The following is a 57,671-nucleotide window of genomic DNA, read 5'->3' on the forward strand; positions in this document are numbered from 1 at the left end:
CTAGCATATTGCTTGCTTGTTAAAAATGTTTGTTGTCTTGAATTGAATCAAGACGCCCTACACATTTGGTTTGTCTTACTTTGTTCAGTTTTCAAAGGTCTACTTCATCGGGAGTGTTTCCCGATTCGTTTTTGGCTGCCGTAGCAACTTTTATATCATATCAGAGAGACAAGTAATTGTCAACTCTTTTTTAAAAGTTTTTTTCGATTTCGTTTTTCGAAATCTTTCAGCAACTCATTTATCATAACTTATCGTTTGTTATTTGTCAAGAACTTTTTTGAAGTTTTTTTCGATAGAATCAAGCTTCGCAAGCGGTTCTTTTTTAACGACTCAGTTATCTTATCATGTCATTTCCAACATGTCAACAACTTATTTTTTATTATTTAATAAGTTATTGGTGTTCTTTTGAACAAATAATAATATATCAACATCACATGTGAAAGTCAATAAGAAAATGCTTATTTATCAACATTTCTAGCTTATATGATCATTGGTTAGTTCTGGTCCTTTTTCGTTCGTCTTTATAACTCCGAGAGACGTAAAATCCTTTTGTTTTCAGTTTAATGTTCATGTTCTTGTCTTATTCACACCAACTAGATGTCTCACCTTCTAAAATTTTCCTTAACAAAGTGCTGCTTTTATCTATTTCTGCTTTTTTTTGCTAGAATAATAGTAACAATATGACTCTGGAGGATTTATTTATGAAAATTTTGATTGCTGACGATGATAAAGAAATCGTTGAATTATTAAGTATCTATGTTCACAATGAGGGGTATGAAGCAGTAAAGGCTTATGACGGGAAGGAAGCATTATCTAAGATTAGAACAATTCCCGATATTGAATTACTTATCTTGGATATCATGATGCCTGTGATGGATGGGATGCAAGTAGTGAAAGAGCTACGAAAAGAATCCCAAATACCAATCATTATGCTGACAGCAAAAACTACTGATATGGATAAGATCAAAGGACTGGTCGCTGGTGCAGATGATTATGTAACCAAACCATTTAATCCGTTAGAAGTAATGGCTAGAGTAAAGTCTTTATTACGGCGTACAAAAATGCAGATTGCCCCAGATCAGCCTGATGTATTAGAAGTAAATGCATTAATCATCAATAAAGACTCTCATGAAGTTAAAACAATCGATGGGAAAGAAATCCAGTTAACAGCTTTGGAATTCGGTATCCTCTACTTGCTTGCTAGTCATCCTAATCGAGTATTTAGCGCGGATGAAATTTTTGAGCGTGTTTGGAAACAAGAAAGTATTGTCTCTGCTAAAACTGTCATGGTTCACGTTAGTCATTTAAGAGATAAGATTGAAGAAGCAACTGGTGGTGAAAAAGTCATTCAAACCGTTTGGGGAGTGGGCTATAAAATTGACGCAAGATAGTAAACGAGCAACTGAAAAACGCCGTCGGATCAATTTGACTTCAAAAGAAATCAGCGAATTGTTAGCGGAAGGAATCATCACGATTATCCTTTTGCTTCTATTAAATGTTTCTATTCTGGTTGTTATCAGTTCGGTGATCAACAGTTCACCTTCTTTGACGAATGCGATTTGGGATTCAAAGAATATTTTTGCAGAACGATTGAACACTGATTTGTTCTGGAACGGCCGGAATTTTATTATTCCCTTTTTCTTTCTATTAGATATTGGTGTTTTGTATTGGCGCTTGATTCGAAGATATCGCCAAATGCAATTGCGGCATATCATCAGCGAACTTCACTACATCGCAAACGGAAATTATGATCATCGTATCCCTTTTGAACTGAGTGGTGACTTAAGCCGAGTGGTAACAAGTATCAATGGATTGGTGGATAGTACCGTAGCAGCGATTGAAGATGAACGTAAAATCGAAAAATCAAAAGATGAATTGATCACGAATGTCAGTCATGATATCCGTACCCCACTCACGTCCATCATTGGATACCTAGGACTGATAGAAGATGGCCAGTATCACTCAGAAGAAGATCTTTTAAAGTATACGCATACTGCTTATATCAAAGCAAAGCAGATGAAATCTTTAGTGGACGACTTATTTGAATACACTAAGGTACGCCAGCCTGCTGTCCCGGTGAATTTTTCTGCCTTTGACATGATCCAGTTGATCGAACAGTTAGCAGCTGATTTTGAGTTGGAAGCTTCTAAAAAAAATATCCAAATACTTGTTCAATCAAAAGTAGACTCCCTTATCATGGATGGCGATACCGAAAAACTTGTACGTGTCTTCAATAATCTTTTGACGAATGCGTTGAAATACGGAAAAGGAGCAACGAAGATCGTAATCGAAGTAGAACGTATCGGTTCAGAAGTTGTTGCAACAGTCAAAAATAACGGAGCAATGATCCCACAACAGGCAATCGATAATCTATTCGACCGTTTTTATCGTGTAGAAGAATCTCGTTCACAAGCAACTGGAGGAACTGGACTTGGTTTAGCAATCGCTCAAAGCATTGTGGCTTTGCACGGCGGATACATTTATGCAAAATCAGATAAGCAATGGACTTCTTTCATCATGCACCTTCCAATCAAGAAAAATGAAAAATTACCTATTGATACACAGGAAGTTATTGACGAAAGCTGAAATATTCGCTATTCTTATTACAATTATTAGAATAAATGAAAAACACAGAACCCAGTACACTTTATTCTTTTTCAGAGAGCTGATGGCAGGTGTAAATCAGCAAAGGATAATTTGGAAGTTCCAGTTCGTTTACGTGCCCTTTCGAAATAAGAAAGGTCGGTTCAACAGCCGTTATGTGTTCAACAAGTGCAGCTGACGCTGAACTTGGGTGGTACCGCGAATTTCAGACTGATTCGTCCCAAGAATAATGGGATGGATCAGTCTTTTTTTATTTTCAAAAAGGAGGAAATCATATGTTAGATGTAAAAATGATGCGACAAAATATTGAAGAAGTACAAGAAAAATTGATGACTCGGGGCGTAAAAAAAGAAACATTAGCTGAATTCATGGAACTAGATGAAAATCGTCGTAAGCTACTAGTCAAAAGTGAAGAATTAAAAAAATATCGAAATGATGTTTCTGCTGAGATCGCCCAATTGAAGCGTGCAAAAGAAGATGCTTCTGCTAAAATCGCTGAAATGAAAGAAGTCGGTGGCAACATCAAAGCATTGGATACTGAAATTGCTGAAGTGGATGAAAAGTTGAAACAAATTGCAACTACTTTGCCAAACCTTCCCCATGATTCTGTGCCAGTTGGAACAGATGAAGAGGACAATGTAGAAATCCGTCGTTGGAGCGAACCACGTACATTTGCTTTTGAACCAAAACCACACTGGGAAATTGCAGAAAATCTTGATATTTTAGATTTTGAACGTGGCGCAAAAGTAGCCGGTAGCCGTTTTGTCTATTACAAAGGATTAGGTGCTCGATTAGAACGTGCAGTCTACAACTTCATGCTTGATCAGCATATTTACGAACACGGCTATACTGAAATGATCACTCCTTATATCGTCAACAGTAAAGCGATGTTTGGTACGGGACAATTTCCAAAATTCAAAGAAGATGTTTTCCAATTGGAGAATACTGATCTAACGTTAATCCCAACAGCTGAAGTACCATTAACTAACTATTATAATGATGAAATTTTAGATGGTGCAGATTTACCTATTTATTTCACTGCACTAAGCCCTGCTTTTCGTTCTGAAGCCGGAAGTGCTGGTCGGGATACACGAGGACTGATTCGTCTTCACCAATTCAATAAAGTAGAAATGGTCAAATTTTCGGATGCAGAGCATTCTTACGAAGAATTGGAAAAAATGACAGCTGATGCAGAAGATATCTTGAAAAAATTGCATTTGCCTTATCGTGTGATGGCCTTATCAACTGGAGACATGGGCTTTTCTGCAGCTAAAACTTATGACTTAGAAGTATGGATACCTGCACAAGATACTTATCGTGAAATCAGTTCTTGTTCTAACTGTGAAGATTTCCAAGCACGCCGCGCAATGATCCGTTATCGCGATAATGATGGAAAAATCCACTATGCTCATACTCTGAATGGTTCAGGACTTGCAGTTGGCCGTACAGTAGCTGCCATTTTGGAAAATTACCAAAATGAAGATGGTTCTGTCACAGTTCCAGAAGCGCTCGTTCCTTATATGGGGAATCTGAAAGTTATTAAATAAAGAGGCTGTGAAAAAGCCGCTTAGTTTCGAGTATTAAGAAAAATTTTGTGAAAATGGCTTTCCACATTTTTGCATAAATTGGGCTTAATACCAAGAAACTGGCTTTTGAACACCATTTATCGAGAGGTTGTGAAATCAGCGTCCTGGCCTGAGTATTAGAGAAAAAAATGGAAAAATAGTCCCTCATATTTTACCGTTTGTTGAACTAATACCGAGGGTCAGCTGTTTGAACACCGTTTAGTGGAGAGGTCGTAAGCCTACCCCCCAGCTCCGAGTTACAAGGAACAAATTCAAAAAACAGCTCTTCATATTTTATGAATGTTGTACTTGTGATTCGGAGGTGGCAAGGGAACACTGTTTATTCAAAAAGAGGCTGGGACAGAAGCGTTTAACTCCAAGAAATAAGAAGAAATTCACGAAAATTGCTTTTCAAATTTTTGTGAATTTCAGCTTATTTCCGAAGGAGTTGCTTCTGCTTCCGCCGTTTATACGTGTTTAGAGCGTGGGACAAAAGTGTTCTTTACTTTTGTCCCACGCTCTTTAATGTTTTTAAGATTCAACTGAATAGTTTGGTGCTTCTTTTGTGATTTGTACATCATGAGGGTGTGATTCTTTTAATCCACTGCCGCTCATTTGGATAAATTGCGCTTCATCACGTAATTGCTGTAGATTCGCTGCCCCAGCATAACCCATTCCTGAACGCAAACCGCCGATCATTTGGAAAATAATATCTGCAACACTTCCTTTATAAGCAACCCGACCTTCGATTCCTTCTGGTACTAATTTATTTGCTTCATTAACACTACCTTGGAAGTAACGGTCTTTTGAACCTTTTTCCATCGCGCCTAATGAGCCCATACCTCGGTATGTTTTGAATCGACGTCCTTGGAAGATTTCGAATTCACCTGGTGATTCATCTGTCCCTGCCAACATACTTCCTAGCATCACTGCATGTCCGCCGGCAGCTAATGCTTTGACGATGTCACCAGAATACTTGATCCCTCCGTCTGCAATAATCGCTTTGCCATATTGACGAGCAACTGATGCTGCATCATAAATAGCTGTGAGCTGAGGTACACCTACACCGGCTACCACACGTGTCGTACAAATCGATCCTGGTCCGATACCAACTTTTACGACATCTACACCTGCATCATATAAAGCTTTTGTCGCTTCAGCCGTCGCAACGTTTCCTGCAATCAATGTTGCATCTGCAAAAGTTGAACGGATTTCTTGAATTTTTCGGATCACACCTGCACTATGTCCATGAGCTGTATCGATGATGATTGCATCTGCCCCTGCTTCTAATAAAGCATTCGCACGCTCAAATGTATCGCTTGTTACACCAACGGCTGCTGCTACAAGCAATCGACCATGTTCATCTTTTGCTGCATTTGGAAATTCGATCACTTTCTCGATGTCTTTGATCGTGATCAATCCGCTTAAACGACCTTCGTTATCTACGATTGGTAATTTTTCGATTTTATGTTTTTGCAAAATCTTTTCTGCATCTTTTAGAGAGGTACCTACTGGGGCAGTCACTAAGTTGTCTTTTGTCATCACATCAGCAATCGGCATGTGATAATCTGTTACAAAACGCATGTCGCGGTTTGTAATTATCCCTACCAATTTTCTGTTTTCAAGTGTTTCAACGATTGGCACACCACTGATACGATATTTGCTCATCAATTCTTCTGCGTCTGCTACAAGATGCTGTGGCGTTAAGAAGAACGGATCAATGATTACGCCACTTTCAGAACGTTTGACTTTTCTTACTTCATCCGCTTGCTGGCTGATCGTCATGTTTTTATGGATCACACCTAGTCCGCCTTGTCTTGCCATAGCAATGGCCATCTTGCTGTCGGTAACAGTATCCATACTTGCACTGATGATTGGAATATTCAACTTAATATTTTTAGCTAATTGTACGCTCATATCCACTTCGTTTGGTAACACGTGACTTTCTGCTGGTATCAATAAGACATCATCAAAAGTAAATCCTTTTTTCGTGAACTTTGTTTCCCAGTTGGACATTTTTAGTACCACTCCTCTAATTTAGTTTATCTATTAAAATAATTGATTTTTTCATTTAAGTCAATGATCTACTTGGAATCAAGTTAGCTTTCTCATAGAATACCAATATAAAGCGTTTACATCTGTGTGTATTAAAAGAGATTGTAAAAAAGCTGTCCTGCATCAAGTAATAAGAACAGCCAATCAAAAATAGTTTTTCATATTTTTGAATTGGTTGGGCTTATTACCGCAGATGCAAGCTTTTGAACACCGTTTAGTGGAGAGGTTGTGAAAAAGCTGCCCTGCATCAAGTAATAAGAACAGCCAATCAAAAATAGTTTTTCATATTTTTGAATTGGTTGGGCTTATTACCGCAGATGCAAGCTTTTGAACACCGTTTAAGGAAGAGGTTGTGAAATCAGCGTCCTGACCTGAGTATTAGAGAAAAAAACGGAAAAATAGTTCCTCATGTTTTGCCGTTTGTTGAGCTAATGCCGAGGGTCAGCTGATTGAACACCGTTTATCGAGAGGTTGTGAAATCAGCGTCCTGACCTGAGTATTAGAGAAAAAAACGGAAAAATAGTTCCTCATGTTTTGCCGTTTGTTGAGCTAATACCGAGGGTCAGCTGATTGAACACCGTTTATCGTAAAAAAGGACTGTGACAAGACTTTTGTCACAGCCCCTTACTATTATTTAACTATGGATAAACAAAATGAGGTTCTTTACTACCCCTAGATATCTAGCAAAATAGCTGATCTTTTTGCTAGTTTATCTTCTTGGGACGGATAAACTTCCAATAATCCCGTATTTTTTCTTCAAGTAGTAACGGATTGCTAAAGCAGCTGCCCCGATAATGATAACTACTACTGGATCTAATACTGGATTGATAACTGGCGGCAATAGTGTTGTCGCAGAAAACAGTACGACCCAAAGAAGTGTCGTTCCACCTAGGATAAGCAATGTCTTACCCATTCCTGGTTTCTTGCTTCGATCTGCTCCGGGATATTCATATTGATAGATGTATTTGTACATCATATAAAAGACCCAGCCACCGATTGCAGAACCTAGAACGAGTGTAGAAAAGCCATAAGCTGGCGTTGTTCCACGTGAAAACAATCCGGTAATCGCAATCATGATACTTAATAGACCAAGCAACAGCAACGTATTATCTAACCACATCAATAAAGGGGTGGATGAATTTTTTACTTCTGCTGGCTTATTGATGATTGCTTCCGTTCTTTCAGAGACTGTCCCAAACAATTGACGGGCTGTTCTTCCGCCTTTTTGTTCTGCAACTAAAGTAGGCAGAATGTCATGAAGGGCTTTTACTTTTTCTTCTTCAGACAAATTCGCTGCTTCTAAAGATTTTTTCAAATCAAAAATGTACTGTTGATTTCTTTTGGTTAATTTTGTTTCTAAACTATTGTTTTCTTTTACGATTGCTCGTAATTGTTCTGGTTCCATTATCTAATAGTCCTCCTTAGCCGTTCCTTTTCTCAACGGTCGTCACAAAAGACATTCTACCATATTCTACAGCTAGTTTGATAGCCCTTTTACACATTAAAGCGGAATAACATTACGTCGCCGTCTTGTACGACATAATCTTTTCCTTCTAATCGAACACGTCCAGCTTCTTTTGCTGCATGCATGTTTCCGTAATGATCCAAGTCTTCAAAAGAGACAGTTTCTGCACGGATAAATCCGCGTTCGAAATCTGAATGGATGATTCCTGCTGCTTGTGGTGCTTTGATTCCTTTTTTGAATGTCCAAGCACGTACTTCTTGTTCCCCAGCAGTAAAGTAAGTAGCTAAGCCTAACAAATCATAAGCAGCACGGATCAACTGATCCAAACCTGATTCTTCGATTCCTAAAGCTTCTAAAAATTCCGCTTTGTCTTCTTCATCTAATTCTGCGATTTCTTCTTCTGCACGAGCACTGACCACGATCACTTCTGCATTTTCTTCTGCAGCAAAGTTGCGCACTTCTTGTACATAATGATTCGCGTCTGCATCTGCTACGTCATCTTCTGAGACATTGGCTACATAAAGAATTGGTTTTGTCGTCAATAAAAATAGTGATTTAACGATTTTTTGTTCTTCTTCAGTAAATTCGATCGTTCGGGCAGATTTTCCTTCTTCCAGTACAGGTTTGATTTTATCCAGTACAGCTAGTTCTGCCACTGCATCTTTATCTTTGGTTTTAGCAACTTTTGCTACACGAGTATAGCGTTTGTTGATAGATTCTAAGTCTGCTAACACTAGTTCCAAGTTGATCGTATCAATATCTTCTAGTGGATCAACACGTCCTTCTACGTGAGTAATATTATCATCATCAAAACAGCGAACAACGTGACAAATAGCGTCTACTTGGCGGATATGGCTTAAGAATTGATTTCCCAAACCTTCTCCTTTACTTGCGCCTTTTACGATTCCAGCAATATCTGTAAATTCAAAAGTCGTCGGAACAGTTTTTTTCGGATGTACAAGTTCTGTTAAGCGTTGCAAACGCCAGTCAGGTACTTCTACCATCCCTACGTTAGGGTCGATCGTTGCAAAGGGATAGTTTGCTGCTTCCGCTCCTGCTTTTGTGATCGCATTAAACAAAGTTGATTTTCCTACGTTGGGCAACCCAACAATTCCAGCAGTCAATGCCATAAATTTATTCACTCTTTCTCTGCATTTTTTTCAATTACTTTTTTTAATTTCTTTTCAAAGTCTCGGCGAGTCATCATGACGATATGTCCGCAATTCATACATCTGATTTTGATATCTGCGCCCATTCGAATGACTTCCCAGCGATTCGTCTGGCAAGCGTGAGGTTTTTTCATTTCAACGATATCGTGCAAGTCGTACATAAAAATAGCCTCCTTTTTGTTTATTCTTCATCAAATTGAATATCCAATATATCAAGAATCCTTGTCAAATCTTTTTGAGAAAGGTATTCGATCTCGATTTTTCCCTTCCCATCTTTTTCTTGAATAGCTACACTTGTACCAAATTTATCCATCAAACGATCTTCGCTTTCTCGGATATAATATGGTTTTTCCTTTGCTAGCCTTGGGATTTTTTTCTTTTCTTTTCCATCATTTTGATTTAACTCAGAAACAAGCTGTTCCAGTTGGCGGACAGTTAAATTTTCAGTTACTGCACGATTGGCTAATTTCAAAATCAATGTTTTATTTTTTAAACCTAACAGCGTACGGGCTTGTCCCATAGATAAACGCTGATCTTGTACCATTTCCTTGACAAGATCCGGTAAAGAAAGCAAGCGCAAATAATTGGCGATATAAGGTCTGCTCTTTCCTAAACGACTAGCTACTTCTGCTTGTGTTAGTTTCAGGTTTTTCATCAGCATCTCATATGCTTCTGCTTCTTCTAACGGATTCAGATCTTCTCGCTGCAAGTTTTCCAGCACTGCTACTTGCATCATCGCTTCTTCGTCAAAGTCTCTAACGATAGCAGGGATCGTTTCTTTTTCAGCTAGTTTGGACGCTCGAAAACGTCGCTCCCCTGCAATAATCTCATATCCTTTTACTGCGGAACGGCGTACGATGATGGGTTGAAAGACACCTGATTGTTCAATAGAATTAGCTAGTTCCTGCAAAGATACTTCTTCAAATGTTTTACGGGGCTGATACGGATTTGGTCGCAGCTCATTCAATGGTAGCTGGACAACGGTATCATCTTTTACATCCACCGTCTCTAAGTTTTCTAAATCTTGAAACAGTGCATCGATTCCTCGGCCTAATCCTTTACTTTTCTTCACGACTTACCACTTCCTTTGCCAATGCTTGGTAGACTTCAGCTCCTCGAGAACGTGGATCGTAGTCGATGATCGGTTTTCCATGACTAGGTGCTTCTGATAAACGAATATTTCTTGGAATGATCGTTTCGTAAACTTTTTCGCGGAAGTATTTACGTACTTCTTCTACGACTTCATTTCCCAGATTTGTTCGTGCATCATACATTGTCAGTAAGACTCCCTCGATCTCTAATTCTGGATTAAAGTGTTTTTGAACTAAACGAACCGTATTCAGTAATTGGCTTAATCCTTCCAATGCGTAATACTCACACTGAACAGGTATCAAAATCGAATCACTTGCTGTAAATGAATTGATTGTCAGATGGCCAAGAGAAGGCGGGCAATCGATCAAAATATAATCATACTGACTGCTTACTTCTGCTAAAGATCCTTTTAATCTTGATTCTCTTGCCATCATTGACGTCAATTCGATCTCTGCTCCTGCTAATTGGAGAGTCGCAGGCACAATACTCAAATTTTCGTGTTCAGTGATCAAAGTTGCCTCATCAATTGGCAATTCATTGACTAGAACATCATAGATGTCTCTTGTCACATCAGGTTTTCTGATCCCGACACCACTGGTAGCATTTCCTTGTGCATCCATATCCACTAGCAATACTTTTTTGCCAAGGCTAGCAAGACAAGCACCTAGATTCACCGTCGTCGTTGTTTTGCCGACGCCACCTTTTTGGTTCGCAACAGATATTATTTGTGCCATCTCTTCTCCTCCTATTTGATTGGCTGCTTATTAGGCAGTCCGGGCTTTCTTGGGTATTTCTTTGGGGTTGGTTTCTTTTTTTGAATAACGATGATATGCCGTTGGTCAGAGACATTCGGCAAGGCAACCGCCTCTTCTTTGAGGAATTTACCACCTAATAAACCAATCGCTTGTTTTGCTTCTGTCAATTCCTCTTCACTTTTTGCTGCTTTCAATGCATAAAAATAGCCTTCTTGTTTAGCCAAGGGCAAACACAATTCCGCTAACACATTCAAACGAGCAACCGCACGAGCAGTGACAAGGTCAAATGATGCACGAAAGTGAGGATTTTGCCCAAATGTTTCTGCCCGGTCATGATATAAGGAAGCATCGATTCCTAATAATCGGGTTAACTCAGATAAGAAGGTTATTCGTTTATTCAGAGAATCAACGATCGTTATCTGCAGTTCTGGAAAGGCAATTTTTAAAGGTATGCTAGGAAACCCTGCCCCCGAACCGACATCGCATAAAGATAAAGGCTGCGTAAAGTCTACTTCAAATGCTAATGTAAGTGAATCGTAAAAATGCTTCAGATATACGTCTTTTTCATCCGTAATAGCTGTAAGGTTCATCTTTTCGTTCCATTCGACTAATGTCCGATAATAAATAGCGAATTGATTCATTTGATGATCGGTAAGCTCTATCCCTTTTTCTGCCAAGGATTGGCGAAATTCTTCTGGTATCATAAATATTCCTTTCATTGTGAAACAGCAATTGTTTCACAGATTCTCTCCCTACTTTAACGCAAAATCTCTAGACATGCAATCCTTCCATATGGATTCTTAAAAATTTGAAAAGTAAGAAAAGCCGATAGACTTTTTCTTTCTAGTATGACTCATAAAATATACACAGAAGAGAGAACTAGCTTTGAGCAATTTCTGCAAAAACTAGTTCTCTCTTCTATTTATTATTACGTATTACGCTGGTTCACTGACTTTCGCAATCTTCCCTTGTTCGATATAGACCATTAAGATACTTAGGTCTGCAGGGTTTACGCCACTGATTCGGCTAGCTTGGGCAATTGTTTCTGGTTGGATTTTCTGCAATTTTTGTTTTGCTTCTGTTGCTAATCCGTTGATTGCTGCGTAGTCGATGTTTTCTGGAATCTTTTTCGCTTCCATGCGTTTTAATTTTTCTACTTTTTCCATGGCTTTTTTGATGTAGCCTTCATATTTGATTTGGATTTCTACTTGTTCGATTTCTTTTCGTGTCAATTCTTCATTTTCTGGAATAAACCGTAGAAGATCTGCATAAGTAATCTCAGGACGTCTTAAAAAGTCGCTTGCTAGTACACCATCTTTTAATGGTGCCGCATTAATCGTTGCTAAAAAGTCTTGGACTTCTTCTGTTGGTTTGATTCGTACATTCATCAAACGTTTGATTTCTTGTTCAACTGCTTCTTTTTTCTTCAAATAATTCTTGTATTGATCTTCTTTTACTAAGCCTACACGGTGACCCATTTCTGTTAATCGCAAATCTGCATTATCATGACGTAAAAGCAGACGGTATTCAGCACGTGAAGTCAGCAAACGGTAAGGTTCGTTCGTTCCTTTTGTTACCAAATCATCGATCATGACACCGATGTAACCGTCACTTCGTTTGATCACTAAAGGTTCTTTTCCCTGAACTTTCAAAGCTGCATTGATACCGGCAATCAGCCCTTGTCCAGCCGCTTCTTCATAACCGCTTGTACCATTTGTTTGTCCAGCTGTATAAAGATTTTCAACGACTTTAGTTTCTAATGTCGGACGGAGCTGGTGTGGCTCTACTACGTCATATTCGATAGCATATCCTGTACGCATCATTTCTACTTTTTCTAATCCAGCAATAGAATGAAGCATGTTGACTTGAACATCCTCTGGTAAAGAAGTGGATAAACCTTGAACATAGACCTCTTCCGTATTTAAGCCTTCTGGTTCCAAAAATAATTGATGACGTGGTTTGTCTGCAAAACGCACGATCTTATCTTCGATGGATGGACAATAGCGAGCGCCTACCCCTTCAACGATCCCTGTAAACATTGGGGCACGATGTAAGTTGTCTCGAATAATTTGGTGAGTCGTCTCACCTGTATAGGTCAGCCAGCAAGATTCCTGATCTAGTTTATAGGCACTATCTGGTGTGCTGAAGCTAAAATGATTTGGCTCTTTGTCACCAGGCTGCTCTTCTGTAACAGAATAGTCGATCGTACTTGATTTTACTCGAGGCGGTGTTCCTGTTTTGAACCGTTCGATAGCAAAGCCAAGTTCTTTTAGATGATTCGCTAGTCCAATAGAAGGTTGAGAGTTATTCGGACCTGATGAATATTTCAATTCACCGATAATGATTTCTCCGCGAAGTGCTGTTCCGGCTGTAATAACAACTGCTTTGGCCCGGTAGCTCGCTCCTGTGGACGTCACTACTCCATGACAAACACCATCTTCGACGATCAGTTCTTCGACGATTCCTTGTCTTAGCGTCAAATTTGGTTCTTTTTCGATCGTATGTTTCATTTCTGTTGAATAAGCATGTTTGTCTGCTTGTGCTCGCAATGCTCGGACAGCTGGGCCTTTTCCTGTGTTCAACATACGCATTTGGATATAGGTTTTATCGATATTCTTACCCATTTCTCCGCCTAACGCATCGATTTCTCGAACGACAACGCCTTTAGCTGGTCCGCCTACAGAAGGATTACATGGCATGAATGCTACCATGTCCAAATTTATTGTCAGTAATAATGTTTTTGATCCCATACGTGCAGCAGCAAGTGCAGCTTCTGAACCGGCGTGTCCTGCGCCAACAACGATCACGTCATACGCATCTGCTTCATAATGTTCCAATCGTTTGTTCCTCCTTTTATTTTCCTAAACAAAATTGACTGAATAATTGAGTGATTAGCTCATCTTGTATACTGTCGCCGACAACTTCTCCTAGATAGTCCCAGCAACGCGTCATATCTATTTGAACGAGATCCACAGGCATTCCTGCATCAATACCTGCAATGACTTCTTCAAGTGAGAGGGAAGCTTTTTCTAACAACGCGATATGGCGGGTATTAGAAACATAAGTAGCGTCTCTTTCTCCTGTTTCTCCGCTGAAGAATAAATCAGAAATAGCTGATTCCAAACGATCTAGTCCGTCGTTTTTAGCTACGGAAATTGAAAAAACTGGTTCATTTTCGATCAATTTCTTCAATTTTTCTTGTTCCAGCTGTGCTGGCAAATCTGTTTTATTTAGAAGAATGATCCGTTTCAATCCACTTGTCGCTTCCAATAATTGTTCATCTTCTGCTGTCAGTGGTTCGCTTTGGTTTAGAACAAGTAAGATCAAGTCTGCTTCTGCTAATGCTTTTCGGCTTCTTTCGACCCCGATCCGTTCCACCACATCTTCTGTTTCCCGAATTCCAGCTGTATCGATTAGCTTGAGCGGTACCCCCCGAACATTGACATACTCTTCGATTACATCTCGAGTCGTTCCTGCAATATCCGTAACGATTGCTTTTTCTTCTCTTAACAAATGGTTTAACAAACTTGATTTGCCGACATTTGGCCGGCCGATGATTGCCGTACTTAACCCTTCCCGCAGAACCTTCCCTTGCTTGGATGTAGCAAGTAGCGCTTGGATTCTTTGTTGGATCATCTGCGCTTTTTCAAGCAATAACTTCGTAGTCAATTCTTCGACATCATCATATTCTGGATAATCAATATTTACTTCTACTTGTGCTAATGTCTCTAAAATCTCTTGTCTCAATGAGCGGATCAAAGCAGACAGATTGCCGTCTAACTGATTAAGAGCTAGTCCCATTGCTTTGTCTGTTTTTGCCCGAATCAAATCCATCACAGCTTCTGCCTGTGAAAGGTCAACACGACCATTCAAGAATGCTCGTTTTGTGAATTCGCCTGGCTCAGCTAATCTTGCACCTTCTCTTAACAATAGCTGCAAAATTTGATTGACTACAACGATCCCACCGTGACAATTGATTTCTACTACATCTTCCCGCGTAAATGTCTTTGGTGCTCTCATCACGGAGACCATGACTTCATCGACAAGCTGATTGCTCTTGGGATCAACGATATGTCCATAATGGATCGTATGACTTGGTACTTCTGATAATCGTTTGTTTCCAGATTGATAAACTTTATCTGCTAGTTGCACAGCTTGATCGCCACTTAAACGAACGATACTGATTGCACCTTCTCCAGGTGGGGTAGAAATTGCCGCAATCGTATCAAATTCTAAAGTAATTTCAGCCATTTTTTCACTTCCTTTTTCATTTTGCGCACAAAAAAAGTGCCCACTCCACCCTTTATGTACAATAAACGGTGAACTTCGCACTTTGACTGCTTGTTCTTGATTAAATTCTGGTCATAGATTATCACACTTGCTATAAGGAATCAAGTGTTTAAAACAATTAGATGAAGTTGAGCCTGTTCTGCTTCCATTACCTTATATTTAATTGTCGTTGGATGTCTCTTTGCGTTCTTTGGTTTATTCGAAGAGAAGATACTGTATAAACAAGGCTTTATCTTTCTTAAAAAAAACGGTACACTAAATGGTAGCGCTATCTAAACTATACACTTTTGAAAGGAGAAAATATGTGAGCCCGTTCAGATCTGCTGCATTGGAAGAAGAAAGTGACCCTCGGATCAACGATGTCGTTTTATCTACAGGGAATATCAACCAGAAATATATCGTCCGCGATATCGTTTTTGTTGTGGAATGCTTAGAAGCTGATTTGTTTGACCCATCTTTTCCCAAAGATGACCTTTTCTTAACAACGAAGAGGAAATTAAAGACGAAGGTACTTGAATATGGTGCGAATGCAGTAATCAACTGTCATTTTGAGTATCAGCAAAAAAAACGCGACGGAAAGTATTTTCTGGAACTTTTTGCTTATGGAACAGTGATCCAATTTATCCAAACAACGATTGGTTAAATGAAACAGACAAAAAAAGCGGATCAAAACTGAAGACAGTTTCGATCCGCTTTTTTCTATCAAAGTTAGTGACTACTTCATCGTATACTCTGATAAGAATGATTTCTAGTAAAATATACTTGGTTTGAAAAACTTTGTCAACGTGATTTATTCAAAAAGTAATGGAATCAATAATATTTTTTAGCAGGTTCTACTACTAAATAACGATAAGGTTCCTCACCTTCCGAATGTGTTTTTACATGTTCATCTTTGCTTAATGCAGCATGGATTTGTTTACGTTCAAATGCAGGCATTGGTTCTAAGAAAACAGGCTGCCCTGTCCGTTTTACTTTTTCAGCCGTGCGATCAGCTAAACGCTGAATGATCTCTTGGCGCTTTTCACGGTAATTGCCTACATTGACTACTACAGACGGCTTATTTCTTGCTAAACGATGGATGAAGACTTGTGCCAGATATTGCAATGCATTCAGTGTTTTTCCATGTTTCCCAATCAGTATGCCTTGCTTTTGTGTTTCTAAATGGAAAACAACCATATTATTTGATTCTCTTTCCATTTTGACAAGAGCTGGAGCATCAAGCTGTTTTGAAATTTCAGTAAGATAAACTGCCAATTCCGTTAAAGCTGCTTCATCACCTAGCTCACTTACTTCTTCTGTTTTTTCTTCAAGAATCGTTTCGTTGACTACCTCGATCTCAGCTGTTGGTTCTTCTTCCAAAATTTCTTCTACAGTCTGTTCTACTGTTTCAGAAACTTTTTCGCTGATACTTGGCTGGATCGAAAGCCGTGCATTCTTTCGACCCATTCCTAGGAAACCTTTTTTTCCTTCTTCCAGTATTTCGATTTCGACTTGGTCTTTGGCCAAACCCAAATCAGCCAGACCTAGTTGGACAGCTTCGTCTATTGTTGCAGCTTCATAAATCGGCATTAGCATTACCTCCCCTATTATTTCCGTTTTTTCTTAGGATTCATTGCTTTCTTAAGAGCACGTTCTCTTTCGCGGATTCTCCGTGCTTCTTCTTCACGCTCTTTTCGAATTTTGAAAGGGTTGTTGATCAGCAGCGTTTGTACAACTTGGAAGGCATTGGAAACTACCCAGTATAATGAAAGACCGCTGGCTAAATTGACACCCATCACTAAAATCATTACAGGCATCACGAAATTCATGATCTTCATTGATGCATTCGATTCAATTTGACTCATGCTAGATAAATACGTACTTGCAAAAGTAAAGATTGCTGCTAAAATCGGCAAAATAAATGTTGGATCCGCGTTCCCTAAGTTCAACCATAAGAAATGCCCTTGTTTCAACTCTGGTACACGTGAAATAGATTGCCATAACGCCATCAAGATTGGCATTTGTACTAATAAAGGAAGACAACCAGCATATGGATTGACGCCATTTTCTGCATATAAACGCTGCTGCTCTTCTCTTAACTTACTTTGTGTTTCCGGATCTCTTGAACTATATTGTTGCTGCAGTGCTTTTAATTTCGGTTGTAATTCTTGCGTTTTACGCATGCTCTTTGTTTGGAAATGCATCAACGGCAATAGGATCACGCGGATGATCAGTGTAAATAAAATGATCCCTATCCCTGCATTACCAAATGACAACGCCTTGATCGCCTCAGCAAAGTAATAAACAATATAACGATCCCAAATTCCTGTACTCTGTGCGCTGACTTCCCCAGTTCCGCAACCGGATAAGACGATGACCAAACTAACGATACCGGCCATCAAAAGTAAACGTTTGTATTTCTTCACTTACTCTTTTCCTCTCTGTCGATTATTTTTGCAAGTTTTAAGACGTGGACTAAATTGGAGCGAACCTCATCATAAGTCAACCCCTTCACACTTGGTCTAGCAATCACAATAAAATCCAACTCCGGATCAATTTCTTCTTTTATAGAATAAACTGCTGCTCGGATTTTTCGTTTGACTTCATTGCGGTTTACCGCGTTGCCGACCTTTTTTCCTACAGATAAACCAACTCGAAAATGAGGCTGTCCCGGTTTTTCCAAACGGTAAACGACGAATTTGCGGTTAGCAAAAGAATCTCCCGTATGGAACACGGCTTGAAACTCTCGTTCTTTTTTTACTCGATACGCTTTTCTCATTAGTTTTCTTTCCTTTTCTATCTCTCACTTACGCTCATAATCATACCATAATTACGATTGTCCTTTCATCATTTCCCTAAAAAAGAGTATAAAAAAAACCACTGAAACCCCAGTGGCCTAAGCTGAAAGAACTTTTCTTCCTTTGCGACGACGGCTAGCTAACACACGACGTCCATTTTTAGTACTCATACGTTTACGGAATCCGTGAACTTTTTGACGTTTACGTTTATTTGGTTGGTATGTTCTTTTCATATATTCCACCTCCAAAATGTTCTTATCTATTTTATAAACACAGACATACTTTGATAGTATAACGACAAAGTAGTGATTTTGTCAATATAAAATAGAAGATCGATTGTTAAAAATTATCCACAAGATTATTTTTTTCTATGGGAATCCTATGTGGAAAAAGTTATGCACAGGGATTATCCACAGATAATAAATGGCTGGTTTTACACAGAAAATACACGTGTAAAAAAAGTAATCCACAATCAGGCGTTTCCCTGTGTATTTCGTCTCCTAACTATTGGTATATCTATATTTTTTATCCACAGACGCAAGAGGAAATCTATTGATTTTCACGAGTTTTCCACTTGTGCATTAGTGGTGTGGAAAACTTTTTTTGACAACTGTGTTTTTCTCTTTTTTCTTTTTGTCGATTGTGTGGATAATTGTAATTAAAAAATTTTTTTCTTCGGTTTCTGTGGAAAACTATTGAAAAAAATGCTAAATTAGTACTAGTTATTCACTTTTTAATGAAGGAGGAGGCCTTATATGGTATCCCTCGATGCTTTATGGAATGAATTAAAAGCAACATACCAAAAGGATTTATCGCCTGCTAGCTATAATACATGGATCGAAACAGCGAACCCTCGAACCCTTGATCAAAACCAGCTCGTTGTTGAGGTTCCTAGCAAGATTCATAAAGAATATTGGGAAAAAAACCTGGCGACAAAAATCGTTGAAGTCGGTTATATGTTATCAGGAAATGAGATTATCCCTCGCTTTATTACTGGCGAAGAAGCAGAGCAAGAAGAAGTTATAGAAGAAAAAAATCCAAAAGTTGTGGCACCTAGTCCGCTAAAAAAAGCCATGCTGAACCCTAAATATACCTTTGATACGTTTGTCATTGGTAAAGGAAACCAGATGGCTCATGCAGCAGCGCTCGTTGTAGCAGAAGATCCAGGTTCTATTTATAACCCGCTCTTCTTTTATGGAGGCGTGGGACTTGGTAAGACTCACTTGATGCATGCAATTGGTCATCAAATGCTGCAAAGTCAGCCTAATGCCAAAGTAAAATATGTAAGCAGTGAAACTTTTGCTAATGATTTCATCAATTCGATCCAAAACAAAACAGCAGAAGAGTTCCGTCAAGAATATCGAAATGTTGATTTACTGCTAGTGGATGACATTCAATTTTTTGCAGAAAAAGAAGCTACGCAAGAAGAGTTTTTCCATACTTTCAATGCCTTGTACAATGAAGGGAAACAAATCGTACTAACCAGTGATCGGTTGCCAAACGAGATTCCGAAACTGCAAGAACGCCTTGTTTCTCGCTTTGCATGGGGGCTGTCTGTTGATATTACACCGCCGGATCTTGAAACAAGAACAGCGATTTTACGTAAAAAAGCGGCGGCTGAACGTCTAGAGATCCCAGATGACACACTAAGCTACATCGCAGGACAAATTGATTCTAACATTCGTGAATTAGAAGGTGCGCTTGTTCGAGTGCAAGCTTTTGCTGCGATGAATAGTGAAGATATTTCGACTAGTCTAGCTGCAGACGCACTGAAAACGTTAAAATCAGGAAAAGGACATCCTCAATTGTCAATCCTGCAGATCCAAGAAGAAGTGGCAAAGTATTATCACATCCAATTGAAAGATCTCAAAGGAAAGAAACGCGTCAAATCTATTGTTGTTCCTAGACAAATCGCTATGTATTTGGCACGTGAGCTCACAGATAATTCTTTACCGAAAATCGGAGCTGAATTCGGTGGCAAGGATCACACAACGGTTATCCATGCTCATGAAAAAATCCAGCAGCTGATGGATTCTAGTGTCAGTATGCAAAATGAAGTATCAGAAATCAAAAACTTTTTACTAAATTAATTTGTCGATTCTATCAACTGAAAATAGCATGTGGATAAAAGAAAAAAACGTTCAAAAGTTATACACACTTTTTCCACAGCTGTTTTTTCGTTTCTCTCTTACGTTTTTTGAGTTTTCCACAGAATCAACATGCCCTATTACTTTTATTATTCTTTTTAACTAATAATAAATAAACAAACATTCAAAGGAGATACATCATGAAAGTTACTTTAAACCGAGCTAGCTTTATGCAAGAATTGCAAACTGTTCAACGAGCTATTTCAAGCAAAACCACGATCCCTATTTTGACAGGTGTAAAAATCACACTGACACAAGAAGGTTTGACTTTGACGGGGAGCAACGCTGATATATCAATTGAAACTTTTTTGTCTGTTGAAAACGAAAAAGCAAATATGCAAATCGAATCTACTGGTTCCATTGTTTTACAAGCACGTTTCTTTAGCGAAATCATTCGGAGACTTCCTGAAGAAACATTTACTTTAGAAGTTTTAGAAAATAAACAAGTAGCGATTACTTCTGGAAAAGCGAATTTTATCGTAAATGGATTAGATGCAGATAACTATCCTCATCTTCCTGTTGTCGAAAGCCATAACCAGATGAAATTACCTGTACACGTATTGACTAAACTAATCAACGAAACAGTTTTTGCTGTCTCACAACATGAGAGTCGTCCAATCTTGACAGGTGTGCATTTCATTTTATCTGATAATTCTTTATTGGCTGTAGCTACTGATTCTCACCGTCTAAGTCAACGCGTGATTCCAGTAGAACAAGCGGCTGATCATTTTGATATTGTTATTCCTGGAAAAAGTTTGATCGAATTATCTCGCTCATTAACAAATGAAGAAGAAATCGTCGAAATCAGTATTATGGAAAACCAAGTGTTGTTCAAAACAGAAACGATGTATTTCTATTCCCGTTTGCTAGAAGGAAACTATCCTGATACCAATCGTTTGATTCCTTCAAGTTTTAATACAGAGGTTGAATTTTCTGTTCCTAGCTTTTTAGCGGCGATCGAACGGGCTTCTTTACTTTCTCATGAAGGCCGTAACAACATCGTTCGTTTATCTATTCGTCCAGATGCGGTTGTTTTATACGGAAATTCGCCAGAAATCGGGAAGGTAGAAGAAAGCTTGAGTTATACAGTAAGCAGTGGCGATCCATTAGATATTTCTTTCAATCCGGATTATATGAAAGCAGCGTTGCGTGCATTTGGAGATATGAGCATCAAAGTGAAATTTATCTCTGCTATTCGTCCATTTACATTGGAACCAACGGAAGATGGCGTTCAATTTATTCAGCTGATTACTCCTGTACGTACAAATTAACAATGATTTTCAATGTTCTTGAAAATTTAATTGAAAAGAAATAGAAAAAATAAAATTTTAAACAGAAGGCCCTAAAATCTCTTTTAAGGCTTTCTGTTTATTTTTGTTTAAATCACCTTTTTTAGATTAAATCGTCTTATATGGAAAAATATATGGATAAATTTGTTTTATTGCGAAAAAAAAGGTATAATAGAGTATACTTTTAATAATGAAAATGAGGGATGGGCATTGAAACAACAAGTCATTCTAAATACGGAATTCATGACGTTGGGCCAAATGTTGAAAGAAGTCACAGTTATCGGTAGTGGCGGACAAGCAAAATGGTATTTGGCAGAAAACACTGTGTTAGTCGATGGCGAACCAGAAAATCGTCGTGGACGCAAACTTTATCCCGGCATGATGGTTGAAGTTCCAGAAGTAGGAACTTTTTTTATGGTAAAAAAAGGAAACGACGATAATGAGGCTGAATAAGCTGTATTTAAAAAATTATCGAAATTACGAAGAGCTGAACATCGAATTTTCCAAGAACCTCGTCATCTTTTTAGGAGAAAATGCGCAAGGAAAAACGAATCTTTTAGAAAGTATCTACGTATTAGCTATGACGCGAAGTCATCGGACAAGTAGTGAGCAGGAATTGATTGGCTGGACTGACGATCAGGCGATGATTCAAGGAGAGATCACAAAAGGTTCATCCACTCTTCCATTAGAAATCTTATTATCTAAAAAAGGCCGAAAAACCAAGATCAACCATATCGAACAGAAAAAGTTAAGTACTTACGTGGGACAAATGAATGTCATTTTATTTGCACCAGAAGATCTTTCTTTAGTAAAAGGCAGCCCGCAGATCAGGCGGAAGTTTTTAGATATGGAATTAGGCCAGATCAATCCAATCTATCTTTATGATCTTGTCCAATACCAAGCAATTTTGAAACAAAGAAACCAGTATTTAAAGCAATTGAATGAAAAAAAACAAACTGATTTGCTTTATTTGGATATTTTGTCCGAACAACTAGCAGCGTTTGGCAGCAAAGTATTGAAAGCAAGAGCACAGTTCGTCAAGCGATTGGAGTTTTGGGCTAATTCTTTGCATCAGCAAATCACCCATCAAAAAGAGCAGCTGGAAATCGAGTATCTCACCGCAGTCGATTCTTTAGAAACACATACGCAAGAGCAAATCCAAGAACAATTTCTCGCACTTTTGAACCAAAATAAAAAGAAAGACCTTTTTCGGGGAACAACGACAGTTGGTCCTCATCGTGACGATCTTTCCTTTTTTATTAATCAGAAAAATGTGCAGACTTATGGATCGCAAGGACAGCAAAGAACAACTGCACTAAGTGTCAAATTAGCAGAAATCGATTTGATTAAAGAAGAGACAGGGGAATATCCAATCCTTTTGTTAGATGATGTGATGAGCGAGCTGGATGATAATCGTCAACTCCATCTGCTAGAAACAATCGAAGGAAAAGTTCAAACGTTCTTAACAACAACGACACTTGACCATGTAAAAAATAAAATGACTGTTGAACCTGAGATTTTTTATGTTCAACAAGGGAAACTAAAAGGAGAAGAAACTGAATGACAGAAGAAAGAAGTTTAGTAGAACGCGCTAAAGAGTATGATGCCAGTCAGATTCAAGTACTTGAAGGACTTGAAGCCGTTCGTAAACGACCTGGCATGTATATCGGTTCGACTAGTTCTGAGGGTCTGCATCACCTTGTTTGGGAAATTGTCGATAATTCGATCGATGAAGTATTAGCAGGTTTTGCAACGAAAATCCATGTGATTATTGAAAAAGACAACAGTATCACCGTTATTGACGACGGTCGGGGGATACCTGTAGATATCCAGGTAAAAACTGGACGTCCTGCAGTTGAAACGGTCTTTACTGTTTTACATGCTGGAGGAAAATTCGGCGGTGGTGGGTACAAAGTTTCTGGTGGACTTCACGGAGTAGGATCTTCTGTTGTTAACGCGCTTTCTACACAGCTTGATGTCAAAGTATACAAAGAAGGAAATGTGTACTATCAAGAATATCGTCGTGGAGCTGTAGTGGACGACTTAAAGATTATCGAACAAACGGATCGCCATGGAACAACGGTTCACTTTACGCCAGACCCTGAAATTTTTACAGAGACAACTGAGTTTGATTTTTCAAAATTGGCTACCCGGATCCGTGAACTTGCTTTCTTGAACCGCGGGATGCGTATATCGATTGAAGACAAACGAGAAGAAGAACCAGTCATCAATGAATACCATTATGACGGCGGGATCAAAAGTTATGTCGAATACTTGAATGCAAACAAAACCGTGATTTTTCCAGAACCTGTATATTTGGAAGGTGAACAGCAAGATATCGCAGTTGAAGTCTCTATGCAATATACAGACGGCTACCATTCCAATATCATGAGTTTTGCCAACAATATCCATACGTATGAAGGCGGAACACATGAATCAGGATTCAAGACTGCTTTAACTCGTGTGATAAATGATTATGCCCGAAAACAAAAGCTGATGAAAGAAAATGACGACAACTTGACCGGTGAAGACGTGCGAGAAGGATTGACAGCTGTTATTTCTATCAAGCATCCTGACCCTCAATTCGAAGGACAAACAAAAACAAAATTGGGTAATTCCGAAGTACGGACAGTCACTGATCGGTTATTTAGCGAACATTTCATGAAATTCTTGCTGGAAAACCCAAGTGTGGGCCGTCAAATTGTTGAAAAAGGATTACTAGCTTCCAGAGCTCGTCTAGCAGCGAAACGTGCGCGTGAAGTAACGAGACGTAAAGGTGCTTTAGAGATTAGTAATCTGCCAGGAAAATTAGCGGACTGCTCTAGCAACGATCCTGAAAAATGCGAATTGTTCATCGTCGAAGGAGATTCGGCCGGCGGATCAGCTAAGCAAGGTCGTAATCGAGAGTTTCAAGCCATCTTGCCTATTCGTGGGAAAATCTTGAATGTTGAAAAAGCAAGCATGGACAAGATCTTGGCAAATGAAGAGATCCGGTCTTTATTTACTGCTATGGGTACAGGGTTTGGAGAAGATTTTGATGTATCGAAAGCTCGCTACCACAAATTAGTTATCATGACTGATGCCGATGTCGACGGCGCGCATATCCGTACATTGTTGCTGACTCTTTTTTATCGTTACATGCGTCCTATTGTTGAAGCTGGATACGTCTATATTGCTCAGCCACCTTTATACGGGGTAAAACAAGGGAAGAATATTACGTATGTACAACCAGGAAAAAATGCAGAAGAAGAGTTGAAACAAGTCGTTGCTTCACTTCCTGCCTCACCAAAACCAAGCGTTCAGCGTTATAAAGGACTTGGAGAAATGGATGATCATCAACTATGGGAAACAACTATGGACCCAAGCAATCGGATGATGGCCCGCGTCAGTGTGGACGATGCTATTGCAGCAGATCAGATATTTGAAATGTTGATGGGGGATCGAGTAGAACCCCGTCGTGCATTCATCGAGGAAAATGCACACTATGTGAAGAACTTAGATATTTAATCATGAAGGAGGAAAAAGAATGAGTGAAGAAATCAGAGAAAACATCCATGATGTCAATCTAACCAGCGAAATGAAAGACTCCTTCATCGATTATGCGATGAGTGTTATTGTCGCACGTGCACTTCCTGATGTCAGAGATGGTCTGAAACCCGTTCACCGCCGTATTTTATACGGCATGAACGAATTAGGTGTAACACCGGATAAAGCCCATAAAAAATCTGCCAGAATCGTCGGAGATGTCATGGGTAAATACCATCCTCATGGAGACAGTGCGATCTATGAGTCAATGGTACGGATGGCGCAGCCATTCAGCTACCGTTATATGCTAGTGGATGGTCATGGAAACTTTGGTTCTGTTGACGGTGACGGTGCCGCCGCTATGCGTTATACCGAAGCACGGATGAGCAAAATCGCTACAGAAATGCTGCGTGATATCAATAAGAACACTGTTGATTTCCAAAGCAACTATGATGATACAGAAAAAGAACCAGTTGTACTACCTGCTCGCTTCCCGAATCTTTTAGTGAACGGAACAACGGGGATCGCCGTAGGTATGGCCACGAATATCCCACCTCATAACTTGTCTGAGGTAGTAGCGGCTATCGATTTGCTGATGGATAATCCTGATGTGACGACCAATGAATTGATGGAAGTATTACCTGGACCAGATTTTCCAACAGGTGGTTTGGTTATGGGAAAATCAGGAATCCGAAGAGCGTATGAAACAGGTAAGGGTTCTATTACCGTACGTGCAAAAGTTGAGATTACTGAGATGCCAAATGGTAAAGAACGGATCATCGTGACAGAATTGCCTTATATGGTCAATAAAGCAAAATTGATCGAACGGATTTCTGAACTGCACAGAGACAAGCGTATCGAAGGGATCACAGATTTGCGGGACGAATCTTCCCGTGAAGGTATGCGGATCGTCATTGACATCCGTCGTGACGCCAGCGCATCCGTTATCTTGAATAACTTATATAAATTGACATCCTTGCAAAATTCATTTGGATTTAATATGTTGGCGATCGAAAAAGGTGTGCCGAAAGTTTTGAGCTTGAAACAAATTCTTGAAAACTATATCGAACATCAGCGCGAAGTCATCACAAGACGGACGGTCTTTGAAAAAGAAAAAGCAGAAGCAAGGGCACACATTTTAGAAGGTTTGCGTATTGCTTTGGATCATATCGATGAAATCATTGCGATTATCCGTGGGTCTAAATCAGATGACGAAGCAAAAGCGACGATGATCGAACGGTTCGATTTATCCGATCGCCAGTCCCAAGCTATTTTAGATATGCGTTTACGCCGATTGACCGGTTTGGAACGGGAAAAAATCGAAAATGAATACCAAGAACTCTTAAAACTGATTGAAGATTTAACTGACATTCTGGCAAGACCAGAACGTGTTACAGAAATTATCAAGAATGAATTAGCAGACTTGAATCAACGATTTGGTGATAAACGACGCACAGAATTACTAGTCGGTGAGGTCTTAAGTCTGGAAGATGAAGATTTAATCGAAGAAGAAGAAATCGTTATTACATTGACAAACAATGGTTACATCAAACGTTTGGCAAATAATGAATTCAGAGCTCAACGAAGGGGTGGACGTGGTGTCCAAGGAATGGGTATCCACAATGACGACTTCGTCAAAAATCTGGTTTCTTGTTCTACCCATGATACATTGTTATTCTTTACGAATAACGGAAAAGTGTATCGGGCAAAAGGATATGAAATTCCAGAATACGGGCGTACAGCCAAAGGAATCCCAATCATCAATTTACTAGGTATCGATTCGAGTGAAAGCATCCAGGCAATCATTGCGGTGACGGGAGAAGCAGAAGAAGGCCACTATCTCTTCTTTACGACGCGTCAAGGTACAGTAAAACGTACTTCTGTCACTGCTTTTGCTAACATCCGAAGTAATGGTCTGATCGCAATTGGTTTGAAAGAAGACGATGAGCTCGTCAATGTGCTACTGACAGATGGTCAATCTAATATCATTATCGGAACACATAACGGCTACTCTGTCACTTTCAAAGAAGAAGCAGTCCGCGATATGGGACGTACAGCTTCCGGGGTCAGAGGGATACGCCTGCGTGAGGAAGATTATGTCGTTGGGGCAGCCTTAATGAAGGGAAATCAAGAAGTATTAGTGATCACAGAAAAAGGTTACGGAAAACGGACAAAAGTATCGGAATATCCAGTGAAAGGCCGCGGAGGTAAAGGGATCAAAACGGCGAACATCACTGAAAAAAATGGTCCACTAGCTGGGTTGACCACTGTTTCTGGAGATGAAGACATCATGCTGATTACAGATAAAGGTGTCATTATCCGTTTCAACGTATCGACTGTTTCTCAAACTGGACGTTCAACATTAGGCGTACGTTTGATGAAGATGGAAGCTGATACGAAAGTTGTCACGATGGCAGCAGTCGAACCAGAAGCTGCAGAACAAACAGTTGAAGAACAAGGATCAGAAGAATAACCATCAAGACTAATTGTGTAAGCTAGCAAGAATGACCGATTAAAAAATCTGGTTATTCCTGCTGGCTTTTTTGATTAGTTGAATTTCTCTTAAAATATTCGAAACTGTTCATTCTGTATTGCTTTTGACCAAAATAGAGTGTATAATCAGAGCTTGTGAGTAGTCTAATTAATTAGATAACTCTCCTTGCTCTTAGGAACCTAAGAGCCGAAAGTCCACAGGGAGGTGAATATCAATGGAAAACACGAAATATGAAATCATGTACATTATTCGTCCAAACATTGATGAAGAAGCAAAAACTGCTTTAATCGAACGTTTCGATGCAATCTTGAAAGATAACGGAGCAGAAGTTATCGAATCAAAAGATTGGGAAAAACGCCGTTTCGCTTATGAAATGAACGGTTACCGTGAAGGTATCTATCACATCGTTAAAGTATCTTCTCCATCATCAGCAAATGCTGTCAATGAATTTGACCGTCTTGCTAAAATCAACGACGATATCATTCGTCACATGATTGTTAAAGAAGAAGCTTAATTGTTGTTTCATGTGAAACAATAGAAAACGATGAGAGGAGATGACTATTTTGATTAATAATGTTGTATTAGTTGGACGTCTGACGAAAGATCCAGATTTGCGTTACACAGCAAGTGGTACGGCAGTCGCAACATTTACTTTGGCTGTGAATCGTAATTTTACAAACCAAAGCGGCAATCGCGAGGCTGATTTTATCAACTGTGTGATTTGGCGCAAATCAGCAGAAACTTTAGCAAACTATGCTCGTAAAGGAACACTTTTAGGTGTTACTGGACGTATCCAAACTCGTTCTTATGATAATCAGCAAGGACAACGTGTATACGTGACAGAAGTAGTAGCTGACAACTTCCAATTGCTGGAAAGTCGTTCTGCATCTGAAAATCGTCAACAAAGCGGCGGATTCCAAAGTTCTGGTCAATCAGCTGGCGGATTTGGCGGAAACAATAACTCTAATCAAACATCTCAATCATCCAACGGTATGCCTGATTTCGACCGTGATACTTCTGACCCATTCGGCTCAAGTTCAACGATCGACATTTCAGACGATGATTTACCATTCTAAACGAATTTGATAGGAGGGAAATAGAATGGCACAACAAAGAAGAGGCGGACGTAAACGTCGTAAAGTAGACTACATTGCTGCTAACCATATTGAATATATCGATTATAAAGATATCGAATTACTAAAAAGATTTATTTCAGAACGCGGTAAAATCTTGCCACGTCGTGTAACTGGTACAGGCGCTAAAAACCAACGTAAAATTACTGTTGCAATCAAACGCGCTCGTATCATGGGCTTGCTACCTTTCGTTAGCGAAGACTAATAAATCCTAGGAATTGAATGACTGATCCTTTTGATCAGCTATTCAATTCCTTTTTTTCTGTAAAAATAACCTCTATTCGTTTAGTCGCTCGAATGACGAAAGTTATGGTAAAATCAAATTAGTCATATATGGGAGGAAAATTATGGAAAATAAAAACAATCATTTATCCCCGAAACCTCTCTTCCTTATCCTGTTTATATTAATCGAAGTATTGGTAGTCTTAATTTTACCATTTCGTTTTGTTAGCGCTTCGGTCATTCTATTGATGAATTTATGGGGTGTTCGCTATTGGTTGAAAATGAAACGTTGGCTTATTTTAAATAAACGTGAAAAAATCCAGCAGGCTTCGACTGTAGCTGAAACCAATCTAGCTTATGTCTCAGAAGTCATGCCTGTAGGAGTGATTGCTTATCAGCCATCAAGCCAAAAAATCGAATGGCTCAATCCATTAGCATTGAAAATCAAAGATCAAAGTGGATTAACAGAGGAAGAATTGCTAGATACTTTTTTTACTGCAAAAGAAAAAAAGAAAAACCAAGTCTATCTAGCAGATAAAACATTTCAGTTTGATATGGATACAGTAAAGGGTGTTGTTTATTTTAATGATATTACCCAAAACCAGTTGTTAAAACTCCATCAGACGAACAGTCAGCCGGTGATTGGTATTTTATCTATTGATAACTATGCAGATGCCATTGATAAATTAGATGACAAAGAGATTTCTTATTTGAACTCTTTCGTCACTACACTAGTTTCTGACTGGATGAATGAATACCATGTCTTTTTCAAAAGAATCAACGCAGAACGGTTTTTCTTCGTAGCACAGATGATCGATCTGAAAAAGATGATGGATAAAAAATTTGATTTGCTGGATCGCTTTCGAGCAGAAGCTGAAAAACAGAGCTCGCCTATCACCCTTAGTATGGGGATTGCTTATGGCTCAAGAACCCTCGATGAAATCGGTGGAGAAGCTCAGAATAATTTAGATGTTGCTTTAGTCCGTGGAGGCGACCAAGTTGTCGTGAAAGAGGTAAAAGAAGGAGCAAAACCTGTTTATTATGGGGGGAAATCTGCTAAGAATGTCAAACGCACGCGTGTTCGTTCTCGAGCGATGAGTACCGCTTTGCGTCGGATTTTTGATGAAACAGGCGATGTGTTTATCATGGGGCACAAGTTTCCGGATATGGATGCTTTAGGCTCTGCTTTTGGTGTCAGTTGTCTGGCACGCTTCAACCAGAAAAAAGCTTACATCGTTATCAATGAGAACGAGATCATTCCAGATGTAGAACGGTGTCTTGAAGAAATCCATAAGCATCCTGAATTAGAAATGCAACTAATCTCTCCAGAACGTGCCATAGAGCTGAAAAAAGAAGAGGACCTCCTCGTGATGGTGGATTACCATAAACCTTCTCTATCGATCTCTCAGGGCCTATATGAGCAATTTGATAAGATTGTGATCATTGATCACCATCGTCGTGGGGAAGAGTTTCCAAGTAAACCTCTGCTGACTTATATCGAATCTTCAGCTTCTTCAGCTTCAGAGCTAGTTTCTGAGCTGATCCAATACCAAAGCAGCAAAACAAATCGCTTAGATCGTTTTGAGGCCACATTATTGCTTGCAGGAATGGTTGTAGATACAAATAGTTTCAATGTCCGTACAACTGCACGAACTTTTGACGTTGCCAGCTATTTAAGGTCTTGTGGAGCAGACGCATCCTTAGTACAATATTTATTGAGCTCGGATTTAGCGACATACTTGGAGATCAGCAATTTGATTGCTGGAAGCGACTATGTGACTTCTGATATTGTTGTGGCGGCAGGGACAGACGAAAAAGAGTATAATAGTGTTATAGCAGCAAAAACAGCAGATACATTGCTTTCGATGATCAATATCAATGCAGCTTTCGTCATTACAAAGCGGACAGACGGCTTGATTGGGATCAGTGCCAGAAGTACCGGCACGATCAACGTCCAAATCATCATGGAATCCTTAGGTGGCGGAGGACACTTCACAAACGCAGCTACTCAACTGGAAAATACGACAGTTGAGGAAACAAAACAGAAGCTATTTGCTGCAATCAAAGAAAATATGAATCAAATATATGATAAGGAGTAATCCAAATGAAAGTAATTTTTTTACAAGATGTAAAAGGAAAAGGTAAAAAAGGGGACATCAAAGAAGTTCCAGCAGGTTATGCACAAAATTATCTAATCAAAAATAACTTGGCAAAAGAAGCAACGAAAAGCAGTATCAGTCAGTTAGCAGGACAAAAGAAAGCGCAAGAAAAACACGAAGCTGAAATCTTGGAAGAAGCTAAAAAGTTAAAAGAATTCTTGGAAAAAGAAGATACTGTAGTCGAATTGAAGGCGAAAGCAGGGGAAGACAGCCGTTTGTTTGGTTCGATCCCTTCAAAACAAATTGCTGAAGGGTTAAACAAACAATACAAAATCAAATTAGATAAACGAAAAATCGAATTAGAAAATCCGATCCGTTCACTAGGCTACACAAACGTACCTGTTAAGCTTCATCATGAGGTGACGGCTACGATCAAAGTTCATGTCGTACAAGAATAACAAATCTTGATAGCGATGTTCAGCTGGTAAGTATAACCAGAAGGAGAAAAGACAAACCGAAATTTATCTGAGAAAACAGCTGCAGCAATGAAAGCAAAAGCTGCAAATCGATTTCAGATTGATTTCGGTTTCTTTTTTGGGAACAGCAAAATAGCATAAAGAAAACGAGTATAATAAAAGAGAACTATTTTTTTATTACACTTTCGGTACGAATGATGACTTTTCTCTCATTTTCTTGTAAAATGAAGCAATTGAAGACAAGGAGCGATACGTATGAATGAAGTGTGGCAGGATCGAATCCCACCGCAAAATATTGAAGCTGAACAAGCGGTTTTAGGCTCTGTTTTTCTTGACGCAGAAACGATCATTGATGCCATGGAGTACATAGAGCCAAAAGACTTTTATCGTCGCGGCCATCAAATTATTTTTGAGACAATGATCGAGTTAAATGATCGTAATGAAGCGATTGACGTGGTTACTGTCAAAGACCGGCTGGAACAAGCCAATTTGTTAGAAGATGCCGGTGGTTTAAGTTATCTCTCAGACTTGGCATTAGCAGTTCCGACAGCAGCAAATATCGTCTACTATGCGAAAATCGTTGAAGAAAAATCATTGCTGCGTACATTGATCCAGACAGCAACAGGAATCGTTACGAAAGGATTCGAGCAAGGAGAAGAAGTTCAAACAATTTTAGATGATGCCGAACGCAGTATCTTGGAGGTTTCGGAAAAAAGAAATCGAAGCGGCTTTTTATCTATTGCTGAAGTACTGAACTCCACGATTGAAAATATCGATCGACTAGCTCAAAACAATGAAGAAATCACAGGTCTACCAACTGGCTATCAAGGTCTGGATAAAATGACAGCAGGTTTCCAGCCCGAAGAACTAATCATTCTTGCTGCACGTCCAGCGGTAGGTAAAACAGCGTTTGCATTGAATATTGCTCAAAATGTAGGAACAAAAACAGATCGTTCTGTTGCGATATTTAGTTTGGAAATGGGGGCAGAATCTCTTGTAAATCGGATGCTTTGTGCAGAAGGTTCGATTGAGGCCAGCCATTTACGTACAGGTCAGCTTTCGGAAGAAGAATGGTCGAATCTGATCGTTGCGATGGGGAGTCTTTCTCGAGCAAATATTTTTATCGATGATACACCAGGGATCAAAATCTCTGAAATCCGTGCGAAATGTCGGAAACTAGCTCAAGAAAAAGGCAATCTAGGCTTGATATTGATCGATTATTTGCAGTTGATTGAAGGTAACGGTAAAGAGAACCGTCAACAAGAAGTATCAGATATCTCTCGCCAACTGAAAAAACTGGCGAAAGAGCTGAAAGTACCTGTCATTGCTCTTTCACAGTTATCTCGTGGAGTAGAACAGCGACAAGACAAACGACCAGTGCTAAGTGATATTCGTGAATCCGGATCAATTGAACAAGATGCGGACATCGTAGCCTTCTTGTATCGAGATGATTATTATGAAAGAGAAGGCGGAGATGACGATGATGGAAACGAGCCAAAAAATGACAACGTCATCGAAGTCATCATCGAGAAGAACCGAAGCGGTGCACGAGGAACAGTTGAACTACTGTTTATCAAAGAATACAATAAGTTTTCGTCGCTTTCGCCAAGAGAAGAATTTTAAAGAAGAGGTTGTGAAAGAGGCGTTCAGCCTTGCACAATGACTAAGAGCACTCGTATAAGATGCGACGAGTAACTGCAAGAGTGACTAGAGCACTTAATTAAAACAGATCTCCAAAGGGATTGTGACAAAAGTCTTGTCACAGTCCCTTTTTCCGAATAAACGGTGTTCAATCAGCTGACCCTTGGTATTAGCTCAGCAAACGTCAAAATATGAGGAACTATTTTGACGTTTGTTTCTCTAATACTCAGGTCAAAACGCTGATCTTACGACCTCTTTTCCTTAAACGGTGTTCTCCTGCCAACTCCTCGGTCACGAGTCACAATATCATCAAACATGAGAAGCAGTTTTTTGAAATTGCTCCTTGTGACTCAGAGTTAAACGGCAGGCTCACAACCTCTTTCTTAAACGGTGTTCAAAAGCTTGCATCTGCGGTAATACGCCCAATCAAACGAAAAATATGAGAAGCTATTTTTGTTTGGCTGTTCTTATTACTTGATGCAGGACAGCTTTTTCACAACCTCTGATTCACGGTGTTCCAGAAGTAGCTTCTTCGAAAAATAAGTCGAAATTTCACAAAAATTTGAGAAGCAATTTTCGTACATTCCTTCTTATTTCTTGAAGCTGACCACTTCTGTTACAACCTCTTTTTTAATAACCATTCTAAAAAGATAAAGTTCGTTTTTTAAGCGTTTTTATAAAATAAAAATAAAAATCATTCGATTTTATTTGAAATATGTATCTATTATTGATACAATGGTTCAGGATTAAATAATATAGAACGAGGTGTTCACATGTCATCTGTAGTAGTAGTAGGTACGCAATGGGGCGATGAAGGGAAAGGAAAAATCACAGACTTTCTCAGTGAAAATGCTGAAGTGATTGCACGGTACCAAGGTGGCGACAATGCAGGGCACACAATTAAGTTTAACGGTGTGACTTATAAACTGCATTTGATTCCTTCTGGGATTTTTTATAAAGACAAGATCAGTGTGATCGGAAACGGCGTTGTAGTCAATCCTAAATCATTGGTTAAAGAATTAGCTTATTTACATGAAAAAGGTGTAGAAACAAGTAATTTGCGTATTTCTGACCGCGCGCACGTAATCTTGCCTTATCATATCAAATTGGACCAATTACAAGAAGATGCTAAGGGCGAAAACAAGATTGGTACAACGATTAAAGGAATCGGACCTGCCTATATGGATAAAGCAGCTCGTGTAGGTATCCGTATTGCAGACTTATTAGATAAAGAAATTTTTGAAGAACGTCTTCGTTTGAATCTAGATGACAAAAACCGTCAATTTGTAAAAATGTTTGATTCAGAACCACTTGATTTTGACGATATTTTTGAAGAATATTATGAATACGGACAACAAATCAAACAATACGTCACAGATACTTCCGTTATCTTGAATGATGCCTTGGATGCAGGCAAACGCGTGTTGTTTGAAGGAGCACAAGGTGTAATGCTGGATATCGACCAGGGAACTTATCCTTTTGTTACTTCTTCTAACCCAGTAGCCGGTGGGGTAACAATCGGAAGCGGTGTAGGGCCTTCAAAAATCAATAAAGTTGTCGGCGTCTGCAAAGCCTATACGTCACGTGTCGGTGATGGACCATTTCCAACTGAATTATTTGATGAAACAGGAGAACAAATCCGCGAAGTAGGACGAGAATACGGTACGACAACTGGTCGTCCGCGTCGTGTAGGCTGGTTTGATTCTGTAGTTATGCGCCATTCTAAACGAGTTTCAGGTATTACCAACCTATCCTTAAACTCGATCGATGTATTAAGTGGATTGGAAACAGTAAAAATTTGTACGGCTTATGAATTAGATGGCGAACTAATCTACCACTATCCAGCAAGCTTGAAAGAGTTGAACCGCTGCAAACCAATCTATGAAGAATTGCCAGGCTGGTCAGAAGACATTACAGGATGCAAAACACTTGCAGAACTGCCAGAAAACGCACGTAACTATGTACGTCGTATCTCAGAGCTTGTTGGTGTACGTATCTCAACATTTTCTGTCGGACCTGATAGAACACAAACAAACATCTTAGAAAGCGTCTGGGCGCAAATCTAAGGATAAAAACGACGACTGAATCAGGACGTTCTTACCAGAGCGAGTCGAAGTGTTTATCTATACGATAATAATAACTTGAAGAGGTAGTGAAAGAGACGTTTAACCTTATTGCCGATAGGCTGTCTCTTGAACACTGTTTATTCAGAATAAGGGACTGTGACAAAAACCGTGTCACAGTCCCTTTTTTCGAATAAACGGTGTTCAAAAGCTTGCATCTACGGCACTAAGCCCAATCAGATGAAAAATATGGAGTGCTATTTTTATCTGATTGTTCTTACTGCTTGATGCAGAGCAGCTTTTTCACAACCTCTCCACTAAACGGTGTTCTCCTGCCAACTCCTCGGTCACAAGTCACAATATTCAACAAACATGAGAAGCTGTTTTTTGAAATTGTTCCTTGTGACTCGGAGCTAAACGGCAGGCTCACAACCTCTTGGTAAACGGTGTTCAATCAGCTGACCCTCGGTATTAGCTCAAAAAACGGCAAAATATGAGGAACTATTTTTTCCGTTTTTTTCTCTAATACTCAGGTCAAAACGCTGATTTCACAACCTCTGATTCACGGTGTTCCAGAAGTAGCTTCTACGGAAATAAGCCGAAATTTCACAAAAATTTGAGAAGCAATTTTCGTAAATTCCTTCTTATTTCTTGAAGCTGACCACTTCTGTCACAACCTCTTATTTTGATTAGAACTTGCGAAAATAAACCGGTTAAAGTGTGTCTAGCGCAAGAGATTTGCTATAATAGACGATAAGGGTAAAATGTAACGAGAAGGGGTTGAAAAATGTGTATCAAATTGTAACAGATTCTTGTTGTGATCTGCCATACCATGTATTAGCAAAAGAAAAAGTTGATTTTTTATCAATGAATCTCCAATTGAATGATCAAGAGTTAGTAGATGACCTCGGAAAGACATTCAATTATGACCGCTACATGAATCAGCTGAAAAATGGTGCGATGCCTACGACATCACAAATCAATGTTGGCCGATATTTAGAATTTTTCCGTTCTTATGCGGAAAAACAGATTCCTGTTTTATATGTGGCTTTTTCCAGTGGATTAAGCGGCTCTTACAGTAGTGCGCTTCAAGCGGTTGAATTGCTGAAGGAAGAATATGAAGACCCTGAGATCTATGTTTTTGATACAAAAGCTGCAAGTATTGGGGAAGGGCTTTTAGTATTGGAAGCTGTAAGATTGAAAAAAGAAGGTAAAAGCATCGAAGAAACCCTAGAGTGGCTGGAAAGTAATTATTTGAAAGTCCATTCATGGGTAACAGTAGACGATCTGAAATATCTAGAACGAGGCGGTAGGATTTCCAAAGCAAGTGCTACTCTTGGCAGTCTATTGAGTGTAAAGCCTATTATTACGGTGGATAAAGAAGGAAGGCTGACGAATGTTGACAAAGTTCGAGGAAGAAACAAGTCGATCCAGACAATCGTCAATGAGACGGTAAAAACAATCGTTGCACCACTTGATCAAATCGTTTATGTGGCTTACGCTGGGGACCTAGAGAGCGCGGAGAAGGCAAAACGGCTTTTGGAAGAACAGATAAAGATGAAAGATGTGAAACTTTATCCATTAGGCCCAACGATTGCCAGCCACACAGGCTATGGCTGTATCGCGATTTTTTCGATGGGAATCAGTCGATAAAAGCAGTAACTCATTCTGTAAAAAAGCCCAGAAATTGATTGTAACAAAAACAGCGACTCTTAAAAGATAGATGAGCATCCTATCTCTTAGAGGTCGCTGTTTTTTTATTTTTTAAGCTAAATAGGCCATTATGCCCATAACTCGTTCAATTGTTTTTGAATATCTGCATTTTCCAAAAATTCATCATATGTCGTATCAGCTCGATCGATCACACCTTTATCCGAAACGGCAATGATGCGGTTTGCCAATGTTTGGATAAATTGATGGTCATGTGACGCAAATAAGATTGAGCCAGTAAATGCCATCAAGCCGTCATTCAATGCTGTGATTGATTCTAAGTCTAAATGGTTCGTTGGATCATCTAATACAAGTACGTTAGCTTTCGAAAGCATCATTTTTGAAAGCATGCAACGGACTTTCTCTCCACCAGATAAAACATTCACTGGTTTCAATACTTCTTCACCAGAAAACAGCATTCTTCCTAAGAAGCTTCTTAAGAAGGTGTTATCATCTTCTTCTTTACTTGCATATTGACGCAACCAGTCTAAAATCGTTAGATCAGTATCGAATTCTTTCGTTGTATCCTTTGGTAAATAAGAATTACTTGTTGTCACACCCCAACGTACTGTTCCAGTATCTGGCGTAATTTCACCCATGATAACTTTGAATAGCGTTGTTGTTGTTATATCATTTTCTGCGACGAAAGCGACCTTGTCTTCTTTGCTCAAATTAAAAGATATATCATCTAAAATTTTCTTTCCATCAATCGTTACACTTACATTTTCTACCTGCAATAAGTCGTTTCCAATCTCACGTTCAGGTTTGAATCCAACGAATGGATAACGTCTAGAAGAAGGTTGGATATCGTCTAAAGTAATTTTTTCAAGCATTTTTTTACGTGAAGTTGCTTGTTTTGATTTTGATGCATTCGCACTAAAGCGGGCAATAAATTCTTGGAGTTCTTTGATTTGTTCTTCTTTTTTGGCATTTGCGTTTGCTTGAAGTTTAGCCGCTAGTTGACTAGATTCCAACCAAAAATCATAATTTCCTACATAAAGTTTGATTTTACCAAAATCCAGATCCGCCATATGTGTACATACTTTGTTCAAAAAGTGACGGTCATGGGATACAACGATCACAGTATTTTCAAAATTGATCAAAAATTCTTCCAGCCAATTGATCGATTGGATATCCAGACCGTTTGTTGGTTCGTCTAGCAAAAGAACATCAGGTTTACCAAATAGTGTTTGTGCTAATAACACTTTTACCTTTTGTCCACCAGTTAATTCACTCATTTGCTGATGGTGCAATTCTTCAGGGATGTTCAGACCTTGCAGTAAAACAGCTGCTTCTGGTTCAGCTTCCCATCCATTAAGCTCAGCAAATTCTCCTTCTAATTCAGCTGCTCGAATACCATCTTCGTCAGTGAAATCCTCTTTCATGTAAATCGCATCTTTTTCTTTCATCACTTCATACAGACGCTTGTGTCCCATGATGACTGTTTCAAGTACAGTATAGTCTTCATAGTCGTAATGGTTCTGTTTCAATACGGCCATCCGTTCATCTGGTCCCATAGTAACGGAACCTGTGGAAGGCTGCAGATCCCCTGATAACACTTTAAGGAACGTTGATTTACCTGCACCATTTGCACCAATCAAGCCATAGCAGTTTCCGGGGGTAAATTTAATATTCACATCATCAAATAGTTTGCGGTCTGAAAAGTGCAAACTCACATCATTTACAGTAATCAATTTTTTTCCTCACTTTTATCATTATTAGTTTTTGACAAGTCTTATAGAATTATATAGGGGAAAGGTAAAAGATTCAAGGCAATCGAACATTCTTTGTGTTTCACGTGAAACAGAATGAAGAAAATAAACATAAAAGAGGAGTAGAAATAGCTGCTATAGGATTTTTTAGTTTGCAACAGCATAATTTTTGACGTTATTTATAAGAGGGAGTACTATAAAACTGTAAAAGAAATGAAAGAAGGATTGAAAATGGATGAAAAAAGAACCATCGACTGGGGCTCATTGATTTTGGGAATTTTATTTGTACTTGTCTCATTGTTATCATTTCAAGACCCTGTCGGAAATTTAGTTGCAATTGTAGTAGTTTTTGCGATTTTTGCCTTTATTAAAGGGATATTTGAACTGTTTGTACGTAATAGATTAAAAGAGCTAACAGGATATAAAGGAAAGATGCCCTTAATAATCGGGATCATCGATATTCTAGTTGGCGTCTTTTTCTTATTCAATATTGGTGCAGGAGTCGCAGCATTGCCTTTTGTTTTTGCAGTATGGTTTATTGCTGATTCCGTTTTAGCGTTATTTACTGCTGACTTGGCAAGAGGAGTAAGTGAAGGATATTATTGGTTTACGATCATCGTCAATATTTTAGGAATTTTATTAGGTATTTTCTTATTGTTTAATCCAATTTCTTCTGCGTTGACATTAAGCTTTTTAGTTGGATTCTATTTTATGTTATTTGGTATCACACATATCGTCTATGCATTTAGATAAGCAAAATCAAACAAATAAAAAAGCCGGCTTCCGATTACAGTTTTACTATTGTAATTGGAAGCTGGCTTTTTTATCATGGACAAATATGCACGAGGTGATTTTTAGGTGTCGAGACAAATTTATGCAAAAATGTGAGAAGCTATATACACAAATTGTATCTTAATACTCGAAGTATAGCGCAGTTGTCACAACCTCTTGATACACGGTGTTTAAAAGCTTGCATCTGCGGTAATAAGCCCAACCAAACGAAAAATAGGAGGAGCTATTTTTGTTTGGCTGTTCTTATTACTTGATGCAGACCAGCTTTTTCACAACCTCTGATAAACGGTGCTCCACCTGCTGCTTCTCGGTAATAAGATCGCTGTCCTAGAAAATATGAGGAACTATTTTCTGTCCATCGTTCTTATTACTCGAAGCATAGCGCAGTTGTCACAACCTCTTTTCATATAATTCATTCAATACTGGCAAATCATGGACTTCATATTTTTCTTTGAATGCTTGGATTTCTTCTTCAGAATATTTTCTTGGATCTAAATGCAGATCTTCTACTGGCAATGGGCGCTTGTTATTGATCTTCACATCGATTACTACAGGACGATCTGATTTTGCAGCTGCATCAAAGGCAAATCGAAGTTGCGAGTATTCTGTGACTGTAAAGCTATTTGCCCCGAGCGCTTCTCCAACTTTACCGAAATCTGCATCTTCTAAAAATACACCAAATTTCTTTTGTTCCGTATCTTCTTGTTCTGCTTCGATGAAACCAAAAGAATCATTCGAAAAGACAACATTAATAATTGGAAGCTGATATTTGACTTGTGTAATGATATCTTGCATGACCATAGCAAATCCGCCATCACCACTTAAGGTAAATACTTGTTTTTCTGGGTAGCTTAGTTGTGCGGCAATTCCTCCTGGCACACCATTACCCATAGTTGCGAACCATCCAGATGTCGTATGTTTTTGTTTACCGTTCATATTCAATAAACGAATAGAATGGATAGTCGTGTTACCGACATCTGTGACGAAAATCGCATCGTCTTCAGCAATACGATTGATTTCTTTATAGACAGCCTCTGGACGAATCGGTTCTTCCTCTCGATCTTCAAAAGATTTCAACCAATTTACCCATTTTTCTTTATTTTCTTGATTTGCTAGGTACCAGCTATCAGCAGGGCGAGCATCCCCTAACTCGACAAGTCTTTGCAAAGCTGTGTTTGCATCACCGAGGATCGACAAAGATGTTTCATGGCGTCGTCCAAATTTTGACGCATCAATATCGATTTGGATAAATTCAGCAGTTGGATTAAAAAATGCACGTCCAAATGGGAAGTCGCTACCGACAAATAAGATCAGATCGGCTTCTGCCAATGCTTCATTTCCGGGTTTAGTAGCGACACGTCCAGCAAAACCAAGAAAGTTTTCATAATCATCAGGAATAATTCCTTTTGCTAGAACGGAAGCGACAACAGGAACTGAAAAATGTTCTGAGAATTCTTTGATTTGCGGAAATCCATTTCGCGTTCCTTGACCAACATAAAGAACTGGTTTTTTTGCTTTTTCAAGATAAGGCAAAGCAGCTAGCAAATCTTTTTCTTCTGGTAATATCACACTTGTTTTATGAGTGTGAGCGGTGGAGAAAGGTTGTTCGTCAATTTCTTCAAAACCAAGATCAACAGGGATAGTCACGATAGCCACGCCTTTATGCTCATAGGCGGCTTTAATGGCTTCATCTACTACATGCGGAAGACTTTGTGGTGTCATGACTGTACGATTGTATACGCTGACATCTGCGAAAATAGGATTTTCATTTAGTTCCTGGAAAGAGTTATAGTTCATGGATGTAGAAGCAACTTGTCCTAAGAACGCTACTAGAGGCACATGGTCCATCTGTGCATCATACAAACCATTGATCAAATGTGTCGCACCAGGTCCTGCAGAGCCGAAGACAGCGCCGACTTTCCCCGTTAATTTTGCATCTGCAGCGGCTGCGAGTGCGCCGACTTCTTCATGACGAACTTGAATGTAGTTGATTTCGGTTTTTTCTTGATATAGCGCATCCATAATTGAATTGAAAGATCCTCCGGGAATGCCGTAAATATGGTCGATACCCCAGCTTTCAAGAACTTTTACCATTGCGATTCCTGCATTGATTTTTGACATGGTGTTTCACTCCTTTAGCAATGATGATACATAAATTTTTTGTATCTAGAGTATAGAACTTTTTATCGAAAATCCCAACTAATTCGTCTTTTCACAAAAATGTAGTCATGTTTTTGGGAATATGCTAGAGTAGTACATAGATAGATTCAAGAGAGGGGAATGGCATGGTTGAATGGCTATTGAGACTTGAACCTTGGCAGCAAGCACTTGCTGGGACAGCTTTTACTTATTTTATGACAGCTCTTGGTGCCGGGTTGGTTTTTTTCTTTAAAGAAATCAAAAAAGAAGTGCTAAACTTGATGTTAGGATTTGCTTCTGGTGTCATGATTGCTGCAAGTTTTTGGTCTTTGTTAGATCCGGCTATTACAAAAGCAGAAGAAAATGGAGATATTGCTTGGCTAGTTGTAAGTATTGGGTTTGGTTTAGGCGGTGTGTTTTTATATATGGCAGATAAAACACTGCCCCATATGCATTTTGGACCACAACATGAAGCAGAAGGATTGCCTACCCATTTAAAACGGACGATCTTGCTTGTTTTTTCTATTACATTGCATAACATTCCTGAAGGTTTAGCCGTGGGGGTAGCATTCGGTGCAGCAGCAACTGCGGATAATCCGACAGCCGCTATATTAGCCGCTGTTTCGGTGGCGCTAGGTATTGGTATCCAAAACTTCCCAGAAGGAGCAGCTGTATCAATCCCGTTGCGACAAGAAGGTCTGAGTCGTAAAAAGGCCTTTGTTTACGGACAAGCTTCTGGAATCGTTGAACCAATTGCTGGAGTGATTGGAGCGCTACTAGTAACGAAAGTGGAGCTGCTGCTTCCTTATGCACTTGCTTTTGCCGCAGGAGCAATGATTTATGTCGTGGTGGAAGAATTGATCCCCGAAGCACAGCAGACATTGTCCAGCAAACGTCATTTTGCAGTTTTTGGTGTCATGAGTGGATTTATCATTATGATGATTTTGGATGTGGCATTAGGATAAATAAAAAAAATATATATGATATATCAAATAGGGCCGCGAACTTATATCGCGACCCTATTTTTTTAGTAAGTTATATCATAATGAAGTGAATGGTATTATACATTAATAATAGTTTTTTCTATGTGTATTTCCTTTGATCCAGCGAACAAGCCAGATGATAAGTGCGATTGGGATTAGAACTTTGACCGCAAACCATAAAAGCCCGCTTAGGACACTGACAAAAAGACTGATGACGAAGCTAGCTGCAATTAGCACTAAAAGAACCATGAAGATATTTAAGAACATATTTTTTTGACGCATACAAAACCCTCCTCTTGTTCATTCTTTACTATAGAAAAAGTATAACAGGGATTGTTTAAAAACACCTCCAACTGAAGACTGATTTTTACTTCATCTACTTAAATGATCAAACAATTGCTTTTTCTCTGGTTTATCATCTAAAATAGAGCGGAAAAGGAGGAGAATATCATGCCTAAAAATCGTCTTGAAGCATTTACAGATGCTGTAATCGCGATTATCATGACTATTTTAGTTTTAGAACTTCATGAACCTAACGGAGATACGTGGGAGGCGCTCGCTGCATTAGGTTACCGATTTTTTATCTATATTGTCAGTTTTATCATTTTAGCGATTTATTGGAACAATCATCATCATTTATTTCAAGTTGTACATAAGATAAATGGACGGGTCTTATGGGCGAACAGTTTCTTTGTTTTTGCGCTTTCGCTTTTTCCGTTTGCAACTTCATGGATCAGTGAGTACATCAATAGCCTGGCTCCAGAAATGACTTATGGTTTTGTTACCTTGACCGCTAATATTGCGTATTATATCTTGGCAAAAGAACTTGTCAAAGCAAATAAAGGCCACGAGAAAGCATTGAAGGCGATGTTGAATAATTACAAGAAATCGTATCTATCGATTGGCTTGAATGTGTTAGGAATTGTCTTAGGGTATTTAGTAGCGCCCGTAGCCGTGCTGATCGCAAACATCGTGATTCTAGCTGCTTGGATCATCCCAAGTCGTACCATCGAATCACAATATCGGTAAAATGATCCGTGTTTAAAATTTAAGAGAAAAATATAGAAAAAATAAATAAACGATCAAATATCCGAGTGATACTAGTATTCAAAGAGGGATGCAGATGGATCAAAAAAGAATTCATGTAGGACTGATTACTAGTTTTGTCACGATGCTTATTTATTTGGATCAAGGTCATTTGACTTGGACAGTAGTTGGTGTCGTAGGATTTTTGACATTATTCACAGCAATAAAAAAATAAACATCTTTATGTAATCTGATGTTCTATCTATTTAAGAAAAGCATGTTTACAGCAGTATGATTCTGTTGTAAACGTGTTTTTATTTGTGGAAAATTTAATTTTTAGAAAAGTGTATCGAAAAATAGATAGTTAGTTTTTCCACAGTGGATAACTTCGTAAGAGATAAAAATAAAAAACTAGTCAAAGAAGGGCGTATAGATTTCTTTTGATAGGAGATATACAACAGAAATGAATAAATATTAACGTGTTTTCAAACAGTATAAAACGGTGTGGTTTTTGGAATAAAAAAATAACGTATCTCATTTTACACTTTTGTTATTTTATACTTAAAAAATAACAACACAGAAAATATCGTGTCTCAGATTTCTCTACTACTTCTAAAAACTACTGTTTTTTTCCTTTGAAATGCCTTCAAAAAGTAGGATCAGGCAGAATATACTGGCAGAATCAAGGAAAAGGGAGCCTAAATAAGGAGAAAAACCATAGAAAATGTAAAGTAATTACTTATAAAACAAGCTTTTTATAGAAAAACAATATACCTGAGCAGGGTATAAATTAAGACGGAATTCCTTTCTAGATTGAGATATTGACTAGGAAGAATGTTAAGCCTTTAAGCTAAAAAACCCTTTTTGTTAAATAAGGGGAATATAGCCTGTCAGTTTCAAACTGCAAGTCGTCCTGCTGCAATAATATAGTAGATTAGAGATGAAAATAGATTATTTTAAACCAATGACTGAATAAAAAGACCGTCATAGATACACATTGGAATGTGTCTATTACGGTCCTTTTTTACGAACGATTTTATCGAAGACGGATAGTGCGTGTCAAAAATAAAAAAGCTACGATTAGAAATAACAATAAAATGTACCCCGAAATAACGGCTAGGCGATCCAACTTATTTGTCGATAGATGTTTGTTTAGAAGCTGATAGGCCCATAAACCTATCAGTCCTCCTGTTGTATTAGTTATCAAATCAGTGATGTCCGCTACTCCAATACCGAATAGGAATTGAATCAATTCTGCCAAGAAGCTTACAAGGAAAATAATCCCTAATTTTTTAGAAAAGGAAAGCCCTTTGAAATTGACATTCAAAAGCACCCCAAAAGGAAAAAAGACAATCAAGTTATAAGTGGTTTCGCGCAAAACCGTCGTATTTTCAAAAGAAAAAGTAGAAAAAGGAACGAGATTGACATTGCTGTAAGAATAAGTGAGAAATTGTGGAAGATTAAATGATAGCTTGAATAAAATCAACCATAATAGAAAGAATAAATAAATCCCTAATAAAAATTTTGATACATACCGCATAGACATCTCCTCCATTTAAAAAGTATACCATCGAAAACCGCTGAAAAATCATAAAAAAGTATGAAGTTTAAGGACCAGCGTAGTTATCGTACGAAAATTAAAAGCTTTTTTTGTTGGGAATCCGGTTTCTTTAACAAAGCTAAGATAGCGAGTTGCTTGGAAAAGTTGCTATCTTTTTTCTGTTAAAACGACTCGGAATGTTCGTGTTTTGTTCTAATTTCTCCAAGTTGTTTACTTTTTGATACTAAGTTTATGAAAAATCAAGAAATAGTTGTTATACTAGGTAATGCTGACAAAAGAGGCTGACATTTCATCTTGGTTCAGCTTTTTTTCCAATTACTAGGAAGGAGGGATAGATTGTTCAAGACTTATTTTCGTTTCAATAAAATACAAGATAATCCTTTTCGTATCATGAATCTGATGCTACTTATCTTTATTGTATTATGGTTAGGTTACATAAATCATGATTTTTTGATTTCAAGTTTTTCATCATTAGGGATCTTTACTTTTTTCTATTATCAAAACATACCGATGAAATATTTGCTGAAACGTATGTTTTTGATCGGTTGTGGTCTTTTGTTTGCTTTCGTTTTGGGGATCTTATCGACTTATGTTTTATGGCTTGAACCATTTGCCGTAGCTTTGGTTGCTTTTTCCAGCAGATTCGTGTTGCGATTATTCCATATCTCTAAACCAGGTGGCTTGTTTTTTGCGATGCTTTCTGCCATGGGAACGAGCATGCAGCTGCCAATCGCTCAATTACCGATCGTCTCGCTTTATTTTTTTATGGGTGTCGTTTTTGCCCTGATTGCGGCAGTGATTACAAAACTACTGGATTCACGGCCTGAGCAGACAATTGAAAAAGCAACTTTAAAAGAAAGATTTCACGAAGAGCCTTTAGTGATCATTGATTCTGTTTTCTACAGCGCTGCCTTATTTCTTTCCGTTTATGTCAGTCACGGCTTGAATCTGCATAATCCTTATTGGTTGACCTTGTCATGTGCATCGATTTTGCTAGCAGAAAACTTGGATGCGATGAAGCATCGACAAGTCCAATATCTGATTGGATCGATGGGTGGGTTATGTGTGTCGGCATTCTTGTCATTTGTGCCGTTTACGCAGTTGCAGACCATTTTTCTGATCACTTTTCTATATGGAATCGCACAATTTCTAGTTGCTAGAAATTATGCAGTTGCTAATATTTTTCTTAATCCGATGGCGTTGATGCTATCTACACTTATTCGTGGAGCATACTTGATTTCTTTGATCGAATATCGTTTTTTAGGGATCGTCATAGGAAGTTTCATCGGTTTAGGTGTTGCGTGGGTAATGACGGTTGGTTTGCAACATTATTTAACGGTTGTTCGTCAAAAATTAGAATAGAAGGACAAATATATGTGCCAAAAGAGGTTATGACAAGATTTTTGTCACAACCTCTAATTCAAGGTGTTCAAAAGCCAGATTCTCAGCATTAAGTCAAATTCACACAAAAATGTGGAAAGGAACTTTCAAAAAAATTTTATATTTATTCTATCAAAAAATTTTGTTTATGATGGTAACTGAATAAACTTTCCTGAGATGGTCAATGCTTTCTTTGAAAGTCTTACAGATATTCTTTCTTCATAGAAAGTTTAAGTTTTATAGTTAGTGTACAATAAAAGTATGTTTATACCATATGGTGTCCGGATAATCAGTCATTTAAACAATGAGGTTCAAAGATATGAAAAGGGGAAATTTGATGAAGAAAATAAGCAATGAAATCCAAATTCTGGCAGAAACTTTAACTCTTCCCAAAGTCGTTATAGACCAAATGATTGTACAAGCAAAAAACATCCTTGATGAGGTGTTTGAGCAATATAGTCATGAACTAATGGATCCTAATAAAGCAAAGGCGGCTGCAAAGAAAATAGACAAAGTCTATGAAGAGGAACCTTTTGCAGCATTAGCTATTTATCTATATGCAGCTTCTCAAAGTTGGAAAAAAATTTATCAACCATTGAAGATTCCAAGAACTATCTATTTGGCAACAATGAATGCTTTTACTAGATTTATTCATGAACATTTCCAAGTAACAGGAAGCTATCGCTTTGACCGTGGTTTTTGGATTTGGCATTACACTAGTGGCTTGATCTTTCGGATTGGTGAATTGGAGTACGAAATGACATATTTTCCGAAAGGGTACACGGATCTAAGATTAGAAGGAAAGCAGTGCCTTTCTCTTCATATTCCTTCCGATGCAGATTTATCTCAGAATAAGATAAGAGATAGTTACGAAAGTGCCATTCGTTTTTTTGAACTTTATTTTCCTGATTACCATTACCAAGTGATGTACACAGATACTTGGTTACTATCACCCAATCTTACTAAATGGTTGAAAAAAGAGTCAAAAATCTGTCTTTTTGCAGCCGATTATCGATTATTATCAGTTGATGAACAGGACGATAATGGAGTCCCTTGGATCTTTGGACGAGTAGATGCCCAAATACATGATTATCCAGAAAGTACGAGTTTACAGCGACAAGCAAAAGAGCAATTGCTTGCAGGCGAGCACATTGGCTCTGGCTTAGGTATTCTCACTTCATAAGTTTAGTACTTCGAAATAGTTTAAAAGAGCGTGAGACAAAAGTAAAGAACACTTTTGTCTCACGCTCTAAACACGTATAAACGGCGGAAGCAGAAGCAACTCCTTCGGAAATAAGCTGAAATTCACAAAAATTTGAAAAGCAATTTTCGTGAATTTCTTCTTATTTCTTGGAGTTAAACGCTTCTGTCCCAGCCTCTTTTTTAGTGTTCTATCGAACAAACAGTATGTTCAATAGGTAAACTAGCTATAACAATAGATATTAAAGTTAACGGACAAGAGGGCCTTTTTTAGGTAGCTAAAACGTAATAATGAAAATTTATTTATAGAGATAGGAGTCAATCAGCTAGTCTGATCGACTGTTTTAACAAGTTGACTTTCTTTTTAACTTTTGATACCATTTAAAACACAAATCGTAATTGTTTCGATTTGTGTTTTTTAGCATGACTACAATCAAAGAAGAAAGTGGGTCGTCCATATGGAAAAAACAGATATCTCAAGTGCATACCGCCGCTTGAAAAGTCCAAATATCAAAACACGAAAACGCGCGCTGAAGATCATCAAAGATGTGAAACGGAATAGTGGGAAAAGGTAAGAAGAAGGAAACTTAATTAAAAAAATAGCCGAAAAACGTTTTTCGGCTATTTTCAATAATCGGTTTTTGTGTAAGGTTTCCGAAAGAACTGCTGTTGATTTTCCATTTTTAACATATGATAAATTGGTAGAATCTTTCTTTTCAATTTGATACCATTCCCTAATTCCAGTTATATAGTTAACTACAGAACCACAAAGCACGTACGTTTATAAAAGTATTATCTGTAGTTATTTTTCAATTCCCTTTCAACCTCTTATTTTGACCAGTAGTATTGATCACTTTACCTTTTAACACCTTTGTTCGTTTTTGAAACATTTTTAGTTCCATTCTGTCACGATAGAAGGTTGGTTACAAAAATAAAAAAAGAACCGCGAACCCCTTTAGTATCAAAGGATTCACGGTTTCTTTTATTATTCCCACTCCACTGTTGCTGGTGGTTTAGAAGTGATGTCATACACGATACGGTTGACGTGGGCTACTTCGTTTACGATACGTACAGAGATTTTTTGCAAGACTTCCCATGGGATACGGGCAAAGTCAGCGGTCATTCCGTCGATTGAAGTTACAGCACGGATACCGACTGTGTAGTCGTAAGTACGTCCGTCACCCATAACACCGACAGAGCGGATCCCTGGAAGAACAGTGAAATATTGCCAGATATCACGGTCAAGTCCAGCAGCTGCGATTTCTTCACGCAAGATAGCATCAGATTCGCGTACGATTTCTAGCTTGTCTTCAGTGATTTCGCCAAGAACACGAATACCAAGACCAGGACCAGGGAATGGCTGACGCCAAACGATTGAATCAGGCATGCCTAACTGAGTCCCTAATTCACGGACTTCGTCTTTGAATAATGTGTTTAATGGTTCGATCAATTCAAATTGCATATCTTCTGGCAGTCCGCCTACATTATGGTGAGATTTGATCGTTTGTGCTGTTTCTGTACCAGATTCGATAACGTCAGTATACAACGTTCCTTGTGCTAAGAAAGAGACGCCTTCTTCACCAGCAAGTTTTGTTGCTTCGTCATCAAAAACATATACGAATTCATTCCCAATGATTTTACGTTTTTGTTCTGGGTCAGATACACCTTTCAACTTGTCTAAGAAGCGATCTCTTGCATCGACTTTGATGATGTTCAAGCCGAATTTTCCGCCTAGACTTTCCATTACTTGTTCCGCTTCGCCTTTGCGTAGCAGACCATGGTCAACGAAGATAGATGTCAATTGGTCACCAATCGCTTTTTGTAAAAGAACCCCAACGACACTAGAATCAACGCCGCCTGAAAGACCAAGCAAGACTTTTTTGTCACCAACTTGTTCACGGATTTTTTCTACTTGCATATCGATAAAGTTATCCATTGTCCAGTTACCTTCACAGTGACAAACATCAAAGGCAAAGTGGCGCAGCAATTCGATTCCGTATTCGGAATGACGTACTTCTGCATGGAATTGGATACCATAAAAATTACGTGTTGTGTCTTGGATAGAAGCAATCGGACAATCTTTGCTTGTTCCGACTGTTTCAAAGCCTTCAGGAACTTTAGTTACCAAGTCGCCATGGCTCATCCATACTGTTTGTTGTTTTGGTGTTTCTTTAAACAAGACAGCTTGATCGCTTGTTACTTCTAACAAGGCTTTCCCATATTCGCGGTTTTTAGCAGGCTCTACGGAACCGCCAAGTTTGTACGTGATCAATTGCATACCATAGCAAATCCCTAATACAGGAATACCTAAATTGAAGATCTCAGGATCGATCCCAAATGCATTCTCATCATATACACTGTTTGGTCCGCCAGAAAGAATGATTCCCTTTGGATTCATCGCTTTTACTTCTTCTGCAGTAATGCGGTGGCTCAATAATTCGGAAAAGACTCCAAGATCACGAATACGTCTTGTGATCAATTGGTTATACTGACTACCGTAGTCTAATACGATAATCTTTTCAACGTTCGTCATATCGGCAACGTTTGTCAAATTTATTACCCCTATCCCTTTAAATTTTATCTCAAAATAGTCAAACTATTTTAAAATGCTAATATTTTCGCATGAAAATCGAATCGATGATATGATTTTCAGTTTTATGGAGAATTATATCGGCTCTTCCTCGTGTAGGCAAGATATATTCCTGTAAATTTTTCAAATTCACATTTTTCCATACATCTTTTGCCATTTTAAAGGCTTCTTCACGATCTCCGATAGCAAAACGATAATAATAATTCTCTGGATTTTGGAAAGCTGTATCCAGTAACGCACCAAAACGATCCAAATACCATTTTTCGATCAGCAAGGGATCAGCATCGACATAGACAGAAAAATCAAAAAAGTCGCTGACGTAGATTTGCTGATTCGCAGGTAATTGAAGCGTATTGATCCCCTCAACGATCAAGATATCAGGTTGCTGGATCAGTTCGTACTTGTCTGGAATGATATCATACACATCATGTGAGTAAACAGGTACTTTTATCTCTTCCTGACCAGATTTTACACGGTTCAAGAAATCGATCAGCATCTCCATATCATAACTTTCAGGAAATCCTTTACGGTCCATGATTCCACGCTCTTTTAATATACGATTTGGATAAAGAAATCCGTCAGTCGTGATCAGCTGAACGTTTCTTCGTTTGAAGGTTCGAGACAAAATCGTCTGCAGCAGTCTGGCTGTTGTACTTTTTCCAACGGCTACACTTCCGGCGATCCCGATAATAAAAGGCGGTACTTCTACGTATTTATGAAGAAATAAACCTTTACTCAAGAACAAAGATTCAAATTCTTTCATATAAAGATAAATCAGATGAGCAAGAGGTACATAGATATCTCGAACATCCTGCATGGAAATGCGGTCATTCAAACTTTTGATATTATCTAGTTCATCTTGTGTCAAAGGTGCTTGCCCATTACGATAAAATTCTCGCCATTCTTCTCTTGCCACACGGTAGTAGTTCATTGGATCATTCATATTAGCCTCCTGCGTTCTCCCATCAATGGAACTATTTTAACACAAAATAAACGCAAACCCCACCACTTAAGAGAGATTGCCGATCTTTTTGTATAATCTTTATAATAGAAAGAAACGGAGTCTTATTCTTGACTTGCGCACGGATACATAAAAGGATAGACTGTTGTCATGAAAGAAATGAGAAGGATGGAAGATATGACAAATCATTACTATTCTGAACGCCCAGATACGGCGCACGATTTTGAACAATGGGCTTTTGAGTTAAAAGGCAGAACCTTTCAATTTGTAACAGATTCTGGTGTATTTTCACGTGAAACAGTGGATTATGGTTCACGTGTCCTGATTGATGCTTTCGATTGGGAAGAGTTACCTGATGAAGGAAAGGTCTTAGATGTGGGATGCGGGTATGGACCGATTGGGTTAGCTTTGGCATTTGCGACACAGCGGTTTGTTGAAATGGTCGACATTAATGAACGAGCGGTAAGTCTAGCGCAAGGAAACGCAAAGCGTAACCAAATCGAACATGTTGATATCCATCAATCGAATATCTATGAAGCAGTTCATGAAGAAACCTATGCAGCTATCGTAAGCAATCCGCCGATCCGTGCTGGAAAAAAAGTTGTACATGAAATTTTGACAGGCGCATATCATCGGTTGAAGAAGGGCGGTACACTGACAATTGTGATCCAGAAGAAACAAGGAGCGCCGAGTGCGCAAAAGAAAATGGAAGAAACATTTGGCAATGCAGAAATCGTCACAAAAGATAAAGGATATTATATCATCAAAAGTGTGAAAGAATAACTAGCTGAAAATAGTGGAGCGACGAAAGAGTGGAACTGGGCGTACATATTACATATATGGTACGCATCAGTTCTTTTTTTATTGATGACTTTTTTAATCAAGGAACTATCTTTTCTTAAAAAAGAAGTAGCAGAATCAGAATCATGTTTTTTTACGATAAAATAAATAAGATACAGAACTTGTATAGAAGGCTGCCAAGTCGGTAGATAAAGGAGATTTTTATCAAAAAACATACTTTCCTTTTTTCTCTATTCTTTTCTTGGGGGTTTTGGTACACTGATAGGGAATTTAGATAGAAGGGAGCCAATAGGATGAAGCTGACCATCAGAGATATCGCAGAAATGGCAGGCGTATCAGTAACAACTGTCTCACAGATTTTGAATAACAAAGGAAGCAGATTTAGTGATAAGACAAGGAAAAAAGTGTTGTCGATCGTGAATGAACATCATTATAAGCCCGATTATTTCGCTTCAAATGTGATCAATCGACATTCAAAGACCATCGGAATGATCGTCCCTGATGTCACTGATTTCTTCTTCTCCAAACTGATCGAAGGTGTAGAGAGCTATTTGAATCCTTTGGGCTATGTGATCATGTTATGCAATTCTCGTCATAGCCAAGAAAATGAGATCAAGTATTTACAAGAGCTTTCCCACCGCTCAGTGGACGGAATCTTGCTGGCCACACCAAATATTTTACCTGAGAAATACGCATTAGACAGCGGATTTTATCAAAAAATGCCAATCATTTTAATCGATCGCGGATTGAATCGTCGGGATAACGGACGGCTTATCGTAAAGGAATATGAGGGCGCCTATCAAGCTGTTTCGCTGTTTATTGAAAGTGGCCATACGAAGATCGGCATGCTGAAGGAAACCACTGGATACTATCAATTAGAAGAACGTTTCAACGGATATCGTCATGCGCTGAAAGATCATGGCCTGCCTTTTAATGGGAAATTTGTTGAACATGGAGAGTTGACTGTTCAAGGTGGATATACTGCATCAAAAAAATTACTCAAACATAAAGATATCACGGCTATTTTTTGCGGGAATGATGCCATGGCGATCGGATGCTATCAGGCGATCGATGAATTGGGCAAAAAAATCCCAGAAGATATCTCAGTCATAGGATTCGATGGATTAAAGCTGTCAGAATACATGATTCCGCAATTGACGACAGTGCAGCAGCCAAGTTTTGATATTGGATTTTATGCTGCACGTTTCCTGATCGATACGATCGAATTTCCTCAAAGAAAAGTTCCGAACAAAGTGTTCGAAACAAAATTAATTATTCGTGAGAGCGTAAAAGTATTGACAAAGGGCTAACTCGGCGGTATATTGCTTATGTAAGCATTTACAAAGGCGAGTTAGTGCTTTTTTTATTTTTAGTAAACCAGTTTACTAAAGTGGTTTACCTTTCCTAAAAATAATGTATAATACCGAATGAAGACAAGGAGGATCAGGCAATGCGAATGGTGGATCTGATTGAAAAAAAGAGGGATGGAAACGAGCTGTCGAAAGAGGAAATCGAGTACATCGTCACAAACTATACGAATGGAAAGATTCCAGATTATCAAGTCAGTGCATTATTGATGGCAATTTTTTATCAAGACATGACAAATGAAGAAATCACGAACTTAACATTGGCGATTGCTAATTCTGGTGATGTCATCGATTTGAGTTCTCTTGAAGGAATAAAGGTAGATAAGCATTCGACAGGTGGCGTTGGTGACACGACCACATTGATTTTAGCCCCCCTAGTAGCTAGTGTTGGAGTGACAGTGGCTAAAATGTCTGGACGCGGTCTAGGTTACACAGGTGGTACACTAGACAAGCTAGAAGCAATTCCCGGATTTCAGATCGAGCTTTCGGATGAAGAATTTGTACGCATTGTTAATGAAAGTAAAGTAGCGGTAATTGGTCAATCAGGAAACTTGGCACCGGCGGACAAAAAATTGTATGCCTTGCGTGACGTCACAGCGACCGTTGATTCTCTTCCGCTGATTGCCAGTTCGATTATGAGTAAAAAAATCGCGGCAGGAGCAGATGCAATCGTTTTGGATGTGACCACTGGAGACGGTGCTTTCATGAAGAACATCGAAGATGCAAGACGTCTGGCAAAGACCATGACGAGCATTGGGAAACTGGCTAACCGAGAAACAGTGGCGGTTATCTCAGATATGTCAGAACCTCTTGGCGAAGCTATCGGAAATAGTCTAGAAGTTGTCGAGGCAATCGAAACATTACAAGGAAATGGTCCAGAAGATCTAGTAGAAATGTGCTACGCCTTAGGAAGCCAAATGGTTGTTCTTGCTGGCAAAGCTAAGACAACCGATGAAGCAAGAACGTTGCTTCAAGAAGCTCTGGAATCTGGTAAAGCGTTAGCAAAATTCAAAGAAATGATCCAAAATCAAGGGGGAGACCCAGCGATCGTGGAACATCCAGAACGAATTTTGACTGCACGCTACACAATGGAGCTTCCTGCTAAACAAAGCGGAGTTGTGTCAAAAATCGTGGCAAATGAATTAGGAATTGCTGCAATGATGCTAGGTGCTGGGCGTAAAACCAAAGAAGAAGATATTGATCACGCTGTTGGATTGAAACTGCATAAAAAAATTGGTGACACTGTGACAAAAGGTGAGTCACTATTGACGATCTATAGTAACGACGAAGAAATCACTTCTGTCATTGAATTATTATATAAAAATATTGAAATTGGTGAATCGGCAATGAAGCCAACGTTGATTCATGACATCATCACAGAATAAAGGAAAAAAGCGGACTTTACCGTTTTAAAGAAAAGGGGAAAAGAAATGGAACTAAACCGAATGATCGACCATACTATTTTGAAAGCAGACGCATCTAAAGAAGCTGTGATGCAAATTATCGAAGAAGCAAAAAAATACCATTTTTATTCTGTCTGCATCAATCCAGCATGGGTTGCGCTAGCGAAAGAACAATTACAAGGTGAGCCAGTAGCCGTATGTACAGTAATCGGGTTTCCTCTAGGAGCAAACACACCCGAGACAAAAGCATTTGAAACAACAGATGCCATCAATAACGGTGCAGATGAAGTCGATATGGTCATCAATATCGGTGCTTTGAAATCAAAGGATGATCAACAAGTCCAAAAAGATATCGAAGCAGTTGTTGAAGCAGCAAAAGATCGTGCGCTTGTCAAAGTTATTATTGAAACATCGTTATTAGATAGAGAAGAAATCATCAGAGCTTGCGAAATAGCAAAAGCTGCAGGCGCTGATTTTGTCAAAACATCAACTGGTTTCTCAACAGGCGGAGCAAAGGTAGAGGATGTCCGTTTGATGCGTGAAACTGTAGGACCAGAAATGGGTGTCAAAGCTTCCGGCGGTATCCATAACGAAGAAGAAGCAATGGCAATGATCGAAGCTGGTGCTACAAGAATCGGAACAAGCGCAGGAGTAGCAATCGTATCTGGTTCAACTGGTGAAGGCTATTAATTTTTTCAAAGGAGAAGCTCATGGCAGAACTCAAACAAGAATGGATCAACACAGCTATTGAAGCGTTAGATAAAGCCTATGTTCCTTATTCCCATTTTCCGGTAGGCGCTTGTCTCGTAACGGAATCAGGCAAGATTTATCAAGGCATCAACATTGAGAATGCATCATTTGGATTAACGAATTGTGCCGAGCGCACAGCTTTTTTCAAAGCAGTATCTGAAGGAGAAAAAACATTTACGCATCTAGTCGTAGCGGGGCACACCCCCGATCCTATCTCTCCTTGTGGTGCATGTCGACAAGTAATGGCAGAATTCTGTTCCCCTGATATGCCGGTTACGCTAGTAGGAGACAATGGTGTGACGAAGGCAACGACCGTTCGTGAACTGCTGCCTTATGCATTTACTGAAAAAGATCTATAACTCATGTTCATTCAGTCAGCTGACTGTTGAAAAATAAAACAATTATTTTAGGAGGCTTTACAGAAATGAAAAAAGCAAAATTATTTGGTTTAGGTGCTGTCGCACTAGCAGCAGGGTTATTTTTAGGTGCATGCGGCAACAACGGCTCTACTGATTCATCCGGTGGCAAAAGCTCATCAGACACAACAACTGCAGCATTGATCACAGACACAGGTGGTGTAGACGACCGTTCATTCAACCAGTCAGCTTGGGAAGGACTAGAAAAATGGGGGAAAGATCAAGGACTTTCACGAGGAAATGATGGCTTCCAATATTTCCAATCTTCAAATGAATCAGATTACATCCCAAATATTGACCAAGCATTGAATGCTGGATTCAAAACGATTTTTGGTATTGGTTATAAACTAAAACCAGCGATCCAAGAACAAGCAACAAACAATACAGGTACGAACTTTGTTATTATCGATGATGTCATCGATGGATTAGATAACGTTGTATCTGCAACTTTCAAAGACAACGAAGCTTCTTATCTTGCAGGTGTTGCAGCAGCTTATACGACTGAAACAAACGTAGTCGGCTTTATCGGCGGTGTAAAAGGTGAAGTAATCGATCGTTTTGATGCTGGATTCAAAGCCGGTGTTGATGCAGGTGCGAAAGAATTAGGAAAAGAAATCAAAGTATTGAATCAATATGCTGGTGACTTCTCTGCTCCAGATAAAGGACGTTCAATTGCTCAAGGTATGTATGCACAAAACGCAGATATCATCTTCCATGCTTCAGGCGGTACAGGTAACGGTGTATTCCAAGAAGCAAAATCATTGAACGAATCAGGCGACAAAAAAGTATGGGTTATCGGTGTTGACCGCGACCAATCAGACGAAGGCGAATACACATTAAACGGCGAAAAGAAAAACTTCACATTGACATCTACACTGAAAGCAGTTGGAACAGTAGTAGAAGATTTGGCACAAAAATCAGCGGACGGTAAATTCCCTGGCGGCGAACACACTGTTTATGGATTGAAAGAAGACGGTGTTGGTCTAACAGAAGGACAACTTTCTGACGAAGCGAAAAAAGCAGTTGATGAAGCAAAAGAAAAAATCATTTCAGGTGACGTAAAAGTTCCAGAAACTCCTGAAGAAAACTAAAACCATTTCTATAGCCTTGTTAGACACATGTTTGACAAGGCTATGGTTTGATTAGAACAAGAATTGTTCATTTATCCAAGCTGCCTTGTGACAGTTTGGATAAGGGAACAACTCCCTGAAGTAATGTTTGTTTCAAAAGAAGAACGCTCACTAAGCGTGAATCTTAGTCAATCGTTGCCCTAGATAGAAATCGTTAGGATGTGAAAAAAAGGTGGTTCAAGAAAATATTGTCATAGAAATGCAGAATATTACCAAAGAATTTGGAACATTCAAGGCAAATGACAACATCAATTTACAAGTAAAGGCAGGAGAAATTCATGCGTTGCTTGGAGAAAACGGTGCTGGCAAATCTACATTGATGAACGTGCTTTCCGGATTATTAGAGCCGACATCAGGGAAAATTTTGATGCGTGGGAAAGAAGTAAAGATCACAAGTCCAACCAAAGCCAACCAATTAGGGATTGGGATGGTCCATCAGCACTTTATGCTTGTTGATGCCTTTACTGTAACAGAAAACATCGTGTTGGGAAGCGAGCCTAGTCGCGCAGGGATGCTTGACCATAAAAAAGCACGAAAAGAGATCCAAAAAGTTTCTGAACAGTATGGATTGTCAGTCAACCCAGATGCTTACGTTCGTGATATTTCAGTTGGGATGGAACAACGGGTAGAAATTTTAAAAACACTTTACCGAGGAGCAGATGTACTGATTTTTGATGAGCCGACAGCTGTATTGACCCCTCAAGAAATTGATGAATTAATCGTGATCATGAAGGAATTAGTCAAAGAAGGCAAGTCGATCATTTTGATTACGCATAAGTTAGATGAAATCAAAGCAGTAGCTGACCGCTGTACAGTTATCCGCCGTGGAAAAGGAATCGGTACAGTCAACGTTAAAGACGTAACCTCACAACAATTAGCCGATATGATG

The 57,671-nt window shown here is 38.8% G+C and carries 51 protein-coding genes and 1 other annotated feature (1 of these 52 running past the window's edge); of the genes, 32 read left to right on the top strand and 19 right to left on the bottom strand.

Annotated features, from left to right (window positions below):
* Positions 1-701: 701 nt before the first annotated feature.
* From OZ002_RS00005 to serS, 3 genes are all read left to right on the top strand, one after another.
* Positions 702-1,391 carry a response regulator transcription factor gene (locus OZ002_RS00005; protein WP_156249195.1) on the top strand — a complete coding sequence of 230 codons (690 nt, stop codon included), beginning with the start codon at positions 702-704 and terminating at the stop codon, positions 1,389-1,391.
* Positions 1,378-2,586 (top strand): sensor histidine kinase, encoded by a 1,209-nt coding sequence (locus OZ002_RS00010; protein ID WP_002295267.1) that lies wholly within the window; start codon positions 1,378-1,380, stop codon positions 2,584-2,586. The genes OZ002_RS00005 and OZ002_RS00010 overlap by 14 nt, the downstream gene beginning before the upstream one ends.
* Positions 2,587-2,624: 38 nt before the next feature.
* Positions 2,625-2,830: a binding site (T-box leader), on the top strand.
* A 49-nt stretch (positions 2,831-2,879) separates the two neighbouring features.
* Positions 2,880-4,151 carry a serine--tRNA ligase gene (gene serS / locus OZ002_RS00015; protein ID WP_002307286.1) on the top strand — a complete coding sequence of 424 codons (1,272 nt, stop codon included), beginning with the start codon at positions 2,880-2,882 and terminating at the stop codon, positions 4,149-4,151.
* A gap of 549 nt (positions 4,152-4,700) precedes the next feature.
* Here serS and guaB read toward each other — a convergent pair.
* The 9 genes from guaB to mnmE all read right to left on the bottom strand — a co-directional run bounded on the left by guaB (position 4,701) and on the right by mnmE (position 14,956).
* Positions 4,701-6,185, bottom strand: a complete 1,485-nt coding sequence (guaB, locus tag OZ002_RS00020; protein ID WP_125179022.1) for an IMP dehydrogenase — start codon at positions 6,183-6,185, stop codon at positions 4,701-4,703.
* A gap of 748 nt (positions 6,186-6,933) precedes the next feature.
* Positions 6,934-7,629, bottom strand: a complete 696-nt coding sequence (locus tag OZ002_RS00025; RefSeq protein WP_002299780.1) for a DUF1129 domain-containing protein — start codon at positions 7,627-7,629, stop codon at positions 6,934-6,936.
* Between the two features lie 89 nt (positions 7,630-7,718).
* Entirely contained in the window at positions 7,719-8,819 is a 1,101-nt protein-coding gene (gene ychF, locus OZ002_RS00030) for a redox-regulated ATPase YchF (protein ID WP_002293105.1), read from the bottom strand.
* 8 nt (positions 8,820-8,827) lie between these two features.
* Entirely contained in the window at positions 8,828-9,019 is a 192-nt protein-coding gene (locus tag OZ002_RS00035; RefSeq protein WP_002293106.1) for a DUF951 domain-containing protein, read from the bottom strand.
* A 20-nt stretch (positions 9,020-9,039) separates the two neighbouring features.
* Positions 9,040-9,930: a ParB/RepB/Spo0J family partition protein gene (locus OZ002_RS00040; RefSeq protein WP_002299776.1), complete on the bottom strand. Its 891-nt coding sequence runs from the start codon at positions 9,928-9,930 to the stop codon at positions 9,040-9,042.
* The gene (locus OZ002_RS00045) at positions 9,917-10,684 is read right to left on the bottom strand and encodes a ParA family protein (RefSeq protein ID WP_002288805.1); all 768 of its coding nucleotides are present in this window, start codon (positions 10,682-10,684) and stop codon (positions 9,917-9,919) included. The genes OZ002_RS00040 and OZ002_RS00045 overlap by 14 nt, the downstream gene beginning before the upstream one ends.
* Before the next feature lie 11 nt (positions 10,685-10,695).
* On the bottom strand, positions 10,696-11,409 hold the full coding sequence (rsmG, locus tag OZ002_RS00050) for a 16S rRNA (guanine(527)-N(7))-methyltransferase RsmG (RefSeq protein WP_325082719.1): 714 nt from the start codon (positions 11,407-11,409) through the stop codon (positions 10,696-10,698).
* 231 nt (positions 11,410-11,640) lie between these two features.
* Positions 11,641-13,542, bottom strand: coding sequence for a tRNA uridine-5-carboxymethylaminomethyl(34) synthesis enzyme MnmG (gene mnmG, locus OZ002_RS00055; RefSeq protein ID WP_002299775.1), 1,902 nt, complete (start codon positions 13,540-13,542; stop codon positions 11,641-11,643).
* Positions 13,543-13,558: 16 nt separating this feature from the next.
* Positions 13,559-14,956 (bottom strand): tRNA uridine-5-carboxymethylaminomethyl(34) synthesis GTPase MnmE, encoded by a 1,398-nt coding sequence (gene mnmE / locus OZ002_RS00060; RefSeq protein WP_156249196.1) that lies wholly within the window; start codon positions 14,954-14,956, stop codon positions 13,559-13,561.
* Positions 14,957-15,254: 298 nt separating this feature from the next.
* On the opposite strand from mnmE, the gene OZ002_RS00065 reads away from it, so the two are divergent.
* Positions 15,255-15,638, top strand: coding sequence for a hypothetical protein (locus tag OZ002_RS00065; RefSeq protein WP_002303984.1), 384 nt, complete (start codon positions 15,255-15,257; stop codon positions 15,636-15,638).
* Positions 15,639-15,805: 167 nt separating this feature from the next.
* On the opposite strand, the gene jag is transcribed toward OZ002_RS00065, so the two are convergent.
* The 4 genes from jag to rpmH all read right to left on the bottom strand — a co-directional run bounded on the left by jag (position 15,806) and on the right by rpmH (position 18,005).
* Positions 15,806-16,564 carry an RNA-binding cell elongation regulator Jag/EloR gene (gene jag, locus OZ002_RS00070; RefSeq protein ID WP_125179019.1) on the bottom strand — a complete coding sequence of 253 codons (759 nt, stop codon included), beginning with the start codon at positions 16,562-16,564 and terminating at the stop codon, positions 15,806-15,808.
* A 17-nt stretch (positions 16,565-16,581) separates the two neighbouring features.
* Complete coding sequence (locus OZ002_RS00075) at positions 16,582-17,400, bottom strand: YidC/Oxa1 family membrane protein insertase (RefSeq protein WP_002295256.1); 819 nt, start codon at positions 17,398-17,400, stop codon at positions 16,582-16,584.
* Positions 17,397-17,753 (bottom strand): ribonuclease P protein component, encoded by a 357-nt coding sequence (rnpA, locus tag OZ002_RS00080; RefSeq protein WP_002295255.1) that lies wholly within the window; start codon positions 17,751-17,753, stop codon positions 17,397-17,399. The genes OZ002_RS00075 and rnpA overlap by 4 nt, the downstream gene beginning before the upstream one ends.
* Positions 17,754-17,870: 117 nt before the next feature.
* Positions 17,871-18,005, bottom strand: a complete 135-nt coding sequence (gene rpmH, locus OZ002_RS00085; RefSeq protein ID WP_002293121.1) for a 50S ribosomal protein L34 — start codon at positions 18,003-18,005, stop codon at positions 17,871-17,873.
* A gap of 522 nt (positions 18,006-18,527) precedes the next feature.
* Here rpmH and dnaA point away from each other — a divergent pair.
* From dnaA to OZ002_RS00155, 14 genes are all read left to right on the top strand, one after another.
* The gene (dnaA, locus tag OZ002_RS00090; protein WP_002288360.1) at positions 18,528-19,862 is read left to right on the top strand and encodes a chromosomal replication initiator protein DnaA; all 1,335 of its coding nucleotides are present in this window, start codon (positions 18,528-18,530) and stop codon (positions 19,860-19,862) included.
* 197 nt (positions 19,863-20,059) lie between these two features.
* Entirely contained in the window at positions 20,060-21,190 is a 1,131-nt protein-coding gene (dnaN, locus tag OZ002_RS00095; RefSeq protein WP_113833036.1) for a DNA polymerase III subunit beta, read from the top strand.
* A gap of 228 nt (positions 21,191-21,418) precedes the next feature.
* Positions 21,419-21,661 carry a S4 domain-containing protein YaaA gene (gene yaaA / locus OZ002_RS00100; protein ID WP_002295251.1) on the top strand — a complete coding sequence of 81 codons (243 nt, stop codon included), beginning with the start codon at positions 21,419-21,421 and terminating at the stop codon, positions 21,659-21,661.
* Positions 21,648-22,772, top strand: a complete 1,125-nt coding sequence (recF, locus tag OZ002_RS00105) for a DNA replication/repair protein RecF (RefSeq protein ID WP_002288363.1) — start codon at positions 21,648-21,650, stop codon at positions 22,770-22,772. The genes yaaA and recF overlap by 14 nt, the downstream gene beginning before the upstream one ends.
* Entirely contained in the window at positions 22,769-24,715 is a 1,947-nt protein-coding gene (gene gyrB / locus OZ002_RS00110) for a DNA topoisomerase (ATP-hydrolyzing) subunit B (protein WP_125179018.1), read from the top strand. The genes recF and gyrB overlap by 4 nt, the downstream gene beginning before the upstream one ends.
* Before the next feature lie 19 nt (positions 24,716-24,734).
* The gene (gene gyrA / locus OZ002_RS00115) at positions 24,735-27,206 is read left to right on the top strand and encodes a DNA gyrase subunit A (protein ID WP_002307296.1); all 2,472 of its coding nucleotides are present in this window, start codon (positions 24,735-24,737) and stop codon (positions 27,204-27,206) included.
* A gap of 235 nt (positions 27,207-27,441) precedes the next feature.
* Positions 27,442-27,741: a 30S ribosomal protein S6 gene (gene rpsF / locus OZ002_RS00120; RefSeq protein ID WP_002288366.1), complete on the top strand. Its 300-nt coding sequence runs from the start codon at positions 27,442-27,444 to the stop codon at positions 27,739-27,741.
* Between the two features lie 49 nt (positions 27,742-27,790).
* Complete coding sequence (gene ssb / locus OZ002_RS00125) at positions 27,791-28,303, top strand: single-stranded DNA-binding protein (RefSeq protein WP_002288368.1); 513 nt, start codon at positions 27,791-27,793, stop codon at positions 28,301-28,303.
* A 25-nt stretch (positions 28,304-28,328) separates the two neighbouring features.
* Complete coding sequence (rpsR, locus tag OZ002_RS00130; protein ID WP_002288370.1) at positions 28,329-28,565, top strand: 30S ribosomal protein S18; 237 nt, start codon at positions 28,329-28,331, stop codon at positions 28,563-28,565.
* A 142-nt stretch (positions 28,566-28,707) separates the two neighbouring features.
* Positions 28,708-30,681, top strand: a complete 1,974-nt coding sequence (locus tag OZ002_RS00135; protein WP_002288371.1) for a DHH family phosphoesterase — start codon at positions 28,708-28,710, stop codon at positions 30,679-30,681.
* Between the two features lie 5 nt (positions 30,682-30,686).
* Positions 30,687-31,139, top strand: coding sequence for a 50S ribosomal protein L9 (rplI, locus tag OZ002_RS00140; protein ID WP_002288372.1), 453 nt, complete (start codon positions 30,687-30,689; stop codon positions 31,137-31,139).
* A 273-nt stretch (positions 31,140-31,412) separates the two neighbouring features.
* The gene (gene dnaB, locus OZ002_RS00145; protein ID WP_002288373.1) at positions 31,413-32,780 is read left to right on the top strand and encodes a replicative DNA helicase; all 1,368 of its coding nucleotides are present in this window, start codon (positions 31,413-31,415) and stop codon (positions 32,778-32,780) included.
* 791 nt (positions 32,781-33,571) lie between these two features.
* Positions 33,572-34,864 (top strand): adenylosuccinate synthase, encoded by a 1,293-nt coding sequence (locus OZ002_RS00150; protein WP_002288375.1) that lies wholly within the window; start codon positions 33,572-33,574, stop codon positions 34,862-34,864.
* Positions 34,865-35,650: 786 nt separating this feature from the next.
* Entirely contained in the window at positions 35,651-36,514 is an 864-nt protein-coding gene (locus OZ002_RS00155; protein WP_002288377.1) for a DegV family protein, read from the top strand.
* Between the two features lie 128 nt (positions 36,515-36,642).
* Here OZ002_RS00155 and OZ002_RS00160 read toward each other — a convergent pair whose 3' ends face one another.
* Positions 36,643-38,265 (bottom strand): ABC-F family ATP-binding cassette domain-containing protein, encoded by a 1,623-nt coding sequence (locus tag OZ002_RS00160; RefSeq protein ID WP_002297801.1) that lies wholly within the window; start codon positions 38,263-38,265, stop codon positions 36,643-36,645.
* Between the two features lie 249 nt (positions 38,266-38,514).
* Between OZ002_RS00160 and OZ002_RS00165 the strand changes: the two genes are divergently transcribed.
* Positions 38,515-39,036, top strand: a complete 522-nt coding sequence (locus OZ002_RS00165; RefSeq protein ID WP_002309892.1) for an HdeD family acid-resistance protein — start codon at positions 38,515-38,517, stop codon at positions 39,034-39,036.
* Positions 39,037-39,465: 429 nt separating this feature from the next.
* Here the strand turns inward: OZ002_RS00165 and spxB are convergent, their stop codons facing one another.
* Entirely contained in the window at positions 39,466-41,196 is a 1,731-nt protein-coding gene (gene spxB / locus OZ002_RS00170; protein WP_002288384.1) for a pyruvate oxidase, read from the bottom strand.
* Between the two features lie 164 nt (positions 41,197-41,360).
* Here spxB and OZ002_RS00175 point away from each other — a divergent pair, with 164 nt between their 5' ends.
* Positions 41,361-42,179: a ZIP family metal transporter gene (locus tag OZ002_RS00175; RefSeq protein WP_002294342.1), complete on the top strand. Its 819-nt coding sequence runs from the start codon at positions 41,361-41,363 to the stop codon at positions 42,177-42,179.
* Positions 42,180-42,281: 102 nt separating this feature from the next.
* Here OZ002_RS00175 and OZ002_RS00180 read toward each other — a convergent pair whose 3' ends face one another.
* Positions 42,282-42,479, bottom strand: a complete 198-nt coding sequence (locus tag OZ002_RS00180; RefSeq protein WP_002294340.1) for a hypothetical protein — start codon at positions 42,477-42,479, stop codon at positions 42,282-42,284.
* A 168-nt stretch (positions 42,480-42,647) separates the two neighbouring features.
* Here OZ002_RS00180 and OZ002_RS00185 point away from each other — a divergent pair, with 168 nt between their 5' ends.
* Positions 42,648-43,226: a TMEM175 family protein gene (locus tag OZ002_RS00185; protein WP_002288651.1), complete on the top strand. Its 579-nt coding sequence runs from the start codon at positions 42,648-42,650 to the stop codon at positions 43,224-43,226.
* Positions 43,227-43,320: 94 nt separating this feature from the next.
* Positions 43,321-43,458, top strand: a complete 138-nt coding sequence (locus OZ002_RS00190) for a hypothetical protein (protein ID WP_002294338.1) — start codon at positions 43,321-43,323, stop codon at positions 43,456-43,458.
* A gap of 801 nt (positions 43,459-44,259) precedes the next feature.
* Here OZ002_RS00190 and OZ002_RS00195 read toward each other — a convergent pair.
* Positions 44,260-44,763 (bottom strand): VanZ family protein, encoded by a 504-nt coding sequence (locus tag OZ002_RS00195; protein ID WP_002307299.1) that lies wholly within the window; start codon positions 44,761-44,763, stop codon positions 44,260-44,262.
* Positions 44,764-45,120: 357 nt separating this feature from the next.
* Here OZ002_RS00195 and OZ002_RS00200 point away from each other — a divergent pair, with 357 nt between their 5' ends.
* From OZ002_RS00200 to OZ002_RS00210, 3 genes are all read left to right on the top strand, one after another.
* Positions 45,121-46,146, top strand: coding sequence for an FUSC family protein (locus OZ002_RS00200; protein WP_002307300.1), 1,026 nt, complete (start codon positions 45,121-45,123; stop codon positions 46,144-46,146).
* Between the two features lie 322 nt (positions 46,147-46,468).
* Positions 46,469-47,347, top strand: a complete 879-nt coding sequence (locus tag OZ002_RS00205; protein WP_016627881.1) for an acyltransferase domain-containing protein — start codon at positions 46,469-46,471, stop codon at positions 47,345-47,347.
* Positions 47,348-47,822: 475 nt separating this feature from the next.
* Positions 47,823-47,939, top strand: coding sequence for a putative metal homeostasis protein (locus OZ002_RS00210; protein WP_002288644.1), 117 nt, complete (start codon positions 47,823-47,825; stop codon positions 47,937-47,939).
* A 410-nt stretch (positions 47,940-48,349) separates the two neighbouring features.
* Here OZ002_RS00210 and guaA read toward each other — a convergent pair whose 3' ends face one another.
* Complete coding sequence (guaA, locus tag OZ002_RS00215) at positions 48,350-49,915, bottom strand: glutamine-hydrolyzing GMP synthase (protein WP_002298578.1); 1,566 nt, start codon at positions 49,913-49,915, stop codon at positions 48,350-48,352.
* A 58-nt stretch (positions 49,916-49,973) separates the two neighbouring features.
* On the bottom strand, positions 49,974-50,897 hold the full coding sequence (coaA, locus tag OZ002_RS00220) for a type I pantothenate kinase (RefSeq protein ID WP_002298576.1): 924 nt from the start codon (positions 50,895-50,897) through the stop codon (positions 49,974-49,976).
* 195 nt (positions 50,898-51,092) lie between these two features.
* Here coaA and OZ002_RS00225 point away from each other — a divergent pair, with 195 nt between their 5' ends.
* From OZ002_RS00225 to OZ002_RS00255, 7 genes are all read left to right on the top strand, one after another.
* Positions 51,093-51,698 carry a class I SAM-dependent methyltransferase gene (locus OZ002_RS00225; RefSeq protein WP_002307304.1) on the top strand — a complete coding sequence of 202 codons (606 nt, stop codon included), beginning with the start codon at positions 51,093-51,095 and terminating at the stop codon, positions 51,696-51,698.
* 311 nt (positions 51,699-52,009) lie between these two features.
* Positions 52,010-53,026: a LacI family DNA-binding transcriptional regulator gene (locus OZ002_RS00230; RefSeq protein ID WP_002291103.1), complete on the top strand. Its 1,017-nt coding sequence runs from the start codon at positions 52,010-52,012 to the stop codon at positions 53,024-53,026.
* A gap of 140 nt (positions 53,027-53,166) precedes the next feature.
* Positions 53,167-54,468, top strand: coding sequence for a pyrimidine-nucleoside phosphorylase (locus OZ002_RS00235; RefSeq protein ID WP_002289207.1), 1,302 nt, complete (start codon positions 53,167-53,169; stop codon positions 54,466-54,468).
* 45 nt (positions 54,469-54,513) lie between these two features.
* On the top strand, positions 54,514-55,176 hold the full coding sequence (deoC, locus tag OZ002_RS00240; RefSeq protein WP_002289206.1) for a deoxyribose-phosphate aldolase: 663 nt from the start codon (positions 54,514-54,516) through the stop codon (positions 55,174-55,176).
* 20 nt (positions 55,177-55,196) lie between these two features.
* Positions 55,197-55,595 (top strand): cytidine deaminase, encoded by a 399-nt coding sequence (locus OZ002_RS00245; protein WP_002298572.1) that lies wholly within the window; start codon positions 55,197-55,199, stop codon positions 55,593-55,595.
* Between the two features lie 65 nt (positions 55,596-55,660).
* Positions 55,661-56,743, top strand: a complete 1,083-nt coding sequence (locus OZ002_RS00250; RefSeq protein ID WP_002289203.1) for a BMP family lipoprotein — start codon at positions 55,661-55,663, stop codon at positions 56,741-56,743.
* Between the two features lie 211 nt (positions 56,744-56,954).
* Positions 56,955-57,671, top strand: partial view of an ABC transporter ATP-binding protein gene (locus tag OZ002_RS00255; protein WP_002289202.1) — the start only. The gene runs 846 nt beyond the window's last position; the window shows 717 of its 1,563 coding nt (coding positions 1-717); the start codon lies at positions 56,955-56,957; the stop codon falls past the right edge of the window.

Source organism: Enterococcus sp. E4-150, assembly GCF_035726465.1.
In the GTDB taxonomy this organism is placed as follows: Bacteria; Bacillota; Bacilli; order Lactobacillales; family Enterococcaceae; genus Enterococcus_B; species Enterococcus_B faecium.

Coding starts and splice junctions, on each gene's coding strand:
- OZ002_RS00005 (WP_156249195.1), top strand. CDS start 702: ATGAAAATTTTGATTGCTGACGATGATAAAGAAATCGTTGAATTATTA.
- serS (WP_002307286.1), top strand. CDS start 2,880: ATGTTAGATGTAAAAATGATGCGACAAAATATTGAAGAAGTACAAGAA.
- guaB (WP_125179022.1), bottom strand. CDS start 6,185: ATGTCCAACTGGGAAACAAAGTTCACGAAAAAAGGATTTACTTTTGAT.
- OZ002_RS00025 (WP_002299780.1), bottom strand. CDS start 7,629: ATGGAACCAGAACAATTACGAGCAATCGTAAAAGAAAACAATAGTTTA.
- ychF (WP_002293105.1), bottom strand. CDS start 8,819: ATGGCATTGACTGCTGGAATTGTTGGGTTGCCCAACGTAGGAAAATCA.
- OZ002_RS00035 (WP_002293106.1), bottom strand. CDS start 9,019: ATGTACGACTTGCACGATATCGTTGAAATGAAAAAACCTCACGCTTGC.
- OZ002_RS00045 (WP_002288805.1), bottom strand. CDS start 10,684: ATGGCACAAATAATATCTGTTGCGAACCAAAAAGGTGGCGTCGGCAAA.
- rsmG (WP_325082719.1), bottom strand. CDS start 11,409: ATGATACCAGAAGAATTTCGCCAATCCTTGGCAGAAAAAGGGATAGAG.
- mnmE (WP_156249196.1), bottom strand. CDS start 14,956: ATGGCTGAAATTACTTTAGAATTTGATACGATTGCGGCAATTTCTACC.
- OZ002_RS00065 (WP_002303984.1), top strand. CDS start 15,255: ATGGTAGCGCTATCTAAACTATACACTTTTGAAAGGAGAAAATATGTG.
- jag (WP_125179019.1), bottom strand. CDS start 16,564: ATGCCGATTTATGAAGCTGCAACAATAGACGAAGCTGTCCAACTAGGT.
- rnpA (WP_002295255.1), bottom strand. CDS start 17,753: ATGAGAAAAGCGTATCGAGTAAAAAAAGAACGAGAGTTTCAAGCCGTG.
- rpmH (WP_002293121.1), bottom strand. CDS start 18,005: ATGAAAAGAACATACCAACCAAATAAACGTAAACGTCAAAAAGTTCAC.
- dnaA (WP_002288360.1), top strand. CDS start 18,528: ATGGTATCCCTCGATGCTTTATGGAATGAATTAAAAGCAACATACCAA.
- dnaN (WP_113833036.1), top strand. CDS start 20,060: ATGAAAGTTACTTTAAACCGAGCTAGCTTTATGCAAGAATTGCAAACT.
- recF (WP_002288363.1), top strand. CDS start 21,648: ATGAGGCTGAATAAGCTGTATTTAAAAAATTATCGAAATTACGAAGAG.
- gyrB (WP_125179018.1), top strand. CDS start 22,769: ATGACAGAAGAAAGAAGTTTAGTAGAACGCGCTAAAGAGTATGATGCC.
- gyrA (WP_002307296.1), top strand. CDS start 24,735: ATGAGTGAAGAAATCAGAGAAAACATCCATGATGTCAATCTAACCAGC.
- rpsF (WP_002288366.1), top strand. CDS start 27,442: ATGGAAAACACGAAATATGAAATCATGTACATTATTCGTCCAAACATT.
- rpsR (WP_002288370.1), top strand. CDS start 28,329: ATGGCACAACAAAGAAGAGGCGGACGTAAACGTCGTAAAGTAGACTAC.
- OZ002_RS00135 (WP_002288371.1), top strand. CDS start 28,708: ATGGAAAATAAAAACAATCATTTATCCCCGAAACCTCTCTTCCTTATC.
- rplI (WP_002288372.1), top strand. CDS start 30,687: ATGAAAGTAATTTTTTTACAAGATGTAAAAGGAAAAGGTAAAAAAGGG.
- dnaB (WP_002288373.1), top strand. CDS start 31,413: ATGAATGAAGTGTGGCAGGATCGAATCCCACCGCAAAATATTGAAGCT.
- OZ002_RS00150 (WP_002288375.1), top strand. CDS start 33,572: ATGTCATCTGTAGTAGTAGTAGGTACGCAATGGGGCGATGAAGGGAAA.
- OZ002_RS00165 (WP_002309892.1), top strand. CDS start 38,515: ATGGATGAAAAAAGAACCATCGACTGGGGCTCATTGATTTTGGGAATT.
- spxB (WP_002288384.1), bottom strand. CDS start 41,196: ATGTCAAAAATCAATGCAGGAATCGCAATGGTAAAAGTTCTTGAAAGC.
- OZ002_RS00175 (WP_002294342.1), top strand. CDS start 41,361: ATGGTTGAATGGCTATTGAGACTTGAACCTTGGCAGCAAGCACTTGCT.
- OZ002_RS00180 (WP_002294340.1), bottom strand. CDS start 42,479: ATGCGTCAAAAAAATATGTTCTTAAATATCTTCATGGTTCTTTTAGTG.
- OZ002_RS00185 (WP_002288651.1), top strand. CDS start 42,648: ATGCCTAAAAATCGTCTTGAAGCATTTACAGATGCTGTAATCGCGATT.
- OZ002_RS00190 (WP_002294338.1), top strand. CDS start 43,321: ATGGATCAAAAAAGAATTCATGTAGGACTGATTACTAGTTTTGTCACG.
- OZ002_RS00195 (WP_002307299.1), bottom strand. CDS start 44,763: ATGCGGTATGTATCAAAATTTTTATTAGGGATTTATTTATTCTTTCTA.
- OZ002_RS00205 (WP_016627881.1), top strand. CDS start 46,469: ATGAGGTTCAAAGATATGAAAAGGGGAAATTTGATGAAGAAAATAAGC.
- OZ002_RS00210 (WP_002288644.1), top strand. CDS start 47,823: ATGGAAAAAACAGATATCTCAAGTGCATACCGCCGCTTGAAAAGTCCA.
- coaA (WP_002298576.1), bottom strand. CDS start 50,897: ATGAATGATCCAATGAACTACTACCGTGTGGCAAGAGAAGAATGGCGA.
- OZ002_RS00225 (WP_002307304.1), top strand. CDS start 51,093: ATGACAAATCATTACTATTCTGAACGCCCAGATACGGCGCACGATTTT.
- OZ002_RS00230 (WP_002291103.1), top strand. CDS start 52,010: ATGAAGCTGACCATCAGAGATATCGCAGAAATGGCAGGCGTATCAGTA.
- OZ002_RS00235 (WP_002289207.1), top strand. CDS start 53,167: ATGCGAATGGTGGATCTGATTGAAAAAAAGAGGGATGGAAACGAGCTG.
- deoC (WP_002289206.1), top strand. CDS start 54,514: ATGGAACTAAACCGAATGATCGACCATACTATTTTGAAAGCAGACGCA.
- OZ002_RS00245 (WP_002298572.1), top strand. CDS start 55,197: ATGGCAGAACTCAAACAAGAATGGATCAACACAGCTATTGAAGCGTTA.
- OZ002_RS00250 (WP_002289203.1), top strand. CDS start 55,661: ATGAAAAAAGCAAAATTATTTGGTTTAGGTGCTGTCGCACTAGCAGCA.